The following is a 57149-nucleotide window of genomic DNA, read 5'->3' as shown; positions in this document are numbered from 1 at the left end:
CGTGGTCTGTGCGCAGGCCTCGCCGGGCATCAGTATGCCAATTGCAAACGACAGCAACAGACAGGCCGGAACGGGGCAATACTGCTTGAAATCAGAAAGTAACGACATATTGACGAAGTCATGTCTGTCTTGTGGCGATGTTATGCGAAAAGCTGTGCTGGCGGGCGTACTCCGTAGACGACCGTCCACAATCGAGCCAGCTGCTGGAGTGATTTCCATCCGGATTCGACCCTCCTTGATCGGCGCGCCTGCGGCCCGCCGGTGACATGGTCGGTCTCAGGCGGCCGTCAGCGCCGCTTCCGGCGTGAGGATGCGAAAAATCCCGCGCAAGCGGTCGCGACGGGCCAGGCGCAGCAAATCCTTGTCTGCCGTGACCAGATAGTCGGCGCCGGCATCACGGGCCAGTTCGAGGAATTTCTGGTCGTCGCGGTCCCTGCAGCGCGGCAGGCTGACGAGCGGCCCCGGGCGCGCCCCGTCAAGCGGTATGACCTTCGACTCATAGGCAGCGCGGGCCGCTTCCTGCCGCTCTTCGGTCAGTGCGAAGAGCGGATAACCCAATACCCGGCGAAATTCGTCGAGGCAGGGCGCGTCGCTGTATGCCTGCCATTCGCCGCATTCGATCCTTGCCCGTAGCGGAGCAAAGCGGCTGTCGGCGAACACGTAGAGCGACACCAGCACGTTGGTATCGAGTACCACCTTGCGCTGCGGCCCCTGAAAGCATACGGGCTTGGGGTCGATCGATCCCAAGCCCGTGGTGTGATCCGGAGGGCCGTCCCGCGACGGGACGCCCTGCGGCTTCGTGCTCACTTCTTCTTCTTCGGTGCGTCGAGGCGGAACTTGACGAAGGAGCCGGGCGCATCTTCCAGCGCCTTGAACTTGCCCTTGGCGGGGTCGCGCGCCGGCACTTTCTCGTCGTTGAGCCGGGTAATCCACTTCTGCCAGTCGGTCCACCAGGAACCCTCGTGCTGCTTCGCGCCGGCAAACCACTCGTCCGGCGTCTCGGGGCGCTCGTCGTTGGTCCAGAAGCCGTACTTGTTGGCCGACGGCGGATTGACGATGCCGGCGATGTGGCCGGAGCCGCCGAGGACGAAGCGCACCGGGCCGCCGAGCACCGTGGAGCCGAGATACACGCTGCGCCAGGGGGCGATGTGATCCTCGATGGTGGAGATGAAATAGCACGGGGTCTTGACCTTGGAGATGTCGATCGGCGTTTCCAGCAGGGTGATGCCGCCCGGTTCGCGCAGCTTGTTGTTCAGGTACATGTTGCGCAGGTAGTAGCTGTGCATCTTGTACGGCATGCGTGTCGAGTCGGAATTCCAGTAGAGGAGGTCGAAGGGGAAGGGTTCCTTGCCCATCAGGTAGTTGTTGACCACGAAGGTCCAGATCAGGTCGTTGGAGCGCAGCATGTTGAAGGTGGTGCCCATCTCCGAGCCTTCGAGGTAGCCGCGTTCCTCCATCTTCTTTTCCAGGCTGGCGATCTGGCCTTCGTCGATGAAGACGCCGAGTTCGCCGGGAATGGAGAAGTCGAGCAGGGCGACGAAGAAGGTGGCGGAGACGATGCGCTTGTCCTTCTTTGCCGCCATGTAGCCCATGGTCGAGCCGAGCAGCGTGCCGCCGAGGCAGTAGCCGATCAGGTTGACTTCCTTTTCGCCGGTCTGCTGGCAGACCACGTCGATGGCGGTCAGCGCGCCTTCGGTCATGTAGTCGTCGAAGCCCTTCTTGGCCAGCTTGGCATCGGGGTTCACCCAGGAAATGACGAACACGGTGTGGCCCTGGTCGGTGCACCACTTGATCCAGGAATTGCTTTCGCGCAGGTCGAGGATGTAGTACTTGTTGATCCAGGGCGGGATGATCAAGAGCGGCCGCTTGTACTGCTCCCTGGTGGTCGGGCTGAACTGGATCAACTGGATCATCTCGTTCTGGAAGATCACCTTGCCCGGCGTCGAGGCGACGTTCTTGCCCATCTCGAAGGCCGAGGGGTCGGTCATCTTGACGCGCAGCTGGCCGTCGCCTTCCTCGATGTCACGCAACAGGTTGTTGAAGCCCTTGAGCAGGTTCTGGCCGTGGCTCTTGACCGTCTCGCGCAGCACTTCGGGGTTGGTCATGGCGAAATTGGACGGCGCCAGCGCATCGATGAACTGGCGGGTGAAGAAGTTGACCTTCTTTTTCGAAATGTCGTCGAGGCCCTCGACATTGCCCACCGAGTCATGGATGTGGCGGGCGGTGATCAGGTAGGACTGCTTGACGAAATCGAACAGGAAATGCTCTTCCCATTCGGCGTCGGCGAAGCGCTTGTCGCCCCTCTTCGGTTCCGCCACGGGTGCGCCCTGCATGCCCATCATGCGCATGGTCGAGTGCTGCCACAGCGAGAAGTAGTCCCACACGAGGTTCATCTGGGACTGTGCCAGCTTGTAGGGATTGGCCAGCATCTTGGCCATCATGTCCATGAAGGCCTGGGCAATGCCGAGGTCGTCGGAAGGCGCGGAAATGCCCTTTTTCATCTGCCGCTTCATGTGGTCGGTGATCAGGTGCGAGGCGCGCTCGGCTACCTCGGCATACGTCTTGGCGATTTCCTTGGGATCGGGCAAGGCATGGGCTTCTTTGGCGGACATGGGGGCTCCTAGGGTTGGCTGACGAAACGGATCAAACCGGTTTCTTCGATGCGCTGCAATTTTCCTGCGTGTTCCAGGTAGTTCAGGTGGGCGATGGATTCGCCCATGGCAAACATGGTCTGGTGCGGGTCCGGGATTTCGCGGTCGAACAGTACCGGAATCAGGTCGGCCGCCGACTTGGGCGTGCCGCGGCAGGCGTCCAGCAGCAAGGCGCAGCGTTGCGCGTGGTGCGCATGCAGTTGCTCGACGCGGGCGTGGAGGCCGCGGAAGGGGCGACCGTGCGAAGGCAGCACCAGCGTGTCGACGGGCAGGGCGAGGTATTCGTCGATCGAGGCGAGGAACAGTCCCAGCGGGTCCGCCAGCGGCGTGCTGGCCATCACCGAAATATTGGTCGAAATGCGCGGCAACAGCATGTCGCCGGAAATCAGCACGCCGAGTTCGGCGCAATACAGGCTCATATGTTCCGGCGCGTGGCCATGGCCGACGATGGTGCGCCATTCGTGCTCGCCGATGCGCAGGCGCTGGTCGGGGAACAGGCGCCGGTAGGTGGCGGGTATCTCCGGCACGCCGCGCTTGTAGCCGTTGCCGCGCTGGACCAGGCCGTCCATGCGTGCCGCATCGAGCCCGTGCCGGCGAAAGAATTCGACCATGGCACTGATGCGGTAGCCGGCCACCTGCTCCACCATCATGTGCGCCGCGAGGTATTCGCCCTGGGCGATCCACAGCCCGGCGCCGGTTTCCTGCTCCAGCCAGGCCGCCAGGCCCAGGTGGTCGGGATGGCAGTGGGTGACGATGACGCGTGTCAAAAGCCGTTCCGTCAGCGCCGACTTCCATGCGTCCTTGATCGGATCCTGGGCAAAACCGGTATCGACCGCCGCGTAGCCGTCACCGTCGGCCAGCAGCCAAAGGTTGATATGGTTCAGCGCGAAAGGCAGCGGCATGCACAGCCATTCCACGCCGGGTACGAGCGTAACCGCCACGCCCGGAGCCGGCGAGGTTTCGTGGGGATAGGCGATGGGGGCGTTCAAGCCGCGGTTCTTTGCATCGTGATCGGAATTCTGCTTAACTTGTCGGCAGTAGGTCTGTCATCATATCCAATTTTCGGGATTTTATGTGCGGTGCAGCATAAACCGCGTGCCGGTCGGTTCACCATGAACGATACTCAAACCATCACCGAGCTGGCCCGCGATTTTGGCGTCACGACGCGCGCCATCCGCTATTGGGAATCCCACGGCCTGGTTTCGCCGGCACGCGAAGGTGGCAATCGCATCTATAGCAAGCGCGATCAGACACGCCTCAAGCTTGCCCTGCGTGGCAAGCGCCTGGGCCTCAGCCTGGCCGAGATCAAGGACCTGATCGACATGTACGACACGGCAGAGGACGAGTCCACGCAGCTCTTGTCCTTCCTCGGCGCTCTGGAACAGCGTCGCGCCGCGCTGGAGCAGCAGCGCGACGACATCGAGGCCGTGCTCAAGGAAATCACCCGTTTCGAAAGGCAGTGCCGCGACATGCTCGAGGCCGATCGGGCAGCCGCCAAGGCACCGCGCAAGAAAGTCCGTGGTAGTTGACGTTGACGTCAACGTCAACGTCAACTACCATTCGACATCCGCTTCCCCGGCCGGAGGAAACATGCCCCACACCGCACGTCCCGCCCAGAAAAGCTTCGAGCCGCGCAATCCCGACTGGGAAGCCACCGTGCGCGGCAGCTTTGCCCGGCAGACGGTAATGACACTGATCGGAGCCGAAATGGGCGCCCTGGCCCCCGGGCATTGCGAGATCCGCCTGCCTTTCCGCGCCGACCTCACCCAGCAGAACGGCTACTTCCACGCCGGCATCACCGCCACCATCGTCGACAGCGCCGGCGGCTACTCCGGCCTGACGCTCATGCCGGCCGGGTCCGACGTGCTGACCGTGGAATTCAAGCTCAACCTGCTGGCTCCCGCCGACGGCGACTACCTCGTCGCCGAGGGGCAGGTGCTGAAAACCGGGCGCAATCTCGTGATATCGCGCGGCGAGGTCTACGCGATCAGGAACGGCCACGCCACCCACTGCGCCACGATGCAGCAGACCCTCATGACCATGCATGCCAAAAAGGAAAAATGATGCTCGGACTCAATTTCGACCTAGGTGAAGACATCGACATGCTGCGCGACGCCATCTGGGCCTTCGCGCAGAAGGAAATCCTGCCGCGCGCCGCCGAGATCGATCGCGACAACCTCTTCCCCGCTGACCTGTGGAAGAAGTTCGGCGACATGGGTTTGCTCGGCATGACGGCCGACGAGGAATACGGCGGCACCAAGATGGGCTACCTCGCGCACATTGTCGCGATGGAGGAAATCTCGCGCGCCTCGGCCTCGGTCGGCCTGTCCTACGGCGCCCATTCCAACCTCTGCGTGAACCAGATCCGCCGCAACGGAAGCGAGGCGCAGAAGCGGAAATACCTGCCCAGGCTGATTTCCGGCGAGCATGTTGGGGCGTTGGCGATGTCCGAGCCGGGCGCCGGTTCCGACGTGGTGTCGATGAAGCTGCGCGCCGACCTGAAAGGCGACCGCTACGTCCTCAACGGATCGAAGATGTGGATCACCAACGGCGGCGATGCCGACACGCTGGTGGTGTACGCCAAGACCAATCCCGAGGGCGGCGCCAAGGGCATGACTGCCTTCATCGTCGAGAAGGGCTGCAAGGGCTTCTCCAAGGGCCAGCACCTCGACAAGCTCGGCATGCGCGGTTCCAACACCTATCCGCTGTTCTTCGACGACTGCGAAGTGCCGGTGGAAAACGTCCTGGGCGGCGAAGGCAACGGCACGCGCGTGCTGATGTCGGGCCTCGATTACGAGCGCGCCGTGCTTTCCGGCGGACCGCTGGGCATCATGGCCGCCTGCATGGACGTGGTGCTGCCCTTCATCCACGAGCGCAAGCAGTTCGGCCAGAGCATCGGCGAGTTCCAGTTGATGCAGGGCAAGCTGGCCGACATGTACTCGACCTGGCAGGCCACGCGTGCCTATGTCTATGCGCTGGGCAAGGCCTGCGATCGCGGCGACCATGCAAGAACCCTGCGCAAGGACGCCGCCGGCGCCATTCTCTACTCGGCGGAAAAGGCCACCTGGATGGCCGGAGAGACGATACAGGCCCTGGGCGGCGTCGGTTACACCAACGAATATCCCGCGGGCCGCCTCTGGCGCGACGCCAAGCTGTACGAAATCGGCGCCGGAACCAGCGAGATCCGCCGCATGCTGATCGGGCGCGAACTCTACAACGAGACCATGTGAGCGCCATGAGCGGCAACCTACAGATCTGGCACGAACAGGAAGCCGCCGTGCGCGCCAGTGCCGGCAGCATCGGCACGCTGGCGCTGGAAACCCTGCGCGAGTACTCCGGGCTGGAAATCTTCCGCAAGATGATCGCCGGTGAGTTGCCCTATCCACCGATCGCCGACACCCTGGGCTTCATGCTGATCAGCGCCGACAAGGGCCACGTGGTGTTCCAGGGCACGCCCGAGCATCGCCACTACAACCCGATCGGCTCGGTGCATGGCGGCTTCCACGCCACGCTCCTCGACTCCTGCGTCGGCTGCGCGGTACACACCACCCTTGAAGCCGGACAGGGCTACACCACGCTGGAACTCAAGGTGAATTACGTGCGCGCCCTGACCGATCGCGTCGGCCCGGTGCGTGCCGAAGGCAGGGTGATCCACGTCGGCAAGCAGGTGGCGACCGCCGAGGGGCGCATCGTCGATGTGCAGGGCCGCCTCTACGCGCACGCCTCCACCACCTGCCTGGTGTTCCCGCTCTAGACCGCCATGACGACACTCCTCGACACCTATCGCGGCACGGTCTATCCGTGGCACTGCGACCACATGAACCACATGAACGTGATGTTCTACGTCGGCAAGTTCGACGAGGCGACGTGGAACCTGATGTCGCACATCGGCATGAATGCGGCCTTCCTGCGCAAACACCATCGCGGCATGGCGGCGGTCGACCAGCGGATCAGCTACCAGCGCGAACTGCACGCCGGCAACACGGTGGCGATTCGCACCGGCATCGTTTCCGTCGGCGAAAAGAAGGTCATCTTTTTCCACGAAATGCGCAACGCCGACACCGATGAGGTCTCTGCGGTCACCCTGCTGACAGGCGTCCACATGGATACCCAGATCCGCAAGGCCTGCCCCTTGCCGGAAGGCGTGCGCGATCTGGCCCGGGAACTCATGGCGGACTACGTTCTGCCGTGGTCGTCCTGATTTGCATGGCTTGACCCTGAGGGAACCGGTTCATGGCTGAAGCAAGGACGAAAGTCGGCGCTGGCAGGACGGCGATCCGCGTGATCGGCGCCGAGCACCCCGCGGAACTGGAACAGGTGCGCCAGTTCTTCCGCAACTACGCGGCCTGGCTCGGCGTCGATCTCTGTTTCCAGAATTTCGACGAGGAAATGGCCAGCCTGCCCGGACGCTACTCGGCGCCGGAAGGCCGCCTGTTCTACGCCACGGTCGACGGCAGGGGGGCCGGTTGCGTCGGCATCCGGCCGTATTCGGAAGGCGTCTGCGAACTCAAGCGCCTCTATGTCGACCCCGCCTTTCGTGGCCTCGGCGTCGGTCGCGACCTGGCCCTGGCTGGGATCCGCGCGGCCCGCCAGATCGGCTACCGCAGGATCATGCTCGACACGCTGCCGGCGATGCGCATCGCCGTCAAGCTGTACCGCGAACTGGGCTTCGACGAGGCCCCGGCCTATTACCAGACGCCGGTCGAGGGTACGCAGTTCCTCGCCCTTGATCTCGAAAACTGGTCCGAGGACGAGATCAATAATCGCAGCCTGCACCACCTGTTCGACTTCAATCGCGCCTGGTCGAACAAGATGCGCGAGGTCGATCCGGGCTATTTCGAGAAGCTCTCCCACCTGCAGACGCCCGAACTGCTGTGGATCGGCTGCTCGGATTCGCGGGTACCGGCCAACGAAATCGTCGGCCTGCTGCCGGGCGAGGTTTTCGTCCATCGCAATGTCGCCAACGTCGTGGTGCATACCGACCTCAACTGCCTGTCGGTGATCCAGTTCGCCGTCGACGTGCTCAAGGTCAAGCACATCATGGTGGTCGGCCACTACGGTTGCGGCGGCGTCAAGGCTGCACTCGACGGTGCGCGCGTCGGCCTGGTCGACATCTGGCTGCGCCACGTGCGCGACGTGCGCGCCAAGCATCTGGCCGAAATCGACAGGCTGCCGCCGGAGGCAAGGCACGACAGGCTGTGCGAACTCAATGTGCTGGAACAGGTCGCCAACGTCTGCCAGACCTATGTCGTACAGGATGCCTGGCAGCGCGGCCAGCCCCTGACCATCCACGGCTGGATCTACGGCCTCAAGGATGGCCTGATGCGCGATCTCGACATCACCGTCAACGCCGCCGACCAGCTTCCCGGCCGCTATACCGTTGCGCTTTCAACCTTGAATTGAAGGAACCGCCATGTCCGACCCCATCGTCATCGTCTCCGCCACCCGCACTCCCATGGGCGGCTTTCAGGGCGACTTCGCGTCCCTGACCTGCGCCCAGCTGGGCAGCGTCGCCATCAAGGCCGCCGTCGAGCGCGCCGGCCTCAAGCCCGAGCAGGTCGACGAGGTCATCATGGGCTGCGTGTTGCCCGCCGGCCAGGGCCAGGCTCCGGCGCGCCAGGCCAGTCTGGGTGCCGGGCTGCCGCTGGCGGCCGGCTGCACCACGGTGAACAAGATGTGCGGTTCCGGCATGCGCGCGGCGATGTACGCGCACGACATGCTGCTGGCCGGCAGCGTGGACGTGATGGTTGCCGGTGGCATGGAGTCGATGACCAACGCGCCCTATCTGTTGCCCAAGGCGCGCGGCGGCTTCCGTCTCGGCCACGGCGAGGTCAAGGACCACATGTTCCTCGACGGGCTCGAAGACGCCTACGACAAGGGTCGCCTGATGGGTACCTTCGCCGAGGATTGCGCCGGCACCTACAAATTCACCCGCGAGGCGCAGGACGCCTACGCCATCGCCTCCACCACGCGCGCCAAGCAGGCCAACACCGATGGCAGCTTCACCTGGGAAATCGCGTCGGTCACCGTGCCCGGCAGGAAAGGCGACACGATCATCGACAAGGACGAGCAACCCTTCAAGGCGCAGCTCGACAAGATCCCCGGCCTGAAGCCGGCGTTCCGCAAGGACGGCACGGTCACCGCCGCCAACTCGTCGTCGATCTCCGACGGCGCCGCGGCGCTGGTCATGATGCGTGCCTCGACCGCCGCGAAGCTCGGCCTCAAGCCGGTGGCGACGATGATTGGCCACAGCACCTTCGCGCTAGAGCCGGGCCTGTTCACCACCGCGCCGGTCGGCGCCATGAAGAAGCTGCTGGCGAGGAACAACTGGAGCGTTGGCAGCGTTGACCTCTGGGAAATCAACGAGGCCTTCGCCGTGGTTACCATGGCGGCGATGCACGACCTCAAGCTGCCGCATGACAAGGTCAACGTGCATGGCGGCGCCTGCGCCCTTGGCCACCCGATCGGCGCCTCCGGCGCGCGTGTCATGGTCACGCTGATCGGCGCCCTGAGGAAGCGCGGCAAGAAGCGCGGCGTCGCCAGCCTGTGCATCGGCGGCGGCGAGGCGACCGCAGTAGGCATCGAACTCGCCTGAGTCCGGCATGAGCCTGCAGACCCTCACCTATACGACAGAGGGGCGCATCGCGCGCATCACGCTGAACCGCCCCGAGCGGCTCAATGCCATCGTGCCGGCGATGCCGCGCGAGATCCGGCTGGCGGTGGAGCGGGCGAATGCGGATGACGACATCCACGTCATCATCCTGCAGGGCGCCGGGCGCGCCTTTTGTTCCGGCTACGACCTCAAGGATTTTGCCGAGGCCGATGTCGACACGCCCTGTACCCAGTCCATGCCCTGGGACCCGATGGTCGATTACCGCGCCATGAAAGGGTTCACCGACGATTTCTTCAGCCTCTGGCGCAGTCACAAGCCCACCATCTGCAAGGTGCAGGGTTTCGCCGTCGCCGGTGGCAGCGACATCGCGCTGTGCTGCGACCTCGTGGTGATGGCCGAGGATGCGCAGATCGGCTACATGCCGGCGCGCGTCTGGGGCTGCCCGACCACGGCGATGTGGGTCTATCGCCTCGGCGCCGAAAAGGCCAAGCGCATGCTGCTGACCGGCGACACCATCGACGGCAAGACCGCGAAAGACTGGGGCCTAGTGATCGACGCCGTGCCCGAGGCGGAACTCGAAGCCGCCGTGATGAAGCTGGCCAATCGGATGGCGGGCGTGCCGAAAAACCAGTTGATGATGCAGAAGCTGATGATCAACCAGGCCTACGACAACATGGGCCTCGCCAATACCCAGATGATCGCCACGCTGTTCGACGGCATCACCCGTCATTCGCCCGAAGGCCAGTGGTTCAAGCATTACGCGGAAGAAAAGGGCTACAAGGAAGCCGTGCGCCTGCGCGATTCCGGTGAGCCGATTCCCGGCTCGAAGACCTACAAGGGGTTTTGAATGGTTCTCACGGAAGAACAGGAACAGATCCGCGACATGCTGCGCGATTTCGCGCGCGAGCAACTGGCGCCGAAGGCCGCCGAGTGGGATAGGTCTTCCCACTTCCCGCGCGAGGAACTGCGCGCGCTGGGCGATCTCGGCGTCTGCGGCATGGTGGTTCCGGAAGAATGGGGCGGCGCGGGACTCGACTATGTTTCGCTGGCGCTGGCGCTGGAGGAAATCGCCGCCGGCGACGGCGCGACATCGACCATCATCAGCGTGCAGAACTCGGTGGTCTGTGGCCCGATCAATGCCTTCGGCACGGATGCGCAGAAAGAGCAATACCTGAAGAAGCTGGCGACCGGCGAATGGCTGGGCTGCTTCTGCCTGACCGAGCCGCACGTCGGCTCCGACGCCGCGGCGATCCGGACCAAAGCAGTACGCGACGGCGACCACTGGGTGCTGAACGGCGTCAAGCAGTTCATCACCACCGGCAAGAACGCGCAGGTCGCCGTGGTCTTCGCCGTGACCGATCCGGGCGCCGGCAAGAAGGGCATCTCGGCCTTCATCGTGCCCGCCGACACGCCCGGCTACGTTGTCGCCCGCGTCGAGGAAAAGCTTGGCCAGCACGCGTCCGACACGGCACAGATCCTGTTCGAGGACTGCCGCATTCCCGCCGCGAACCTGCTCGGCGCGGAAGGGCAGGGCTACCGAATCGCCCTGTCGAATCTTGAGGGCGGCCGCATCGGCATCTCGGCGCAGGCCGTGGGCATGGCGCGCGCCGCCTTCGAAGCCGCGTTGCACTATTCGCATGAACGCGAGAGCTTCGGTAAGCCGATCTTCGAGCACCAGGCCGTGAATTTCCGGCTGGCCGACATGGCGACGCAGATCGAAGTCGCGCGGCAGATGGTGCACCACGCCGCGAGCTTGCGCGACGCTGGCCGGCCCTGCCTCAAGGAAGCCTCGATGGCCAAGCTGTTCGCCTCCGAGATGGCCGAAAAGGTCTGCTCGGACGCGATCCAGATCCATGGCGGCTACGGCTACGTCAGCGATTTTCCGGTCGAGCGCATCTACCGTGACGTGCGCGTCTGCCAGATCTACGAAGGCGCGTCGGACATCCAGCGGCTGGTGATCGGAAGGTCGCTGGATGGTGCATCATGATCGACATCATTTGGTGCTATATTTGATGCATCCGTAACGCCCTGGAGAATCCGATGAGAACCACAGTCACCTTGGATGACGATCTGCTGGCTGACGTCGAACAGTTGAGCGGCATTCGCGACCGCTCCCGGCTGCTGCGCGAAGCCTTGCTGGAAATGCGGCATCGTCTCGCCTCCCAGCGGCTGGCGTTGCTCGCCGGTACCGAGCCCGATGTCGTTGCATCGCCACGTCGCCGACCGCCTCATTTCGTATCGGAGCCGGAGGCGACACCCTATCGGGCCAAAAAGCGCTCGAAGGCGAACCCGTGAGAGTCCTTGCCGATACGTCGGTATGGGTGGACTATCTGCGCCACAAGAATGCACCCATCCTCGATCCCCTGAATCTGGGCGACGTCGTGATGCACGACTACGTGATCGGGGAAATGGCACTGGGTGGCCTCAGCCAGGTCAAACTCGCGATGTTCAGCCAGATGCGTCGCTGCCGCTGCGCCAGCCACGACGAAGTGATGCATCTGATCGCCGAGCGCCATCTGGCCGGCCGCGGCCTCGGTTACGTCGACAGCCATCTGCTCGCTGCAGCGCTGATCGATCGCCTGAAGTTGTGGACGCTGGACAAGGCCCTGCAACAGGTGGCAAATGAATTCGGCTGCGGTCTGGCGGTTCACTGAGATTGCGCTGAGCACACCAAAGGAAAATCCATGGCCGAATACACCCTGCATTGCTTCGCCCAGTCCGGCAACGCCTACAAGGCGGCGCTGATGCTGGCCGTGTCGAGCGCCGACTGGGAGCCGCGTTTCGTGGACTTCTTCCATGGCGCGACCAAGACGCCCGAGTACCGCGCGCTGAACGTGATGGGCGAAGTGCCGCTGCTGGAACACCGCGGCCGCATCCTGTCGCAGTCGGGCGTGATCCTCGACTACCTTGCCGAAACACTTGGCAGGTTCGGCCCGCAGGACAACGAAGAAAGGCGCGAGATCCTGCGCTGGACCCTGTTCGACAACCACAAGTTCACCAGCTACGCGGCGACGCTGCGCTACCTGCGCAATTTCGGACCGGCCACCGACCCCGGGATCATCGCCATGTTCCGCGCCCGCGCCGAAACTGCATGGAAAGTACTCGACGCGCACCTCGCCGGGCGCGAATGGGTTGTCGGCCGCCGTACCACCATCGCCGACTTTTCATTGGCCGGATATGTGTTCTGGCCCGAGGAAATCGGCGTGGATTGGAACGACTACCCGAACCTGCGCGACTGGGCGGCGCGCATCGCGGCGCTGCCGGGCTGGCGGCATCCCTACCAACTGATGCCCGGCCATCCGATGGAAGGCTGGGGGCGCAAGGAGCAGTCATGAGCGAACCGATTACGTTCTACTTCGATTTTTCCTCGCCCTATTCTTACCTCGCCAGCGAACGCATCGACGACCTCGCCGCGAAGCACGGACGCAAAGTGAAATGGCGGCCGATGATGCTGGGCGCGGCCTTCAAGGCCTCGGGCATGCCGCTGCTGGTCACGATTCCGCTCAAGGGCGACTACAGCAAGCGCGATTTCGACCGCTCGGCGCGCTTTCTCGGCATTCCCTACAAGTTCCCGCCGAAGTTCCCTATCGCCACGCTGGCCGCGGCGCGCGGCTACTACTGGCTGCACGGTCAGGACTGCGGCAAGGCGCGCGAATTCGCCCATGCGGTGTTCCGCGCCTACTGGGTCGACAGCCGCGACATCGGCGAAACCCCGGTGGTGCTAGACATCGCCGGCCAGCTCGGCATCGACCGCGATGCCTTCGCCGCCGCGATCGCCACGCCGGAGATCAAGGATCGCGTCAAGCAGGAAACCGACGCCGCGATTGCCCAGGGCATGTTCGGTGCGCCCTATTTCATGGTGGACAGCGAGCCCTTCTGGGGTGCCGACCGCCTGCCGCAGATCGACAAGTGGCTGGAGACCGGCGGTTTCTGACGCCGCGCCGGGAGGATATCGTCATGCTCGAACTCAGGCCGAACTGCGAACACTGCAACAAGCCGCTGCCGCCGGCAGCGCAGGACGCGCGCATCTGCTCCTACGAATGCACCTTCTGCGCCGAATGCGTGGACACGATCCTCGGCAATGTCTGCCCCAACTGCGGTGGCGGCTTCGTGCCACGGCCGGTGAGGCCGGCGAACAACTGGAAGAGCGACAATTTCCTGGGCAAGGACCCGGCGAGCACGGTGGTCAAACACCGGCCGGTGGATGCGCAGGCGCATGCGCGCTTCGCCGAGTCGATCAGGGCGATTGCGCCGGAAGCACGATAGTTTCGAATACAGGGAGGGGCCCGCAAGCCCCTCGCAACGGCGGTGCGACAACGCATCGCGGTGCTTGAAGACGGAGGATTCCGAGTGAGTGTCATCAAATCGAAGCTCAATACGCGCAGCGAGGAGTACAAGGCCAACGCCGCGGCGATGAGCGCGCTGGTCGACGACCTGCGCGACAAGACCGTCGCCGTTTCGGGCGGCGGTTCGCCGGAAACGGCGGCCAAGCACAAGGCGCGCGGCAAGCTGCTGCCCAGGGAACGGATCAATGCACTGGTCGATCCGGGCGCGCCCTTCCTTGAGTTCTCCGCGCTGGCCGCGTACGGCATGTACAGCGGCGATGTGGCCTCGGCCGGAGTCGTCACCGGCATCGGCCGGGTGCAGGGCGTCGAGTGCATGATCGTCGCCAACGACGCGACGGTGAAGGGCGGATCCTATTTTCCGCTGACGGTGAAGAAGCATTTGCGCGCGCAGGAAATCGCCCAGCAGAACCGCTTGCCCTGCATCTACCTGGTCGACTCCGGCGGCGCCAACCTGCCTACGCAGGACGAGGTGTTTCCCGACCGCGACCACTTCGGCCGCATCTTCTACAACCAGGCCAACATGTCGGCCATGGGCATCCCGCAGATCGGCATCGTCATGGGCTCCTGCACGGCGGGTGGCGCCTACATGCCGGCCATGTCGGACGAATCGGTCATCGTCAAGAACCAGGGCACGATCTTTCTCGGCGGCCCGCCGCTGGTCAAGGCGGCCACCGGCGAAGTGGTCAGCGCCGAGGACCTCGGCGGCGGCGACGTGCATACCCGCATCTCCGGCGTCTGCGACCACCTGGCGGAGAACGACCACCACGCGCTGTCGATCGCGCGCCGCATCGTCGGCAACCTCAACTGGCAGAAGCCCGTGTCGCTCGACATCAGTACGCCGGAAGAGCCGCTCTACGATCCGTCCGAACTCTGGGGCGTGATCCCCTCCGATACCAAGAAGCCCTACGACGTGCGCGAGGTCATCGCCCGCATCGTCGATGGCTCACGCTTCGACGAGTTCAAGTCGCGCTACGGCACCACGCTGGTCACCGGCTTCGCCCGCCTCTCCGGCTATCCGCTGGGCATCGTCGCCAACAACGGCATCCTGTTCGGCGAATCGGCGCAGAAGGGCGCGCACTTCATCGAGCTGTGCGCGCAGCGCGGCATCCCGCTGCTGTTCCTGCAGAACATCACCGGCTTCATGGTCGGCCGCAAGTACGAGAACGGCGGCATCGCCAAGGACGGCGCGAAGATGGTGACCGCCGTGGCGACCACCCAGGTGCCGAAATTCACCATGATCATCGGCGGCAGCTTCGGTGCCGGCAACTACGGCATGTGCGGCCGCGCCTACAGCCCGCGCATGCTCTGGATGTGGCCCAACGCTCGGATCAGCGTGATGGGCGGCGAGCAGGCGGCTTCTGTCCTGTCCACCATCAAGCGCGACGGCATGGAAGCCACAGGCAAGGAATGGAGCAAGGAGGATGAGGAAAGCTTCCGCGCGCCGATCCGCGCCCAGTACGAAACCCAGGGCCATCCCTACTACGCCACCGCGCGCATCTGGGACGACGGCATCCTCGACCCGGCGCAGACGCGGCGCACGCTGGGTCTCGGCATTTCCGCATCGCTCAATGCACCGATCCTGCCGACCAAGTTCGGCGTTTTCCGCATGTAGGCCAGTGCCGAAAGGGTTTCCCATGTACACCAATATCGTTACCGAAATCGACCTCGGCGTCGGCATCATCACCCTCAATCGACCCGAACGGCACAACGCCTTCGATGACAGCCTGATCGCGGAGCTTTCCGACGCCATCGACCGCATGGCGGCCGATCCGGTGGTGCGCGTGCTGGTGATCTCCAGCACCGGCAAGAGCTTCTGCGCCGGTGCCGACCTCAACTGGATGAGGCGCGCCGCCGGCTATTCGAGCGAGGAGAACCTGCGCGATTCGCGCGCGCTGGCCGACATGCTGCGGCGCCTGGCGCAATGCCCGAAGCCGACCATCGCCCGCATCCAGGGCCCGGCCTACGGCGGCGGCGTCGGCCTGGTGGCCTGTTGCGACATCGCCATCGCCACCTTCGACGTGCAGTTCTCGCTGACCGAGGTCAAGCTCGGCATCATCCCCGCCGTGATCAGTCCGCACGTTATCGCCGCCATCGGCGAGCGTTACGCGCGCCGCTACATGCTCACCGCGGAACGCTTTTCCGCCGCCGAAGCCTATCGCATCGGCCTGCTGCACGAGATGGTCGCCGACGAGGAATCGCTCGACGAGGCGCTGGGCGAGATCATCGACGCCCTGCTGAAGAACGGGCCGCGCGCGATCGCCGAATGCAAGCAGCTGATTGCCGCCGTGGCCTGGAAGCCGCTGTCCGACGAGGTCGTCGAGGACACCGCGCAGCGCATCACGCGACTGCGCGCCAGCGAGGAAGGCCGTGAAGGCATGAGCGCGTTTCTGGAGAAACGCAAACCCAACTGGATCGCCCAGGGCTGACACCATGTTCACGAAAATATTGATCGCCAACCGCGGAGAAATCGCCTGCCGTGTCATCAAGACCGCGCGGCGCATGGGCATCCGCACCGTCGCCGTGTATTCCGAGGCGGATGCCGGCGCACGGCACGTGCGCCTGGCCGACGAAGCCGTCTGCATCGGCGCGCCGCCGCCGCGCGAGTCCTACCTGGTGATCGACAAGATCATCGGCGCGGCGCTGGCCACCGGCGCCCAGGCCATCCATCCGGGCTACGGCTTCCTCTCCGAGAACGAGGAATTCGCCGAGGCCTGCGCGAAGAACGGGATCGTCTTCGTCGGCCCGCCGGTATCGGCGATCCGCGCCATGGGCCTCAAGTCGGAAAGCAAAAAGCTGATGGAGAGGGCCGGCGTGCCGCTCACGCCCGGCTACCACGGCGACAGCCAGGACGCGGGTTTCCTGCGGCAGCAGGCCGACGCGATCGGCTATCCGGTGCTGATCAAGGCCTCGGCCGGCGGCGGCGGCAAGGGCATGCGCGCGGTGTGGAAGGGCGAGGAATTCGCCGAAGCCCTGGCCTCCTGCCAGCGCGAGGCGAAGTCGTCCTTCGGCGACCAGCACGTGCTGATCGAAAAGTACCTGCAACGCCCGCGCCACATCGAGATCCAGGTCTTCGGCGACAGCCACGGCAACTGCGTCTACCTGTTCGAACGCGACTGCTCGGTGCAGCGCCGCCACCAGAAGGTGGTCGAGGAAGCGCCGGCGCCCGGCATGAGCGCGGAGCGCCGCGCCGCGATGGGCAAGGCCGCGGTCGACGCGGCCAAGGCCGTCGGCTATGTCGGCGCCGGCACCGTCGAGTTCATCGTCAACCAGGACGGCACTTTCTACTTCATGGAGATGAACACGCGGCTGCAGGTCGAGCACCCGGTGACCGAAATGATCACCGGGCTCGACCTGGTCGAATGGCAGTTGAAAGTGGCTGCCGCCGAGACGCTGCCGCTGCGCCAGGAACAACTTGCGATCCGCGGCCATGCGCTGGAAGCGCGCATCTATGCCGAGGACCCGGACAAGGGCTTCCTGCCGTCCATCGGCCGCCTGATCCACCTCGCGCCGCCGCTCGAAGGCCTCAACGTGCGCGTCGATACCGGCGTCGAACAGGATGACGAAATCTCGCCGCACTACGACCCGATGATCGCCAAGCTGATCGTCTGGGACGAGACGCGCGAGCGGGCGCTCTCGCGCATGCTGCAGGCATTGGCCGACTACCGCGTGGTCGGCGTTTCCAACAACATCGGCTTCCTGTCGCGGCTGGTGGCCTGCCCGGCCTTCGCCCAGGCCGACCTCGATACCGGGCTGATCGAGCGCGAGCGCGCCTTCCTGTTTCCCGAGGGTGCCGAGCCGCCGGCCGAGGCCTGGCTGGTCGCCGCACTGGCCGAACTGATCCACGACCAGGCTTACGCGGCGGCGGAAGCCGTCGCCAGCCGCGATCCGCATTCGCCCTGGCACGCGCGCGACGGCTGGCGCATGAATGGTAGTGCGCGGCGCGAGATACGCCTGCGCGCCGGTGAAATCGAGAAGGTGGTGCACGCCGGCTACGCTGGCGACGGCATCCGCCTCGAATTCGAGGGCCGGACGGTTGCCGCCGCGGGTCGCTTCGCCGCCGGCAGCGAACTGCGCGTCGACCTCGGCGGGCGCCGCATCAACGTCACCGTGGTCTCGGCCAACGAAAAGCGCCACGTCTTCATCGACGGCGTCTGCCACGTCTTCGCCGCCATCGATCCGCTGTTCCATGCCGGCAGCGGCGGCGGCGCCGAGGGCGGGCTGACCGCGCCGATGCCGGGCAAGGTCATCGCGCTGATTGCCCCCGTCGGCAGCAAGGTCGAGCAGGGCGCGCCGCTGTTGATCCTCGAAGCCATGAAGATGGAGCACACCATTGCCGCGCCCGCCGCCGGCACGGTCAAGGCCTTCCTGTTCAATGTCGGCGAACAGGTCAGCGACGGCGCCGAGCTAGTAGAATTCGAGGTCGAAAAAAAATAGTCTTCAAGCACACATGACCCTCCCCAGCAAAGTACGCATCGTCGAAGTCGGCCCGCGTGATGGCCTGCAGAACGAGAAGAAGCCCGTCTCCACCGCGATCAAGGTCGAACTGATCCGCCGCCTCGGTGCCGCGGGCCTGCGCAGCATCGAGGCCACTTCCTTCGTCTCGCCCAAGTGGGTGCCGCAGATGGCTGACAACGCGGAGGTGTTCGCCACGATCGAGAAGCTGCCGGACGTCGCCTACCCGGTGCTGACGCCGAACATGAAGGGCTTCGAAGCCGCGCTGGCGGCCGGCGCCAGGGAAGTCGCGGTATTCGGCGCCGCCTCCGAATCCTTCTCGCAGAAGAACATCAACTGCTCGATCGCCGAATCGCTCGACCGCTTCCGCCCCATCGTCGAGGCCGCCAAGGCCGCCGAGGTCAAGGTGCGCGGCTACGTCTCCTGCGTGCTGGGCTGCCCCTACGAGGGCGAGATCATGCCGCTCGCTGTAGCCGACGTGGCCAAGGCGCTGATCGAGATGGGCTGCTATGAAGTCAGCCTCGGCGACACCATCGGCGCCGGAACGCCGGAGCGCACCAAGGACATGATCGAGGCCGTGGCGCGGCGCATTCCGCTGAAGAAGATCGCCGGCCATTTTCACGATACCTTTGGCATGGCGACGGCCAACATCTACGCCTCGCTGCAGATGGGCATCGGCATTTTCGACAGCTCGATCGCCGGCCTCGGCGGCTGCCCCTACGCCGCCGGCGCCTCGGGCAACGTCGCCACCGAGGACGTGGTCTGGCTGCTGCAGGGGCTGGGCATCGACACCGGCATCGACCTCGACGCACTGGTTGACACCGGCGCCTGGATATCCAAGCAGTTGAAGCGCGAAACAGCCTCCCGCGTGGCGCGCGCCATCCTCGCCCGGCGCGCCCAGGCGGTGGCCGCGGCCGAGTGAGCCGGCGCGTCGCCGGCAGCGTGGCCAAGGCCGCGGTCGAGTCGCCCTGCATCAACATTTGCAAGATGGAAGACGGCCTGTGCATCGGCTGCTTTCGCACACTCGACGAAATCGCGTGCTGGGCCAATGTCGATGACGACGGCAAGCGCCTGATCCTGGCCGCCGTGGCGCAGCGCAGAAGAAGCACCGGCGGAACCGCAACCGATGAAGCTGCCTGACTCGATCCAGGTCATCGAGCGCGGCTGGCTGTCGTCGAACAACATCCTGCTCTACGCCGGTGAATCGGCCACGCTGGTCGATGCCGGCTATGTCGGTCACGCGCCGCAGACCGTCGAACTCGTAACGTCGGCGCTGGCGGCACGGCGCCCGGCGACCCGGCTCGACCTGCTGGTGAATACCCACTCGCACTCCGACCACATCGGCGGCAACGCCTCGCTGCAGGCAGCCTTCGGCTGCAAGATCGCGATCCCCGCCGGCATCGAGCGCATGGTCGCCGAATGGGACACCGACGCGCTGATGCTCGACGCCGCCCGCCAGCGCGGCGACCGCTTCGCCCATGACGCGGTGATCGAGGCCGACAGCGAATTCGAAATCGGCGGCCTCGCCTGGCAGGCACTGGCGGCCCCCGGCCACGACATGGAGGCACTGATCTACTACTGTGCCGAAAAGCGCCTCCTGATTTCCGGCGACGCCCTCTGGCAGGATGGCTTCGGCATCATCTTCGGCGAGGTGATGGGCAGGAAGGACGCCCTGCCGGCGACGCGCAGCACGCTGGAAATGATCGGCCGGCTGGATGTGGACATCGTCATCCCCGGCCACGGCGCGCCCTTCGACGACTTCGACGGCGCCATGGCGCGCGCCTTGCGCCGGCTCGAATCCTTCGAGGCCGACTCCACCCGCGTCGGCCGCAATGCCGTGCGCGCCTGTTTCACCTTCAACCTGCTCGACCTGCAACGCCTGCGCGAGGACGAACTCGCCGCCTACCTCGCCAGCGTGCCCTTCTTCCACAACGTCAACCAGCGCATGCTGGGTTTCTCCGACGACGATTTCGCCTCATGGCTGCTCGGAGAATTGCTGCGTTCGCGCTCCGTCGAACTCAAGGACGGCTGGATATTGCCGACCATGGCGCCGTAGCGCCAGCGCCGACTTTTTTCCGAATTCCCCGAGCACGTGGGAGTCCCTGCCGAATCGCCTTCGTCTTGAAGGCAGCGACGTAAACGCCACCTGAGCGCGGGCGCCAGTACAATGATCGGAGTCAATGCGATGAAGACCAAGATGAACCGACGCCACGCAATGCAGCATCAAGGAGCCCTGTTCGATGTTCCGGGTATCGAGGGTGCTCGCTGGAAATCTGTTTGCGCCGTCGGCGAATACCCGGTTACGCATCCATCGCCGCGAACAGCGGTGGTCCTTGCGGACGCATTGCGCTGGATGGCCGAGGCACCCGAGAACTCGATACATGCCATCGTCACTGATCCTCCCTACGGCCTACTGGAATATGAAGACAAGGATCACGACAAACTACGGGACGGTATCGGCGGTGTCTGGCGCATTCCACCCTCTTTCGATGGCGCCAACCGAATTCCGGTCCCGAGGTTTACTGTTCTGACCGCAAAGGACCGCGAGCACCTGACCACTTTTTTTCAGGCTTTTGCGTTCCACGCTTTGCGCATCCTGGTTCCTGGCGGCCACATCGTCATTGCCTCGAACCCGTTGGTGTCGACGACCACATTTCATGCGATCGAAACCGCCGGATTCGAAAAACGCGGCGAGATCATTCGCGTGGTCAAGACCTTGCGTGGTGGTGACCGGCCGAAGAACGCGGAGAAGGAGTTTCCAGACGTCACGGTAATGCCCAAATCGTGCTGGGAACCGTGGGGTTTGTTCAGAAAGCCGATCGCCGAAGTCACCGTTGCCGAGAACTTGCGGCGTTGGGGCGCGGGCGGATTTCGCCGGATTTCTGGCGAAGAACCTTTTCGGGATCTGATCGAATGCGCGCCGGCCCCCAAGAGTGAACGCGCGCTAGCGCCGCATCCCTCCATCAAGCCGCAAAAGCTGATGCGCCAACTGGTTCGAGCGGTCCTCCCGGTCGGAACCGGGATCATCTACGATCCATTCTCCGGTAGCGGTTCCACGCTTGCTGCGGCCAGCGCGGTCGGCCACCACGCGGTTGGTACCGAAAGGCATCCAAGCTACTTCGCAATGGCGACGGGTGCAATTCCTGCCCTTGCCAAGATTTCGATAGGGGACTCCGATGATGATGGCGCGTAAGGGTGACTTCGCGAAGGGAGTCCCACTGCCGTCAGGGCTCGATATTGCCTCGATCCATCGCGCCGTCGACTACATGGAGAAGGAACTGGCCGAGTTCGTAGACATTTATCACGAACAGGCCAACGTCTTCAGCGCGATCGTCGGAATTCTCGGTACCCGCGCGCTTGATCAACTGAGCGGCTATGAGAAGCATCGCAACATCGACATCGCGCAACAGCGATTTCCCGACCTCAAGCGCCGCAACTCCGGGCCGAACCCGCCGCCCGAACTTTCTCTGGAGAGCAAGGGAAGCAAGCGTCCGTGGGCCGTTCAGTCGCACTACAACCACCCAGGTTGGTACATCGTCTGGCGCTACCTAGTCGATTCGACAGAGTCGCTTGAACCGGGCAAACCGGTGATCGTCTGGCGGGTCGATGTAGTGTTCCTCGTTGCGGATGACTGGAAGTACGAGGGCAGCAGCGCCGGTGAGGGCAAGGGAGGACGCACCCATACTTTCGGTGTGAAGAATCCATCGAAAAAGCTAAAAGGCTCGGCGGTGTATAGCCGCTCGGACGTCATACTCCGGCAGGGCAAGCCGGTTCCAAGTGACGCCGGGGACGAATTGTCCTGACTCGCGCGCCGTATCACCGATTTTGGGTCAGCTTGAATTGATCTCGGCACGCACTCCCACGCGCGACGCTTCCCGCGTTCGCGGGAATGACGGAACTTGAGAAGTCGGCGCTGGCGCGACGGCGTTGTCCGGGTTGGTGGCTACGGATGCACAGTCAAATTGCGGGCAGCTTGAGGCGCAGTCTCTTCGCGTTCTTCGCCATGACCTCGTCGAGCGTCGCTACACTCCTCGCCTTGGCTTCCAGTGCGGCGGCAAGGTGCAGCGCATCCCCGGCGCGCAGGCCCGACGCAACATCAAGCGACAGGATCGCCGCGCGATGGAAGGTGGCGGGTTCGACCGGCAGCAGGTACAGGTCGCCGGCGCACATTCGTTCGAACTGCCGCCAGGCTGTTTGCGCATCGGCTTCGGCGATCTGGCCGGTCCGTTGTTTGATGGCCAGCGCGCTGGCGAATTCCGATACGCACCAGGCGGCGGAAACCAGTTCATCGGCACAGGCGGCGTACCAGCGCGAAACATCGGAGGTTTTCGCTTCGTGCGTGTACAACGCGACCAGCACGCTGGTGTCGACATACACCATCAGTATCGCCCGCCACGCCGCAATTCGTCGATCACCGGGGTCCCCATCGGGGTGGCATCGCGCATCCTCGCCAGTTCCTGCGCAAAGGCCTTCCGGTTCCAGCGCGCGGGGCGAATGGCGATGCCGCCGTCGATGGTAAGGCCCACTTCCATGCTGTCGCCTTCCTTGAGGCCGGCGCGCCGGGCATAGTCGGCGGGAATTCTCAGGGCAAGGCTGTTGCCCCAGCGTGCGATATTGAGGTTCATGGCGGTGCCCCTATGGATATACGATTACGTATATCCATTGTAGGCCCAAATCGGCGGCGCGCAAGCAGCGTCGCGCTGCCGTTGCGCGGAAGATCAGGCCCGCTTCTTCGCCGCCGCCTTGGCGCGGGCCTTCCTCGCCGCTTCCAGTTCGTCGAACAGCGCGCCGAATTCGAGCGCCAGCTTGTGGCTGCGGTCGAGGTGGATCATCGGCCTGGCCTGCTGGTGCGATTCCTTGATCTTCACCGACGAGGAGAGGAAGGAGCCCAGCACCGGCAGGCCTTCCTCGCGCAGTTCGGCGATGATCTGCTGCGGCAGGCTGGCCCGCGCCTGGAACTGGTTGATGACGATGCCCTCGACTTCCAGCCCGGCGTTGTGGTCGGCGCGGATTTCGCCCACGTTGTCCATCAGCGTGTAGAGCGCGCGGCGGGCGAACTCGTCGCAGTCGAAGGGGATCAGGCAGGCGTCGGCGGCGATCAGCGCCGAGCGGGTGTAGAAGTGCAGCGCCGGCGGCGTGTCGATCCAGATCTCGTCATAGCCTTCGAGGGCGTCGAGCGCCTCGCGCAGCTTGTAGATCTTGTAGCGCGATTCGAGCTTGGCCTGCAGTTCTTCCAGCGCCGGGCCGGAGGGCAGGATGGAGAGGTTCTCGAAGGGCGTCGCGGCGATGAAGTCCTCGGTCGGCAACGGGCGCAGCTTGAAGCTCAGCATCTGCTCGAAGAATTCATTGGCCGTCAGTTCGAGATTTTGCGCCGCGTCGCCCAGCAGGTACTGGGTGGAATTGGCCTGCGGGTCGAGGTCGATGACCAGGGTACGGGCGCCGCGCGCGGCCGCGATGGCCGCCAGGTTGCAGGTGATGGTGCTCTTGCCGACACCGCCTTTTTGATTGAAAACAACGCGCTTCATGCTGCCTCCGTAGGGCCGCCCCAAGGGGCAGCAATTGAGAAACCGGATGCCGCGCTTTTCGCGGCAGAACCGTAGTCACCCCTTCCCGAGGGGAAGGGGATGGGGGATGGGCCGAGTGATGCCCCTTTCAGTGGAATGCGGCGGATTCTACCGGCGGCAACCATGTCGTGGATTTCCGTAATGGTACTGTCAGCCTGCGCGGCCTATGATGCGCGGCTTACCAAGAAAAACTCAGGAGGATGACCGTGTCTACCGAACAGGAAAACCTCTCCGCCGCCGCCCTCGAATACCACGAGTGGCCGACGCCGGGAAAAATCGCGGTGGTGCCGACCAAGGGCCTCACCAACCAGCGTGACCTGGCCCTGGCCTATTCGCCGGGCGTCGCCGCGGCCTGCAACGCCATCGTCGCCGACCCGGCGATGGCCAGCCGCCTGACCTCGCGCGCCAACCTGGTCGGCGTGGTCACCAACGGCACCGCGGTGCTGGGTCTCGGCAACATCGGGCCGCTGGCCGGCAAGCCGGTGATGGAAGGCAAGGGCGTGCTGTTCAAGAAGTTCGCCGGCATCGACGTCTTCGACATCGAGCTGGCCGAGAACGACCCGGACAGGCTGGTGGACATGATCGCCGCCATGGAGCCCACCTTCGGCGGCATCAACCTCGAAGACATCAAGGCGCCCGAATGCTTCTACGTCGAGGCCAAGCTGCGCGAGCGGATGAAGATTCCGGTCTTCCACGACGACCAGCACGGCACGGCCATCGTGGTCGGGGCGGCCATCCTCAACGGCCTCACGCTGGTCGGCAAGAAGGTCGAGGAGGTCAAGCTGGTCACCTCCGGCGCCGGCGCGGCCGCGCTGGCCTGCCTCGACCTGCTGGTGAACCTCGGCGTCAGGGTGGAGAACATTTGGGTCACCGACATCGAGGGCGTGGTCTATGTCGGGCGCGAGAAGCTGATGGACCCGATCAAGGACCGCTACGCGAAGAAGACCGACGCGCGGACCCTGTCCGAAATCATCGAGGACGCCGACGTTTTCCTCGGCCTCTCCGCCGGCGGCGTGGTCAAGCCGGCGATGGTGGCGAAGATGGCCAAGAACCCGCTGATCCTGGCGCTGGCCAACCCGACGCCGGAGATCACGCCCGAGGAAGTCAAATCCGTGCGCGATGACGCGATCATCGCCACCGGCCGTTCGGACTATCCGAACCAGGTCAACAACGTGCTCTGCTTCCCCTTCATTTTCCGCGGCGCGCTGGACGCCGGCGCCACCACCATCACCGAGCAGATGAAGCTGGCCGCCGTGCGCGCCATCGCCGAACTGGCCCAGGCCGAGGCTTCCGACGTGGTGGCACTGGCCTACGGCGGCGAAAGCCTGGCCTTCGGCCGCGACTACCTGATCCCGCGTCCTTTCGATCCGCGCCTGATCGTCAAGATCGCCCCGGCCGTGGCGAAAGCCGCGGCGGAATCGGGCGTCGCGACCCGGCCGATCAAGGATTTCGACGCCTACCGCGACAAGCTCAACAGCTTCGTTTACCACTCCGGCTTCGTCATGAAGCCGGTGTTCGCCGCCGCCAAGGCCGCGCCGCGCCGCGTCGTGTATTGCGAAGGCGAGGACGAGCGCGTGCTGCGCGCCGTGCAGGCGGTGCTCGACGAGGGCCTCGCCCAGCCGGTGCTGATCGGCCGTCCCGAGGTGATCGGCATGCGCATCGAGAAAGCCGGCCTGCGCATCGAGGCCGGGCGCGACTTCGAGGTGGTGAATCCGAATTCCGATCCGCGCTACAAGGAACTCTGGCATTCCTACCACCAGATCATGGGCCGCCAGGGCGTGACGCCGGGCGTGGCCAAGCAGGCGGTGCGTTCCGACCCGACGCTGATCGGCACCATGCTGCTCAAGCGCGGCTATGTGGACGCCATGCTCTGCGGCGTGGTCGGTCGCCATGCCCAGCACCTGAAACATGTCAGCGACGTGATCGGCCTGGCGCCCGATGCGCACTGCTACGCGGCGATGAACATGCTGCTGCTGCCCAAGCACACACTGTTCGTCTGCGACACCTATATCAACGAGAACCCGACGCCCGAGCAGGTGGCGGAAATCGCGCTGTTGGCGGCCAAGGAGGTCAAGCGCTTCGGCCTCGAACCCAAGGTGGCCCTGCTTTCGCACTCCAATTTCGGCAGCGTGCGCTCCGACTCGGCAATGAAGATGGCGGCGGCCCGCACCATCATCGAGCAGCGCGCACCCTGGCTGGAGGTCGACGGCGAAATGCACGGCGATGCCGCGCTGTCGCAGGAGATCCGCGAAAAACTCTACCCCGACTGCCGCCTCAAGGGCGAGGCCAACCTGCTGATCATGCCGAATGTCGATGCCGCCAACATCGCCTTCAACCTGATCAAGGCCACCTCGGGCGACGGCATCACGGTGGGCCCGGTGCTGCTCGGCGCGGCGAAGCCGGTGCATATCCTGACGGCCACGGCCACGGTACGCCGGCTGGTGAACCTCACCGCGCTGGCGGTAGTCGACGCCAACCACCTGCTGCAAGCCCGCAACGGCTGAATCCCGCCGTCCCGTCAGCGCCGTCCGCAGGGGATACCGCCACCGGCTCTGCCGGGGGCATAACTCTTGGCGTCCAGGTCAGCCAGCCCACCATCGCGACGGCAAGAGGCGGCGGCCATGCCCGAGCCGCGCATCCAGCCATAGCGCCAGGCGCCGCCAGCGGCTGCCCGCCAGCCGTCGCCACAGGCGCGCCGGCCAGCGCGTGAAATCGCGGTTGTAGGGGCAGACGCGGATGCAGATGGCGCAGTCGGTATTCTGCTGCGCCCAGTAGCCGAAACACTTCTCCGCATCGACCGTCCATTTGATCACGCCGCGCAGGTAGGACGGCCCGGGGGGTGGCGGGCCGGGCGGCCCCTTGGGCACGGCCTTGACCGGGCAGCCGTCGGAACAGGCCCGGCAGATTTCGCAGAACTCGCGCACGCCAAAGCCGCGCGGCGCATCGCGTGTCAGCGGCAGGTCGGTGAAGATCTTGCCCAGGCGCACGCGCGGCCCGAATTCCGGCGTGATCAGCAGGCCGAGCCGACCGTATTCGCCCAGCCCGGCCTTGATCGCCAGCGGCACGGCCAGCGCCGAATCGTTGGCGCTGGCAATCGCCTCGTAGCCCAGATTGCGCAAGTACTGCGTCACCGCCAGCAGCGTCATCGTGTCGTGCGAATAGCCCCAGCCGGTGGCCGCGCCCGACAGCGCGGAGGGCACCGTCGAGAGCAGCTCGCGATCCATCGGCATGACGATGACGATCACGTTGTCGAGCTGCGGCGGAATATCCACCGGACGCTCGATGCCGCTCATGTCGCTCATCTTGGCCGTATACATCCAGCGCTCGTCACGCGCCGCGATTCCCACGTCGCCGGCGCCGAACGCCCGCGCCACCCGCTTTACCTCCTTCGCTGCCGCCTGCGGCGTGGCAAAGGCGACACGCGCCGAGGCGGGTGGCAGTTGCTGGGTATACGGATCCGAAAAGCCCTCGCGCCTGTCGTCGTCGCGCCGCGCCTCGGTGAACAAGTCGCTGACATGCCAGGCGGCGTTGCGCAGCGCGTAGTCGCGCTGGGTGAATCCGTCGGCCTTGCGCCATTGCGAGAGCGGTTCGCGATAGGTGGCGTAAAAGCGTTCGGTCTTTTCGTTGCGCACCGAGCGATCCCAGAAGGAGCGACGGTAGACGTCGTTGCGCTGCGCAAATCCCTCGAAATCCGGTCCGATTTCAAAACCGGCGGGGCCGTCGGTGGCGGTATCGCGAATCATGGGTTGGCATCGGTCCGGGGTCTTGCCGCGGCGGCCGGCGGGTTGCAGCGTGGCGCGCTCTCGCATGCAGGCATATCGGTGCCATTATTCCCGAGCCTGACCGCTGCGGTCAATCTGCTGCCCCGCCACCGGCAATGGCGCAACGCGGTATGGCATTGCGGCGTCGGGGCCGCACGGCAGTTGAATTTTCCGTCCGCTCAGGGTAGCTTGCGTCCCTTCACGTTCCACCCATCGAAGGAGACACCATGAGCCACGCCATCCGATTCCATGCCCCCGGCGGTCCCGAAGTCCTGCGCTGGGAAGAAGTCGGCGTTGGCGACACGGCGCCCAACGAAGCGCGGGTGCGCCACCACGCCGTCGGCCTCAACTACATCGACATCTACCATCGCACCGGCGCCTACCCGCTACCCATGCCGTCCGGCATCGGCCTCGAAGCGGCCGGAGTGGTCGAGGCAGTGGGCAGCGGCGTGAGCGATCTCAGGGTCGGTGACCGCGTCGCCTATGCCGGCGGCCCGGTCGGCGCCTATGCGGAAGTGCGCAACATTCCGGCCGACCGCCTAGTCAAACTGCCCGACGTGATTGACTTCAAGACCGGCGCGGCGATGATGCTGCAAGGCATGACCGCGCAATACCTGCTGCGCCGCACCTGCAAGGTCGAAGCCGGCGACACCATACTCATCCATGCCGCCGCCGGCGGCGTCGGCCTCATCGTCTGCCAATGGGCGCGCGCGCTCGGCGCCACGGTGATCGGTACCGTCAGCTCCGACGAGAAGGCCGCGCTGGCGAAGGCCCACGGTTGCGACCACACCATCATCTACACGCGCGAGAACTTCGCCGAGCGGGTCAAGGAGATCACCGGGGGCAAGGGCGTGCGCGTGGTGTACGACTCGATTGGCAAGGACACCTTCATGGGCTCACTGGAATGCCTGCGGCCGATGGGCATGATGGCGCTGTTCGGCGCCGCCTCCGGCCCGGTGCCGCCCTTCGACCTCGGCCTGCTGGCCAAGATGGGCTCTCTGTTCATCACCCGGCCGACCCTGTTCACCTACATCGCGCAGCGCAGCGACCTGCTGGCGATTTCCGGCGAGTTGTTCGACGTCGTCACCAGCGGCAAGGTGAAAATCGAAGTCAACCAGACCTACGCGCTGAAGGACGCCGCCCAGGCGCAGATCGACCTCGTGGCGCGCAAGACCACGGGTTCGACCGTACTCCTTCCCTAGAACCATGGAATCTTTCCTGATCGCCAACCCCAAGGGTGGGGTCGGCAAATCCACGCTGGCGACCAACCTCGCCGGCTATTTCGCTCGCGAGGGCAGGCGCGTGATGCTGGGCGACATCGATCGCCAGCAGTCATCGCGCGAATGGCTCCGGCTGCGCGCGCCGTCGCTGCCGCACATCGCGACCTGGGCGATCGAGTCGGACCAGCCGGCGCGGCCGCCGAAGGAAACCACCCACGTCGTGCTCGACACCCCGGCCGGCCTGCACGGCAAGAAGCTGGGCAGCGTGCTGAAGCTGGTGCGGCGCGTGATCGTGCCGCTGCAGCCCTCGATCTTCGACATCCTGGCGACGCGCAGCTTCCTCGACCGCCTGTTCGAGGAAAGGGAAATCCGCAGGCACGAGGCCTACATCGCCATAGTCGCCATGCGGGTCGACGCGCGCACCCGCGCCGCGGCCGAGCTCGAACGCTTTCTGGAAGGCACCGGCCTGCCGGTGGTGGCCCACCTGCGCGACACGCAGGTGTATGTGCAGGCCGCCGCCCACGGCATGAGCATTTTTGACCTGCCGCCCAGCCGCTCCGCACAGGATGTCGAGCAGTGGCGACCGCTGCTCGACTGGGTGCGGCGCCCGGTGTGATCCGCCGCCGCCCGGTGCTTCGGCAAGGGAGCCGGGAACAGGTGGCGGGAGTAAAATTGTTCGGCCATGTCCGCCCCGCATTCTCCCGGATTCGTCCACCTCCGGCTCCACAGCGAATATTCGATCACCGACGGCGTCACGCGCATCGATGACGTGATCGCGCAGGCGGCGGCCGACGGCCAGCCGGCGCTGGCGATCACCGACCTCGCCAACCTGTTCGGCATGGTCAAGTTCTACACGGCCGCGCGCGCCAAGGGCATCAAGCCCATCATCGGTTGCGATGTCTGGATCGGGGAAGAGGACGGCGGCGACCGCAACGATGTTCCGGCGCGCCTGCTGCTGCTGGCGAAGAATCGCGCCGGCTACCTGCGCCTCTGCGAACTGCTGTCCGCCGCCTATCTCGCGCCGCGCCGCCATGGTCGCGCCGGGATTACCCGCGGCATGCTCGCAAACGTGTCAAACGCCGGCGACAACAGCGGCCTGATCGCGCTGTCGGGCGGGCCGCTGGGCGATATCGGGCAGATGCTGGCGGCCGGCAAGCTCGACCAGGCCGATGTGCGCGCCCAGGCCTGGGCGCAACTGTTTCCCGGCAGCTATTACGTCGAAGTGCAGCGTCCGGCCGGTCGCGACGGCGCGGCGGCTGACGAGGTGCTGGTCGCCGCGAGCGCCGACCTGGCGGCGCGACTCGGCCTGCCGCTGGTGGCGACGCATCCCGTGCAGTTCCTTCAGCGCGACGACCACAAGGCACACGAGGCGCGCGTGTGCATCGCCGAGGGTTACGTGCTGGGCGACAAACGGCGGCCGCAGCGCTTCAGCCCGGAGCAGTATTTCAAGACGCGGGCCGAAATGACCGAACTGTTCGCCGACCTGCCGGAGGCCCTGCAGAACTCGGTCGAAATCGCCCGGCGCTGCAGCCTCACGGTGGAACTTGGCAAGAGCCGCCTGCCGGATTTCCCGACGCCGGGCGGGGAACCGCTGGAGGCTTACCTCGGCAGCGAATCGCATGCCGGCCTGGCGCGCCGGCTGGAACTGCTCTACCCCGATGCCGGGGAACGCGAACGGCAGCGGCCGACCTACGTCGAGCGGCTCGACTTCGAGATCGCGACCATCATCAGCATGGGCTTCCCCGGCTACTTCCTGATCGTCGCCGACTTCATCAACTGGGCCAAGCACAATGGCGTGCCGGTCGGCCCCGGCCGCGGCTCAGGCGCCGGTTCGCTGGTGGCCTACAGCCTGGGCATCACCGACCTCGATCCGCTGCGCTACGACCTGCTGTTCGAGCGCTTCCTCAACCCGGAGCGCGTGTCGATGCCCGACTTCGACATCGACTTCTGCCAGGAAGGCCGCGACCGCGTCATCGACTACGTCAAGAAGAAATACGGCGCCCATGCCGTGTCGCAGATCGCCACTTTCGGCACCATGGCGGCCAAGGCGGTAATCCGCGACGTTGGCCGCGTGCTCGACCTCGGCTTCAATTTCGTCGACCAGTTCGCCAAGCTGATCCCCAACGAACTGGGTATCACGCTCAAGGACGCGCTGGAGAAGGAGCCGGCGATCCGGCAACGCATCGACCACGAGGAGGAGGTCGCCGAACTCTGGGCGCTGGCGCTGAAGCTCGAAGGCCTCACGCGCAACGTCGGCATGCATGCCGGCGGCGTGCTGATCGCGCCGGGCAAGCTGACCGACTTCTGTCCGTTGTATGCGGCGGCTGGTGCCGAGTCCGTGGTGTCGCAGTTCGACAAGGACGACGTCGAGAAGGCGGGCCTTGTCAAGTTCGACTTTCTCGGCCTGCGCACCCTGACCATCCTCGACGAGGCGGTGAAGCTGGCCAGGGAGGTGGAGGGCGTCGACATCGACCTCGCCACGCTGCCGCTCGACGACCGCGAGACCTACGACGCGGTGTTCAAGAGCGCCAATACCACGGCGGTGTTCCAGTTCGAGTCGGGCGGCATGAAGGACACCCTGGTGCAGGCGCGCCCCGACCGCCTGGAAGACCTGATCGCGCTCAACGCCTTGTATCGCCCTGGACCGATGGACTTCATCCCGACCTTCATCGCCCGCAAGCACGGTCGCGAGCGAGTGGTCTACCCGCATCCCAGCCTGGAGCCGGTGCTGGCCAATACCTACGGCATCATGGTGTACCAGGAGCAGGTGATGCAGACGGCGCAGGTGGCAGCCCGCTATTCGCTGGGCGGCGCCGACCTGCTGCGGCGCGCCATGGGCAAGAAGAAGCCCGAGGAAATGGCCAAGCAGCGCGAGATCTTCGTCAAGGGTGCGGCGGAAAACTCGATTGGCGCCGAAACGGCCAACGAAATCTTCGACACCATGGAGAAGTTCGCCGGCTACGGCTTCAACAAATCGCACGCCGCCGCCTATTCGCTCGTCGCCTACCAGACCGGCTGGCTCAAGCGGCACCATCCGGCGGCCTTCGCGGCGGCGACGCTGTCCTCGGAAATGGCCAACACCGACAAGGTGCAGTTCTTCCACCAGGACGCCATCGACAACGGGCTGGTGTTCCTGCCGCCGGATGTCAATGAGAGCGGTATCCGTTTCCGCCCCGTCGACGGCAAGACCATCCGCTACGGCCTCGGCGCGATCAAGGGCACCGGCGAGGCGGCGCTCTCGGTAATCCTCAGGGCGCGCGAAAGCGGGGGACCGTTCAAGGACCTGTTCGATTTCTGCCGCCGCATCGACAAACGCGTGGCCAATCGCCGCGTGATCGAGGCGCTGATCCGGGCCGGCGCCTTCGATGCGGTCGACGACCATCGCGCCAAGCTGCTGGCCTCGGCCGGCGTCGCCCTCGAAGCGGCCGAACAGGCCGAGCGCAATGCCATGCAGGGCGGCCTGTTCGACACCGGCGGCGGCGCGCAGGAAGACACCGTGCACTATGCTGACGTGCCGCGCTGGAGTGAGCGCGAACAGTTGATGAACGAAAAGCCGGCGCTAGGTTTCTTTTTCTCCGGCCATCCTTACCACGCCTATGCCGAGGAGCTTTCCGCGTTCGTCAAGCGCCGCTTGGGACAGCTCGAACCGCAGCGCGAGCCGGTGCTGCTGGCCGGCGTGGTGATGTCCACCCGCACCCAGATGACCCGCCGCGGCAAGATGGCCGTGGTCCAGCTCGACGACGGCACCACCCAGCTCGAAGTCACGGTGTTCAACGAGCTGTGGGAGGCCGAGCGGGCCAAGATCAGGGACGACGAACTCCTGCTGGTCGAGGGCAAGGTACAGAAGGACGATTTCAGCGGCGGCCTGCGCATCACCGCCGACAAGCTGCATACCCTGGCCGAGGCCCGTGGCCGCTATGCGCGTGGCCTGCGCCTGACGATGAATGGCGGTTCCGACGCCAAGCGCCTGCAGGCCATGCTGGCGCCCTTCCGCAATGGGCCCTGTCCGGTGCGGCTTGCCTACAGCAACGGCGACGCCACGGCCGAGCTGCCGCTGCCCGACGGCTGGCGCGTCCGGCTCGACGACGCCCTGCTGGCGGGGCTTGCCGATTGGCTCAAGGCCGAGAATGTAAAGGTCATCTACCAGTGATCACCCTGATCGACGACGCGATGCTCGACGCGCTCTGCGCCGAAGCCGCGGCCAGCCCGCGCCGGCGCAAGAACCGCAATTTCCACCCGACGGATGTCCATCCCGGCCACCGCCTGCTCAACGCCATGCAGCAGGATTCCTACATCCCGCCGCACCGCCACCTCGATCCGAACAAGGACGAGACCTTCGTCGTGCTGCGCGGCTCGCTGGGCGTTATCACCTTCGATGACGACGGCAAGGTGCTGCAGGCCGCAAAAGTCGGCGTTGGCGGAACGGCGATCGGGGTGGATATTCCCCATGGTGCCTGGCACACGGCCGTCGCGCTGGCGGACGACACGGTGTTCCTCGAAGCCAAGGCCGGTCCCTACCTGCCGCCCGCCGCCGGGGAAAAGCCGTCGTGGGCGCCGGCGGAAAATTCGGCCGGCGCGGCGGCTTACCTGGTGGAAATGAAAGCGCTGTTCGACGCCTGAATCGCGTAACACCCATTTCTATTATGGGTATACTTTTCGTGTCGCTCCATCCTCGGGCAGAAGGAAAGCCATGATCCGGCCGTATCGCCTATGGTGCATCATCCTGGTTGTGGTCCAGGGACTGTTCTGCGTTGGCGCTGGCGCCGCCGAGCCGTCAAGGGCACTGGCGACCCTGGTCGGCGATCCCCGGACGGACCGCGTCGCCGTTGTCATCGGCAACAGCAGCTATCCCTCGGGCGCGCTGGCCAACCCGAAGAACGACGCGACCGCGATGGCCGCCGCGCTGAAAATGCTCGGCTTCGACGTCGAGCTCAAGATCGATGCCACGAAGGCCGATCTCGACGGCATATTCAAGCGCTTCAGTGCCAGGGCGGAACGGGCTGCGGTCGCCGCGCTTTTCTACGCCGGGCACGGGATCCAGGTGAACGGCGGCAATTACATCGTGCCCGTCGATGCCAAGCCGCAGAACGAGCGCGACCTAAAGCGCGAAATGATCCGGATGGACGACATCATCGACGACATGGGGAACGCCAAGGTCAAGCTGGTGTTTTTCGATGCCTGTCGCGACAATCCGCTGGCGCGCAGTTTCGCGCGCGGAAGTTCGCGCGGCATGGCGGCGCCGGTCGAGGCCACGGGCACACTGATATCCTTTGCGACCAAGCACGGCAACACCGCCGCGGACGGCGCCGGCAAGCACAGCCCATATACCAAGGCCCTGCTGGAGGCGCTCGAAGCGCCGGCGGGAGTCGAGATCGAGCAGATCCTGCGCAAGGTACAGCAGGGGGTGAAACAGGCCACCAACGGCCAGCAAGAGCCCTGGCGCTACGGTTCGCTGGACGGCGAGTTCTACTTCGTGGCCGCCGCGCCGCGGGCCGACAGCGTTGCGCAGCAGCAGGAAGCCATCGAGCGCAGCGTGCAGGAGGCCATGAAGCGTGCCGCGGGGCAACGTACCTCCGAGACCGCGGCGCTGGCGGTAGAGATGTCCTACTGGGACAGCATCAAGACTAGCACCAGCACCGATGACTTCAAGGCCTACGTCAAGCGCTTTCCGAATGGTTCCTTCGTCGAACTCGCGCAGAATCGCATCGCGATGCTGGAGCGCGAAGGAAAGCGGCAGGGCGACGACACGCGCGGTTCGGCCAGGCCGGCGGCCGGCGGCACGGACCAGACGGCCGTCGAACTGGCTTTCTGGGACAGCATCAAGAACAGCAGCAATGTCGATGACCTGAAGGAGTACCTGGCCAGCTATCCGCAGGGACGGTTCGCCGGCCTGGCACGCAATCGGGTGCGCAGCCTTGAGCCCGCCGCCGCGCCGGCGCGGCCGGTAGTTCCGGTTGTTCCAGCCGCCGCCCCACCTGTTGTCGCACCGGTCGCAACCGCCCCGGCCACTTCGCCACAACTGGCGTTGGCGGCACCATCACGGCCGGAATCGGCGACGTCCGACGCGAACGCCTCCACCTACCCGCGAGCGGGCGACACCTGGACGTATCGCTATGTCGATGCCTGGAAGAAGGATCATCCCCTGACCGTGGTGGTCAAGGTTACCGAAGCCGACAACGGACGCGTCACCGATCGCATGAGCGTCGGAGGCGGGCGCGGCGGCGACGAGCGCAGCTTCGAGGGCCGGATGGAGGCGGCGGAAAGGCCGGTCGCCAGCGGCGCGCGCATCGTCGAGCTGTTGCCCTATGCGCAGAGCCTGCTGAAGGACGGGCTGAAACCAGGGCAGGACAAGAGCTTCCCCGATACCACCATCGGGTCGCACAGCTTCCGCGTCAAGGCGAGGCTGGTCGGGTCGGAGAAGGTCTCGGTGCCGGCTGGAACCTTCGACGCCGTGCGGATCGAAGTGACCGGGGAAAACGTCGGGACCCAGGTGCAATGGAGCCTGCGGTCCACGGTGGTGGCGTCGATCAGCCACATGCTCTGGTTCGCCCCGGCGGTGAAGCGGATCGTGAAGGCGCAGTATCGGTCGAAGAATTTCTCGGGCACGCGAGTGGATGAAGATCTCATCGAGCTGGTCGCCTACGCCGTCGCCGGTACGGTACCACCGGCCCCGATTCAGGCGGTCGGCACGGTCCCGGCGAAATCCTCGCTGGAACGTATCGCGGCGCTGCCGAAGGCCGGCGACTCGTGGACCTATCGCTACGTCGACGCCTGGAAGAAGGACAGCCCGCAAACCGTCGTCGTCAGGGTCGAGGAATCCGACGGCGGACGGGTGACTGACCGGATGTCGATGAGCGGAGGGCGCGGGTCCGACGAGCGTACCTACGAGGGCAAGGTGGATGCGGCCGAACGTGCGCTCGGCCGCGACGTGCGAGTGATCGAGCTATTGCCCTACCTGCAGGCCATTCCTGCGGATAGCCTTACCCCCGGCGTAGCAAGGGAGCCGCCGAAGCTGACTTTGGGCGGGCAGGATTTCCGCATCCGGATGACGCTCGTCGGGCAGGACTCGGTGGTGGTTCCGGCCGGCCGCTTCGATGCGCTGCGCGTAGAGATCGTAGGTTTGCGCGAAGGCATCAGGCCGATGACGATGCACCAGCAGCAGGTGGTCGACGAGATCAGGCATACGATCTGGTTTGCGCCGGAAGTCCGCAGAGTGGTCAAGATCGAGCACAAGTCGCGGAGTTCCTTTCGCCCGCGCATAGATGACGATACCCTCGAACTGGTTTCGTCCAGCCTGCGCTAGGGTCTGTTTTCAATCATGCGTCGGTGACGCGGCGCGGGCGTTTTCAGGAAACGATGTAGGCGCCCGCGCCGGTCGACAGCAGCTTGCCGTCGCCGCCGCGAAACTCCATGCGCGTGGTTGCGACGCGCGAACCCAGGCGCAGCACCTCGGCATGCAGTTCGAAGTTCTCCCCGATGCCCGGGCGCAGGTAGTCGATGCGCAGGTCGATCGTGCCCAGCTTGCCGAAGCGGTGCAGGCGTTGCGCCGGAGCTTCGTCCATGTGCCGGGCGCCGATCGCCGCCATGACCGCCAGGCCGCCCATTGCGTCGAGGCTGGCACTGATGACGCCGCCATGGAGGCGGTTGGGGCTGCCGACCAGATCGGGGCGCATGGCGATGGCGCCGGAGACGCGATCCGGCGTGATCGAAGTGATCTTGAGGCCGAGCACCTGGTTGAAGGCGATCATGTCCTCGAAGATCTTCTTCAGCCCGGCGACGAATTCCGGCTCGAACTCCTTCGCGGGTTCGGCCGCGGTGGTTTTCTTGATCATTAGTCTAGCCCGGAGCGGACGGCAGGATCAGCTCCCGCGCCCTTGCCGCGACCGCATCCGGAAAGCGCTGCGACTTGCGGCTTTCCGGATCGAGGCAGACCACGGTGAATTCGCAGACCGAACAGACGTCACCTGTCTCGGTGTTGTAAAGCTCGTGGCGGAAGCGCAGCACCTTGTCGCGCATTTCCAGCACCCCGGTGCGCACCGCCACGGTGTCGCCGGGGTAGAGCTCCTTGCGGTAGCTGATGTTCTGCTGCACCGCCGCCAGGTGCAGGGCGCCGCTGCGCAGCAACGACGGCGTCATGCCGAGCATGGCATAGAACTGCCAGCAGGCTTCCTCGAGGAATTCCATGTAGGCGCGCACGTTGATGTGGCCCATGTGGTCGCGCTGCCACTCGTGGACCGTGCCACGTGCCGTCTCGATCATGGTCGTCCCGTCCGATGCTCGTACGCGGGCCCGATGGCCGGCGTATCGCGTCGAGCCTTACTTCTGGGCGTCGGCCAGGTCCTTGTCGGTGACCTTGCCCGACTGGTGCAGCCAGAGCAGGATGGCGAGGGGCTTGGGGATGTTGCGCCCGGACTCGTAGCGCGAACCGCCCGACTGGGTCACGCCGTAGCGCGTCCAGAAATCCTTCTGGTTCAGGTTGAGCTTCTTGCGGGCGGTGGCGATGTCGGAAAAGTCGAGTTTCTTCTTGCGGGCCATGACGGACTCCTCGGGGTGGATGAATGAGGTCTCAAGCATACCGCAATTATGCCGAATGGGGTAGGTCGATCCAATTATTTCTGCATGCCGATATCCTGCGATGCCTGTGCTGCGATCATGGTGATTGCATCGAGGCCGGCGGCCTGCGCCACGGCGAGGGCTTTGCGATAGGCTGTCGCCGCCTCTGCCGGAGCCTTGGCGCGCAGGATGTCGCCGATCAGCAGCCAGTCGCGCGCGATTTTTTCCGGCAGCGCCAGGCGACGGTCGATGTCAAGCGCGGCGCGCGCGGCGACCAGGGCGTCGGTCGCGTTGCCGCCGGCGTGGCGCGCCGCGGCAATCAGACGCCATGCATTGCCGGTTTCGGCGGCGTTGTCCTTGCCTTGGAGCAGCTTCAGCGCGGCTCCGGCATGCGCCAGGGAGTCGGCAGCGCGCTTTTCCGCGAGGGCATGGCGGGCCCGCAGCAGATGCAGGCCGGCTGCGTGCGGGCAGGCGCCGGCGCAGAGCGCAACTGCCTCGTCGAGGCTTATCCGCGCGTCATCCGCACGGCCCAGGCCGAGTTGCGCCTGCGCCTTGAGCATCCAGGCATCGAGAGCGAAACCGGCATCGCCGCCCGAGTCCGTGGCGTCCAGCAGCTGCAGCGCGGCTTCGTCGCGGCCCAGGACGAGTTCGCTGCGGGCCAGGTGCAGGCGGTTGCGTGCCACGCCCGTTGCATCGTCGATGGCGGCATGGAGTTTCGCTGCCTCGGCGAAGCGGCGTGCCGCCACCGCGTAGTCGCCGCGCTCGTAGCGTCTGGCGCCATCGCTTTCGGCTTCCAGCGCGGCGCGCAGGCGCGGCGGGTCTACCGGCTTCGGCGTCGAGCCGCAGGCGCCGAGCAGCAGCGCCAGGATGAGGGCCAGTTCAGCGCGCACGGCCGGCCTCCCCGCGCGGGTCGCTGTCGGGCTTCAGCCGCGCCGGTGCCGGCGCATCGACCATGCTGCTGATCGGCCAGGTCTGCTTGGCGCCGCCGACGATCTCGCGCACGTCGGCGGCGACCGCGCTGCCGTCGCGCAGCGCGGGCGGTACGCTGGCTTCGGCTTCGGCGCTGATCTTCTCGACATGGTCCAGCACCTGCCGGGTGCGGTCGAGCATTCCGGGCAGGCGCTTGTTCGCGGCTTCCAGCGTTTGCCCGAGGTGGGTCAGATCCTCCTCGGCCTTGCCCAGGACCCGGATCGCGGTGCCGCCGATGCCCTCGACCTGGCGGTTGCCGTTGGCCAGCAGCACGTTGAGCGCTTCGGAACTGGCGCGGATCCGAGCCAGGGTGCCGGGCAGTCCCTTCTCGGGATCGGCCAGGGCGCCGGTGATGGCCTTGATGTCCTTGAGGATGGGGATGAACTCGTCGCGCACTTGGTTGGCCAGCGCGCCGAGCCCGTCGGCGCGCGAAAAGGCGAGCCTCGCCTGCGCCGCCGCGAGCCGGGTCTTGTCCGCTCCCGGCACGATTTCCATCGTCGGCGAGCCGACCAGGCCTTCCTTGCGCAGTTCGATGCGTGCGTCATGGGTGACGAAGCGCGCATGGTCCGCGTCGACGTCGAGCTTGACCGCCACCGATCCGTCATCGCGCAGATCGACATCGGTGACCGAGCCGACACGGAAGCCGGCGATGCGCACCGCCTGGCCCTTGGCGATGTCCTGCGCGGTGTCGGCGACGAAGCTGTAGCTGACCGTCTGCCGCAGCAGTCCCTGGCGGACGAAGATCGCCGCCATCAGCGCCAGCGTAACGAGGATGGCGACCAGCAGGAAGCGCCGCGTCGCGCGCCGCACGGAGCGGGCGTCGGCGTCGTGTTGGGTCAGCAGGGACATGGGGCCTCCGCGAGATGGGTCACGCTGCGGCACTCGGGCAGCTCGGGCAATTCGTGGCTGTCGAGGTCGACGAAGAGTGCGGTGCGAAATGGATGTCGGCGATGGTAGATGGCCTCGGTGGCGGTGAGCTCCTCCGCCTCGCGCCGCGTCAGGCCCGCGAACAGGCGGTCGATGACCAGCAGTTCCGGGGGGCGCAGCAACCAGCGGGCGAGGCCGATCGTCCAGCGCTCGGCGCGCGCCAGTTTCATCGGTTGTTCGCTCCCCAGCGTCGCGATGCGCTGCGGCGTCAGGCCGCAAAGCCGCAAGGCGGCTTCCATTTCATGCTCGTCGTCCCCGGGCTCGGTCTCCTCCTGCCCGTAGCGCAGCGCGAGGGCCAGGCTTTCGGCCACCGTCATGGCACCGGGCAGGCTGCCCGTGGCGGTCAGCACGCCAACGCCGGGGCAGGATTCGAGGCTCGCCACCGCGCGGCGCGCGCTGGCGATGTCCTCGACCACGAGGCGATGGCGACCGCCTTCGTCCAGCGCCAGCTCCAGGCGGAACGCATCGCCGGCGCTCAGCACCAGGCGCCGGGCGTCGATCGCGGCGACCAGGGTGGAGTTCAATTCAGCGCCCATACCAATGCCGCCGTCGCCACGTCGATGACGAAGACAGCCACCAGGCAAGCGCCGACGGACTTGATCGCGGCGTCGGAGATCGCCTGCGCCGAGGCGTCGCCGCTGCTGCCCTGGTGGCAGGCGATGATGCCGATGACGGCGCCGGTCAGGGCGCCCTTGGCCAGGCTCAGCAGCACCAGCCAGGGGCTGGCGAAGTCGAGAAAATGGGCGGCCGTTTCGAGCGGCGGCCGGCCGTCGATCAGGGACGATGCCAGCCAGCCGCTGGCGACTGCGCAGGCCTGGAAGCATGCGGTGACCGCGGGCAGTGCGATGGCCAGGCCGAAGATGCGCGGCAGCAACAGGAAATCCGCCGGCGGCACACCCAGCCGGCGCAGCGCGGTGAACTCGTCGTGCAGGTTCATCACCGCCAGCTCGGACGAAATGCTGGCGCTGCTGCGCGCGACGACGACCAGGGCCGAAAGCAGCGGCGCCAGCTCGAAGAACAGGCCGAGGAAGATCAGGCGCTGCGTCAGGTCGTTGTCCACGCCGATCAGGGTGGCCAGCTGGGTGCTTACCGCCGCGCCGGTGATCAGCGCCAGTATCACGATGATCGGCAGCGCGGCAATTCCAGCGGCATGGATCTGGCGCTGCAACTGGATGCGCAGCAGAGGCCGGCCCAGTTCGCGGTGGCGGCTGCCGGCGAACCATAGCAGCTGGAGATAGGACGCCAGACGTCCGTGCTCGACTGCCGTGCTCACGCCCCGCCCTCCCTGGGTGTCAGCACCGGCGGTGTCCAGCCCCAGACATCCAATCCGTCGGTACCCACCGCACCCAGGTCGACCAGGCCGCCGCCATGGCCGACGGCCGCCGCCACTGCTTGCGTGCATAGCACCGGATGGCCGAGGTCCTTGGTCATCGCCTGCAGCCGGCCGGCTATGCCGACCGATTCGCCGATCACTGAGAACTCGCGCCGCTGGGCCGAGCCGACGTAGCCGGCGAGAACCTCGCCGCTGTGGATGCCGATGCCGATGTACAGTGGATCGATGCCTTCCTCGACCAATTCCTTGTTCAGGCGCTCGATGCGCAGCAACAGGTCGCGCGCCGCCTCCAGCGCGTTGCGCTGCGGCGCGTCCAGCGGCTGCGGCAGGCCGAAGGTCGCCGTCAGGCCATCGCCGACGTATTTGTCCACCGCGCCGCCGCTGGTCTGGATGGCCAGTCCGGCCGCCGCGTGAAAGCGGTTGAGCAGCGCGATCATTGCTTGCGGGGTCGATCGCGAGGCACGTGCCGCGAAACCGCGAATGCCGACGGCAAGCACCGTGACCTGCTGGCTCCGGCCATTCTCTTCGACCTGGAGTTCGCCGCCAAGCAGGGCGCGCATGACCTGCGGACTGACGTGCCCGGCGAACATGCTGCGCAGCAACTGCCGTTCGCGGAAACGGCGGATGAAGTCCCAGGCCAGGCGCGCGCCGTAGGCCAGCAACGCGACCATGACGATGTTCGCCACGCGCAGGTAGTCGCCCTGCCACAGGGCGTGGGTGGACAGGACGAGCAGCGCCGCCAGCGCCGTGATCAGGGCCAGGCCCTTGATCCAGCCGGCGCGACCGAACCAGAACAGGGCACCGAGGCCGGCCAGCAGCAGCGACAGGTTTTCGGGAGCGCGCTCGATCAGGCCGCGCGCCAGGAGCGTGCGCAAGGCCTGGATATGCACCACCGCGCCCGGTTCGGTGCGGCTGCCCGGATCCCAGCCGGCAAGGGCGACCGGCAGGCGATGGCGGGTTTCGGTCGGCAGCAGGCTGGCCACCACCACGGCGCGGCCCTTGACCAGCGCGCGCAGCGGTTCGGTTTCGCCGCGGTGGATCCAGCCCAGCACGGTGAGCAAGGGCGTGTACTCGATGCTGCCGCCTACGCTGTAGTCGATCATGCCGCTGGGCGAGCCCTGGCGCCCCAGGCGCTTGGCCATCGCCAGCGCCAGCGGGTCGCGCTGGTCCGCCGACTGGCAGCGGCGCTGGTTGATGCGCCGGACCACGCCATCCATGTCTTCGCAGATCGCCAGCGAGGCGAGGTCCTTCTCGCCGATCGCCGCCAGCAGTTCCGGAGAGATCGGCCGCAGGCGGCCGCCGATGCCGGGCGGTTGTCCGACCACGAGCGGCGCGGTGCTCTTCAGTCGGTGGATGCCGGAGATCAGCATGGCATCGATGTCCTTCACCAGGAAATCGTAGGAGCGCACCGGCAGGGGGATCGCCAGGCCGACCACCGCCGGTTCGGCGGCGGAGAGGCCGGCGAACAGGATGCCCAGATGGGTGTGCCAGAGCGCCGTGGGTTCGGCAATGGCAAGGTAGGCCGCCTCGTCGACGCCGATGACGACCACATCCTGCGCCAGCGGCGTCGGCGAGCGGGCGCGCAGCCAGCCGATCTGCGCGTCGTAGAGCGCGCGGTCGGCGAAGCGCAGGGCGCGCGTTTCCATCAGGCTCCAGCCGACGGCGCATACCAGCAGGAAGCCGATCAGGATATCGCGGGGGACGCGGAACATGTTTTGATTATGGCATGGAGGAAAGTCGGCGCCCCACGGGGACTTCCTGCGGTTGCCGGCGACACGGCAGGCGCCGGCGGGGACGCGGAATCAGGCGGTCGGCAACGAGTCGAAACCCGCAAAACAGCCGCTGGCGCCTTCCACCATGACTTCATCGACCGCTGCGCCGGCCGGACCGATCCGGCTCCAGGCCAGCATTTCGCCGATCTGCGCCCCATCGCCGGCGACCATCGCCTCGACGCTGCCGTCACGCCGGTTGCGCACCCAGCCGGTGACACCGAGCAGGCGCGCCTGCGCCGCCATCGCATAGCGGAAACCGACGCCCTGCACCACGCCGCGGATGACGAGGCGACGTACCTCAGTCACTTCACCCGCATCCCGGGTTGCGCGCCGCTGTCGGGCGACAGCAGGTAGATGCCGGGCGACTTGCCGTCGGCATCCGACGCGGCCAGCACCATGCCTTCCGACATGCCGAACTTCATCTTGCGCGGCGCCAGGTTGGCCACCATTACCGTCAGACGGCCCACCAGTTGCGCCGGATCGTAGGCCGACTTGATGCCGGCGAAGACATTGCGCGTCTCGGTGCCGAGATCGAGCGTGAGCTGGATCAGCTTGTCGGCGCCCTCGACGTGCCGGGCCTCGGCGATGCGCGCCACGCGCAAGTCGACCTTGGCGAAATCGTCGATCGAGATGTGCTGTGGTTTCGGCTCGACCTGACCCTGGGTCTTGTCCTCGGTGGCCTGCTGGTGCTGGGCCTTGCGTTGCGGCGACGGCTGGGCGGACGCAGGAGTCGGCGCTGACGACACGGCGGGCGCCAGCGATTCGCGGTTGGCCGCCACGAGGGCCTCAACCTGCTTCGGGTCGATGCGCTGCATCAGGTGCTCATAGGAATTGATCAAGTGGGCCGGCGGCAGCAGGTGGGCGGCGTCGGCCCAATGCAGCGGCGCGACATTGAGAAATTCCTCGGCGCGATGGGCGAGCTTGGGCAGCACCGGCTTGAGGTAGATGGTCAGGATGCGGAAGGCATTGATCAGCAGCGAGCAGACCTCGTGCAGCTTCGCGTCCTGCCCGTCCTGCTTGGCCAGTTGCCAGGGCTGGTGGCGGTCGACGTACTGGTTGATCTGGTCGGCCAGCGCCATCACGCGGCGCAGCGCCCGGGCATAGTCGCGCGCCTCGTAGTGGGCGGCGATTTCCTCGCCGGCCTCGATCAGGCCGGGCAGCTCGGCGCGGAAAATCTCATTGAGGTGGCGCGCGTCGAGCTTGCCGGCAAAGCGCTTGGCGATGAAGCCGGCGGCGCGGCTGGCGATGTTGATGTACTTGCCGACGAGGTCGGAATTCACCCGGCTGACGAAGTCGTCGAGGTTGAGGTCGATGTCTTCCATCGTGCCATTGAGCTTGGCGGCGAAGTAGTAGCGCAGCCATTCCGGATTCAGCCCCTGGGTGAGGTAGCTCTCGGCGGTGATGAAGGTGCCGCGCGACTTCGACATCTTGGCGCCATCGACCGTCAGGAAGCCATGGGCGAAGACGCTGGTCGGTATCCGGTAGCCGGCGTGCTCCAGTTCGGCCGGCCAGAACAGGGCGTGGAAGTAGAGGATGTCCTTGCCGATGAAGTGGTAGAGCTCGGCCGTCGAGCCCTTGCCCCAGAAGGCGTCGAAGTCGAGGCCCTTTTTCTTGCACAGGTTCTTGAACGAACCCATGTAGCCGATCGGCGCGTCGAGCCAGACATAGAAAAACTTCCCCGGCGCATCGGGAATCTCGAAGCCGAAATAGGGCGCGTCGCGCGAGATGTCCCAGTCGGTCAGCCTGTTCTCGCCCGGCTCGCCCAGCCATTCCTGCAGCTTGTTGATCGCCTCGGGCTGGTTCTCGCAAACGGCGCGCGTGGCGCGGCGCAGGAATTCCTGGCAGCGCGGATCGGAAAGCTTGAAGAAGTAGTGATCCGAGGAGCGCAGTTCCGGCTTGGCGCCGGACACCGCCGAATAGGGATTCTTCAGCTCGGTCGGCGCATAGGCCGCGCCGCAGGATTCGCAGGCGTCGCCGTACTGGTCCCTGGCCCCGCACTTGGGGCACTCGCCCTTGATGAAGCGGTCGGGCAGGAACATGGCCTTGACCGGATCGTAGAACTGCTCGATAGCGCGCACCTCGATCAGGCCGGCGGCCTTGAGCTTGCCGTAGATGTCTTCGGAATAGTGGCGCGTCTCGTCGGAATGGGTGGTGTGGTAGTTGTCGAAGGCGACGTGGAAGCCGGCGAAATCGCGCGAGTGCTCGGCATGGACGCGGGCGATCAGCGCCTCGGGCGAGATGCCCTCCTTCTCGGCGCGCAGCATGATCGGCGTGCCGTGGGTGTCGTCGGCGCAGACGTACCAGCACTCGTGGCCGCGCAGCTTCTGGAAACGGGTCCAGATGTCGGTCTGGATGTACTCGACCAGATGGCCGAGGTGGATAGCGCCATTGGCATAGGGCAGGGCGCTGGTAACGAGAATCTTGCGGGTCATGGGGCGGTCTTTCCGGGTGCCGGCGACGGGTACGAGGCCCGCCACAACTGAAGACGCGCATTGTACTTGGGCCGGAAGGCAGGCGGGATGCGCCGCCGTATCCTCGAAACCTAGGTCATTCCGGCGAACGCCGGAATCCAGGCCCAGCCCCCAATTGCCACCGTGTTGCCAGCGCCGACTTTCGGGGCTTCGTCCCCGGATCAAGTCCGGGGCTGGCTATTCCGGCGGCTCCGCATGCCTTGGATTCCGCTTCGCGGGGTGGCAAAGCCGGAATCCAGGCTTGTTGCCCCGCGCCGGGGCGAGTCCCGGCGACTCAACATTACTTCCTGGATTCCCGCCTTCGCGGCAATGACGAAGCGGATCGCGGGAATAGCCAGCCCCGGACTTGATCCGGGGACGGAACATGAAAAGTCGGTGCCCCACAGGGACTTCCTTTGGTCGCTGGCGATACGGCGCCAGGCATCAGTCCGGTACCGATTCCGCCAGCATCGCCGGCGACAGAACCGTCACGCCTCGAATCGTCGCGCCATAGAGCGGGCCGAAATGGGTTCGGTCGCCCGTGACCAGGATGTCGCCGCGATGGTGGATGGCGGCGGCAAGGACCGGTCTGTCCTTTTCGGGCAGGACCATGGTGTCAGGCAGCAGGCTGTTGCCGGGGACCAGGTTGCCGCTGCAGATTCGGGCGGCCATCGCATTCAGTACCGGGAGGCCGGCGGGAGTCATTGCGGCCAGATTGCGCCGTGCCTCCTCGAAGACGTAGGTGTCGGCCCACAACTCGTGTCCGGCACCTTCGCAGAGCGCCAGCAATTGCCTTACCCCGCCATCGGCGCGAGCCGCGGAGAACAGGATGTTGGCGTCGAGGAAAATCCGCACTGCGTCAGCGCGATTTCTTTTTCAGCACGGCGGCCAATTCGGCCTCGGCCGCGTCGAATTCGCGCAGGCGCTCGTCGCTGTACATCTCGATGGGCAGCGTAACGGCGGGCTTCAACAAGAGGCCATCGGGCGTGGTCTCCGCAATCAGTTGGTCATTGGCGGCGAGGCCCATGGCCTGGCGCAGTTTGGCCGGGAGCGTGATCACGCCACGCTCGGTAATGGTAAGTGTGGTTTTCATGCTTCGCAGTTTTGCAGAAAAGCAGCAATACGGCAAGCATTTGGGTCGGACTGGAACTGATTTGCCGTTTACCCAATCAAGCGACAAGGCGCAAGTTTCGGCGCGACCGCCAAGTCCCGATTTGGCACATCAGCCAAACCTGATATAAAATCCCGACTAATTCGCTCAAGTATGGTAATCAGGTTACGGGACATAATCCGCGACCGAAGATTTTAGTTCCGGCATAACGTCGATAAAGCCGACGTTAGCCTTCTCTGAAACTCCGATTTCCTTCCCTCAATTCGTCACCCGCAAAGGCCTTTCATGTCCATCAACGAACAAAGCATCCAGGACGCACTCAAGGTAGTCGTCGATCCCAATACCGGCAAGGACCTGGTCGCCAGCCGCAGCGTCAAGAACATCAAGGTCACCGGCAGCGACGTCTCGCTCGACATCGAACTCGGCTACCCGGCGAAGAGCCAGATCGAGGGCATCCGCAGCGCGGTGATCGCCGCGCTGAAGCCGCTGCCCGGCATCGGCAACATCAGCGCCAACGTATTCTCGAAGGTGGTGACCCACGCCGTGCAGAAGGGCGTCAAGCTGATTCCCGGCGTCAAGAACATCATCGCCGTGGCCAGCGGCAAGGGCGGCGTCGGCAAGTCCACCACCGCCGTCAACCTGGCGCTGGGCCTCGCCGCCGAAGGCGCCACGGTGGGCCTGCTCGACGCCGACATCTATGGACCCTCGCTGCCGACCATGCTCGGCATTCCCGCCGGCCGGCCCGAGTCGGCCGACGGCAAGAGCCTGGAGCCGATGGATGCGCACGGCATCCAGGCGATGTCGATCGGATTCCTCATCGATCCCGAGCAGCCCATGGTCTGGCGCGGCCCGATGGTGACGCAGGCCCTGACACAGCTTCTGACCGAGACGCGCTGGCGCGATGTCGATTACCTGGTGATCGACATGCCGCCGGGCACCGGTGACATCCAGCTCACCCTGGCGCAGCAGGTGCCGGTGACCGGCGCGGTGATCGTCACCACGCCGCAGGACATCGCGCTGCTCGACGCGCGCAAGGGCCTCAAGATGTTCGAGAAGGTCGGCATACCCATCCTAGGCATCATCGAAAACATGAGCATCCACATCTGCTCCAAGTGCGGCCATGCCGAACACATCTTCGGTTCCGGCGGCGGCGACCGCATGGCGAAGGACTACGAGGTGGAAATGCTCGGCGCCCTGCCGCTGGCGATGTCGATCCGCGAACAGATGGACGGCGGCAAGCCGACCGTCGAGGCCGATCCCGACGGCCCGGCCACCGCGATCTACAAGACCATCGCGCGCCGCATCGCGGTGAAGATCGCCGAAAAGGCCAAGGACCACAGCAGCAAGTTCCCCAGCATCAAGGTGATGAATACTTAACGCTCATGGCTCCGAGCGCTAGCCGCCGAGCCTGAAACACGCGAAAGGCCAATTGGTCGCCCGCCCCCCTTCCGCTGCGCGGCCCACGGCTGGCTTTGCACAGCCAGCCGGCTGCGGCGGCGCGACGCATGCGTCGCGAATTCCCGCCTCGCCCCTCGCGGGGGGTTACCAATCGGCGCGCTGCGCGCGTCTATGACGGGGTTTCGTGCCGAGTATTCCGCGTCAAAGGTCTGACAAAGCAGCCAGCAGGCGGTCGATATCCGGGGTGGTGAGCGTGCTGTTGATCGCCAGCCGCAAGCGGCTGCTGCCGGGGGCAACGGTCGGCGGGCGGATCGCGACGGCGAGGAAGCCTGCGGCATCGAGGCGTGCGGCGGCGGCCAGGGTGTCGGCCTCGGCGCCGATCACCGCCGGCACTATCTGCGTGGTCGACTCCAGCGTCGAGATACCGAGCGCGGCGAGCCCCTCGCGCAGGCGCTGCGCATGGGCGGCCACGCGCGCGCGTTCCGCATCCATCCCCGGTACCAGGTCCAGCGCGGCATCGACCGCGCCGAGCACGGGCGGCGGCAGCGCCGTGGTGAAGATGAAGCCGCTGCAGCAATTGACCAGCCAGTCGATCAGCGCGCGCGATCCGGCGACATAGGCACCGAAGGCGCCGAAGGCCTTGCCCAGCGTGCCCATCACGACATCGACGCCGGCGACCCCGGCAGCCAGCCCTCGCCCCTGCGGGCCGAGGATGCCCGTGGCGTGCGCCTCGTCGACATGGAGCAGCGCCCCTTGGCGTTCGGCCAGGGCGGCCAGCGCGGGCAGGTCGGCGCGGTCGCCGTCCATGCTGAACACCGATTCCGTGACGATCAATTTGCGCCCGTCATGCCGGCCCAGAAGGGCGTCGAGGTGGCCGATGTCGTTGTGGCGGAAGACCTTGACGGGACAGCGCGCGGCACGTGCGCCGTGGATGATGCTGGCGTGGTTGAGTTCGTCGCTGAAAATCGTTGTCGCATTTGCCGTATCACCGGCGCCAGCGCTCTGCGTCCCTCTGGGAACTCTTGTGCCAAGCCGCGCCAACGCCGGAATCACCGTGGCATTGGCCTGGAAGCCGCTGGAAAACAGCAGCGCCGCCTCGCGGCCCTTGAAGGCCGCGAGCTTTTGTTCCACCGCCAGCGTGATGTCGCGCGTGCCGGCCACCAGGCGCGAGGCCGGCGCGCCGGCACCGTGGCGCAGCGCCCACTCGGCGGCGCGCTGCTTGATCAGGGGATGCTGCGAGAGGTCCAGGTAGTCGTTGGACGAGACGTCGATCAGCGCCCGGCCCTGCGCATCGCGCAGGCGTCCCTCGTCGCAGACGAGGGCGCGCAGGCGGCGCCGCCGCGCACCGGCGTCGAGCGCGGCCAGCTCCTGCTGCAGCAAGGCGTCGAGCGAGCCTTTCACTTCAGCGTCGTGGCGCGTTCCGCCAGCACCTGGCGCAGCGCGCTGGTCAGCACGGACAGGTCGTCGGCTGCGATGACGAAGGGCGGCATCAGGTACACCACCTTGCCGAAAGGCCGCACCCAGACGCCGAGTTCGGCGAAGCGCCGGCGCATGCCGTCGAGGTCGATCCCTCCACGAAGCTCCACGGCGCCGATCGCGCCCTTGATGCGAACGTCGGCGACGCCGTCGATTTCGCGGCAGGGCGAAAGCTCGGTCGCCAGTTGCGCCTCGATCGCGACCACCTGCGCCAGGCGTGGCTCGCTGGCGAAGAGGTCGAGCGAGGCATTCGCGGCGGCGCAGGCGAGCGCATTGGCCATGTAGGTCGGGCCGTGCATCAGCGCGGCACCGGGATCGTCGGACAGAAAGGCGTCGAACACGTGCCCGCGCGCCACGGTCGCCGCCAGCGGCAGCGTGCCGCCGGTCAGCGCCTTCGACAGGCAGACGATGTCGGGCACGACCCCGGCCTCTTCGCAGGCGAACATGCGTCCCGTGCGGCCGAAACCGGTCATGATCTCGTCGGCGATCAGCAGCACCCCGTGGCCGCGGCAGGCCTCGGCGATGAAGGCCAGGGTCGCCGCATCGTGCATCCGCATGCCGCCGGCGCCCTGCACCAGCGGCTCGACGACCACGGCGGCAATGCGTTCGGCATGGGTATCGAGCAGCAGGTCGAGGGCGCGGCGCATCGTGTCGTCGGTCGGCAACTCGGCCATGAGCTGGTCCGGCATGCTGCCGGCGAACAGCGTGTGCATGCCCTCCTCGGGATCGCACAGCGCCATGGTGGCGAAGGTGTCGCCGTGGTAGCCGTGGCGGAAATACACGATGCGCTGCCTGTCCGCGCGGCCCTTGTTGCGCCAGTACTGGAGCGCCATCTTGAGCGCAACCTCGACCGCCACCGAGCCGGACTCGGTGAAAAAGACGCGCTCCAGGTCTCCCGGCAGCAGGGCCGCCAGCCGTGTCGCCAACCGCGCCGCGGGCTCATGCGCCAGTCCGGCGAACATCACGTGCGGCAGCGTGGCAAGCTGGCCTGCGACGGCCGCGCGGATATGCGGGTGGCCGTAGCCGTGGCAGGCGGTCCACCACGATGAAATGCCATCGACCAGTTCACGGCCGTCGGCCAGTCGCAGCCGCACGCCATCGCTGGCGACCACCGGCAGCGGCGCCGGCGCGGTCTTCATCTGCGTGTAGGGCAGCCACAAATGGGCCAGCCCCGGAGTCAGCCAGTCGGACATGTCGAGCGCGGTGGCGGCGCCGGCTAGAATGCGCCGGCGGAGGAACGATGGGCGCGAATTTTATCACCGGCACCGGCACCGACATCGGCAAGACCTGGCTGGCCAGTGCCCTGCTGCGCCACTGGCGGGCGCAGGGTTTGTCGCCTGCGGCCTTCAAGCCGGTGCTCTCCGGCTTCGATCCGGCCTGCCCCCAGGCCGGCGATGCCGGCGCTTTGCTGGCGGCGCTGGGCCGCGAAGTGAGCGCTACCGAACTCGATGCGATCGCGCCCTGGCGCTTCGCCGCGCCGCTGTCGCCGGACATGGCGGCGGCACTGGAAGGCAGGCGCATCGACTTCGACGAACTGGTCGCCTTCACCCGGCGCAGCACCGGCCCCGGCCCCGGCTCCGATCCGGTCCTGATCGAAGGCGTGGGCGGCGTCATGGTTCCCCTGGGCGAGCGCCACACGGTACGCGACTGGATCGTCGCCAGCGGCCTGCCCTGCGTGCTGGTGACCGGCTCCTACCTGGGCAGCCTGAGCCACACCCTGACAGCGCTGGAAGCCCTTGCAAAAGTCGGCGCTGGCGTCACGGCGATTGCGGTCAATGAAACCCCGGATTCACCCGTTGCGCTAGCCGCCACCGTGGAAAGCCTGGCGCGCCATGTAGCCGGCATTCCGTTGGTGACGATTGCGCGCGGCAGTTCGCTGGCCGGTATTGCCCACCTGGGCAAGTTGCTTGGCGGAATGTAGGTTTGGCATACCAGAAGCTTATATCGAGCGCAGCGAGCCGATTCTGGCCCCCGCCCCGGGGCGGGGGGCGAAGGCGGGAATTCGCAAAGTACTGCTTTGCGCCGCCGCAGCCGGCTGGCTGTGCAAAGCCAGCCGTGGAACGGGGGTGGGGGGGCAGAAAAGAGGGTACGGCTTTAGCTCAATGGCCGGGCCCGGCCGTTGAGCTAAAGCCGTATACTGCGGCCCCTTGAGTCCTTTCCCGGGATGAACCATGAGCATCAAGTCCGACAAGTGGATCCGCCGCATGGCGGAGCAGCACAAGATGATCGAGCCCTTCGAGGCCGGCCAGGTGCGCGAAGCCAACGGCCACAAGATCGTCTCCTACGGCACCTCCAGCTACGGCTACGACATCCGCTGCTCACGCGAATTCAAGCTGTTCACCAACATCAACAGCACCATCGTCGACCCGAAGAACTTCGACCCGAACTCCTTCGTCGAGGTGAATGCCGACTTCTGCATCATTCCGCCGAATTCCTTCGCCCTGGCGCGCACCGTCGAGTACTTCCGCATCCCGCGCAACGTGCTGACCATCTGCCTCGGCAAGAGTACCTACGCCCGTTGCGGCATCATCGTCAACGTGACGCCCTTCGAGCCGGAATGGGAAGGCTACGTGACACTTGAATTTTCCAACACCACGCCGCTGCCGGCCAAGATCTACGCCGGCGAGGGCTGCGCCCAGGTGCTGTTCTTCGAATCCGACGAGGTCTGCGAGACCTCCTACAAGGACAGGGGCGGCAAGTACCAGGGGCAGGTCGGCGTGACACTACCCAAGATTTGATTGAGCACAGGCGGCAATCGGAGCGAGGCCCCGCCGCCGGGCCGCCCCAAGGCGGGGCCAGCCAATACATGGAGTCCGCGCCTTTGCGGGCGAATAACCGTTACACCCTTCCTCGGGAAGGGGGCCAGGGGGTAGGTAAAAGATGCGCTTCCACTTTCCCATCATCATCATCGACGAGGACTTCCGTTCCGAGAACGCCTCGGGCCTCGGCATCCGCGCCCTGGCCGACGCGATCGAGAAGGAAGGCCTCGACGTGCTCGGCGTCACCAGCTACGGTGACCTGACCTCGTTTGCCCAGCAGCAAAGCCGCGCCTCGGCCTTCATCCTCTCCATCGACGACGAGGAATTCACCCCCGGCCCCGAACTCGACCCCGCCGTGCTCAACCTGCGCGCCTTCGTCGAGGAAATCCGCCACAAGAATCCGGACATCCCGATCTTCCTGCACGGCGAGACGCGCACCAGCCGCCACATCCCCAACGACATCCTGCGCGAGCTGCACGGCTTCATCCACATGTACGAGGACACGCCGGAGTTCATTGCCCGCCACGTCGTGCGCGAGGCGCGGGCCTACCTCGACTCGCTGCCGCCGCCCTTCTTCCGCGCCCTGACACACTACGCGGCGGACGGTTCCTATTCGTGGCATTGCCCCGGCCATTCGGGCGGCGTCGCCTTCCTCAAGAGCCCGGTGGGCCAGATGTTCCACCAGTTCTTCGGCGAGAACATGCTGCGCGCCGACGTCTGCAACGCCGTCGAGGAACTCGGCCAGTTGCTCGACCATACCGGCCCGGTGGCGGCTTCCGAACGCAACGCTGCGCGCATCTTCAATGCAGACCATTTGTTCTTCGTCACCAACGGCACCTCGACCTCGAACAAGATCGTCTGGCATTCCACCGTGGCGCCCGGCGACATCGTCATCGTTGACCGCAACTGCCACAAGTCCATCCTCCACGCCATCATGATGACCGGCGCGATCCCGGTGTTCCTGATGCCGACGCGCAACAACTACGGCATCATCGGCCCGATCCCGAAGGAAGAGTTCCGCTGGAAGAACATCCAGAAGAAGATCGCCGCCCACCCCTTCGCCAGCCAGGTCAAGGGCAAGCCGCGGGTGCTGACCATCACCCAGAGCACCTATGACGGCATCCTCTACAACGTCGAGGACATCAAGGAGGAACTCGACGGCAAGATCGACACCCTGCATTTCGACGAGGCCTGGCTGCCGCACGCCGCCTTCCACGATTTCTACGGCGACTACCATGCCATCGGCGCCGACCGCCCGCGTTGCAAGGAGTCGATGGTGTTCTCGACGCAATCGACGCACAAGCTGCTGGCCGGCCTCTCCCAGGCTTCCCAAATCCTGGTGCAGGACGCCGAGAACAACAAGCTCGACCGCGACGTGTTCAACGAGGCCTACCTGATGCACACCTCGACCTCGCCGCAGTACTCGATCATCGCCTCCTGCGACGTCGCCGCGGCGATGATGGAGGAACCCGGTGGCACCGCGCTGGTCGAGGAGTCGATCGCCGAGGCGCTGGATTTCCGCCGCGCCATGCGCAAGGTGGACAAGGAATGGGGCGCCGACTGGTGGTTCCAGGTTTGGGGCCCGAAGGACCTCTCCGAGGAAGGCATCGAGGAGCGCGAAGCCTGGATGCTCAAGCCCGGGGAGAAGTGGCACGGCTTCGGCAAGCTGGCCAAGGGCTTCAACCTGCTCGACCCGATCAAGGCCACCATCATCACCCCGGGCCTTGACGTCGATGGCGATTTCTCGGACGACAACGGCATACCGGCGGCCATCGTCACCAAGTACCTCGCCGAGCACGGCGTGATCGTCGAGAAGTGCGGCCTCTATTCCTTCTTCATCATGTTCACCATCGGCATCACCAAGGGCCGCTGGAACACGCTGGTCACCGCGCTGCAGCAATTCAAGGACGACTACGACCGCAACCATCCGCTGTGGAAGGTGCTGCCCGAGTTCGTCGCCAAGCATCCGCGCTACGAGCGGGTCGGCCTCAAGGACTTGTGCACCCAGATCCACGAGGTCTACAAGGCGAACGACGTGGCGCGCCTGACCACCGAAATGTACCTCTCCGACATGGTGCCGGCGATGCGCCCGGCCGACGCCTTCGCCAGGATGGCCCACCGCGAGATCGACCGCGTGCCGCTCGACGAGCTCGAAGGCCGCGTCACGGCGGTGCTGCTGACGCCCTACCCGCCCGGCATACCGCTGCTGATTCCGGGCGAATGCTTCAACGCCACCATCGTCCGCTACCTGAAGTTCGCGCGCGACTTCAACGAGAGGTTCCCCGGTTTCGAGACCGACATCCACGGCCTGGTCAAGAACGGCGGCGAAGGCGGCGTGCGCTATTACGTGGATTGCGTGGCGCAGTAGCCGCCAGCCTGCGGCCCGCAGGGGAACAGTCGGCGCCAGCCGGACGGCGCCCCTTCGCGATCCGTCGCGACACCGCCCCACCCCACACCCATCGCCCACTGGCTGGACGGCCGCAGGTCTGCCGCAGCCGGGTTGTTGCCGCGCGCAAAGACGGCTATGCTGCCGAGGTATGATGCAGCGATGAGGCAAACCGTGAATCGTTCGCGACCATTCATCCCCGGCCGGGGCGCACTTTCGACGCTCTTTCCGGGTGGGCCGGCAGCACCCGCCGCGGATGCGGGCATACCCCGGCCGGATACCGGCGGCAGCGTCGTCCTGAAGAAGCTGGCACCGTCCGCGCCCGGCGCGCGCCGCCATGCCGAGCGCTTCGGCGGCGCGCTGGTCTGCGTCCGCTACCGGGAAGATGCCGCCAACGGCCGCCGCCTGACCACCGTGGAACTCATCGTCGATGAGCGTCCGCTACCCGGTGGCGATCAATGGGTGCGGATCGGCTACGCGGAAGCGGAACTGCGCGCCCGCGTGAAGGATGCCGGGGGCCAGTGGGATACCCGGCGCAAGCTGTGGCGCCTGCCGCGCGCCGCCGTCAGGAAGCTCAAGCCGGCAGGACGCGTCGTTCCGGAGAATACCTAGCCATGGCAAGTTCAACCTATCCACCAATCGACCGCGCAGTCCATATCTGGCAACAAATAGTCAGATGTAGCAAGTTCTGCGTGAGGCCTACTTAACGTTGGGCATCACTATCTTCCATCAATCCATTGGACTAACGATATGGACATAACCTCTGCGGCTATTGCAACAATCATTTCTGCTATCACCTCAGTGGGCGTTACTCTGCTCTTAGCGCGTACGAACGCCAAAAAGGGTCTTGACGATCAATTGGACGGCATCCTAAAGATTGCCGTTCAGTATCCCTATCTGGAAAGTAAAGACTTCACCGATGCATGGAAGAGTACTTACGACCGAAACGATGAAAGGGCATTACGGTACGAGGTGTACTGCACTATGGTTTTCAATTTCATGTCGCGACTCGCTGAGTACTACAAGTACGACGATAAAAAAATCCATGAGCACTTGGGTAACTATAATTTTCTTAATATATCGATTCGCAATCTTGAATAGCAATCAACGGTAAAGAGGTTTTCATGAATAAAAAAACGAAATATATTGATTTTGCTAACGAGTTAAAAAGGTATTTATCTGGAGCAGAGTATCGTTCAATGCCTGCGGAGCGAGCATTCATAAAATGGTATATATTGGCTAAGTATGGTGTTAATGACGGCGCTGCTATTACTGATGGTAAAAAAGATGGTGGGATAGATGCTGTATTCGATGTGGATAATACTCGATTTGTGATTCAGTCAAAATATGAAATAAAGCCGCGACTTGCACCAATACTCCGTGATGAATTAGGCGCATTTGAAGAAGTTGCAAATAAGATCCTTGATAGGTCGTCAAGCGACGATTTTAATACTTGGATTAAAACTGTAAGACCTGAACTTCGCCCTGTATATTCTTCTGTACGGCAAAAAGCAATGAGAGATCCATCATCTGTTAGATTTATATTTATCACTACAAAGAGGTTGACTCTCGAACTAGGTGACACTGTTGAGGTTGATGATATTCAGCATATAACAGCACTATGGGATTTGCACAGTCGGGGATTTACTCCCCCTGTTGAGAATATGATTTTAACCTTTGAACATGAATGGGAAATACCTATTGGAGACGGATTCAAAACTCATGTCGGACTTGCTGACGCTTCAGAATTTATCAAATTAATGGAAGATGATAAAAACGAGCGGTTATTCGCACAAAACGTGAGAACAGACTTGGGGTCTCAGATAAATAAAGGTATTAAGAAGACTTATGAAACTGACCCTGATAGATTTTGGTTATACAACAACGGTCTTTACATTATCTGTTCGCAAATCGATTATTTGGAAGGTCGCAAGCGAAAACTAAAATATCCATCAATCATAAATGGCTCGCAAACTTTGCACTCTATTAAGCATGCGTCAAAACATCAGCCTTGCAAGATTCTTGTGAGGCTTCTTGTGATGGATACGGCAACTAACCCTGAGTTACTTAGCGCAGTTATTCGACGCACTAATACTCAGAATCCGATGAAATTGATTAATCTTTCTTCGCAAGACCCGTTTCAACTCAACATTGCGCGTTATCTAGATAGATTTCATATATTTTATGAACGCCGTGAAAAAGAATGGGCGAATGAAAAAAAATCACTGCTTTCAGACTATATCTCGATTGGCGTCAAAGACGTAACGCAATGGCTTTCATTGCTTTATTATTCCGATATCGGATTTGGCTTAGCAAGAACCAAAGTCTCTGACCTGTTTCAGCCTATTTACTACAATCGAATTTTTTCATCTTTTGACACCCATTTTTCTTCTAGTGCTTATAAGGATCTTGCCTTAATAGTTTGGGCAGGCATTTTTACAAAAAATATGATTAAAAGTTTGCCAAAATCACTCAGGGCTTTTGGTCAGATGTCGCAATTGGTTCTTATTCGCGCTACTTATGATGCTATTAAGGCAAATCGAGAAACTCAAGAAAATGTATTGAGATTGCTTAATCGGCATATGTTTGGAGGTGGTTCAACTCATTCTTCTCTGAAGAGTTGGTATCGCTCCGCCGTTAAGGATTTTGTTGTTCTTCAAAAGAAAGCCCAACGTAAAGATGCTCAATTGGATTTCTCGAATTATTTCAAAAGAAACGCTTTGACTCTTGCTGCTTACAGGGGCTTAAGCAGTAAAAAATCAATTCAAAAATTGAATAATCTATTATCTAAACATCTCTTGGTGGTTGAGTGAATCTTTTTCAAGATACTAAGAGTTTATTTGAGCATTAAGTAAATGTTTATTATATTAAAATGATATTGTTTATGGGCGTTTATGGTGGCGCAGATTATTCCAGTCCAACCCAAAAAATTCGTGTGATGACGGAGGGGTGGGTTGGCAAATCTGCGTTTTGCCCGAATTGCGGGAGTGGGTTAAGTCATTTTGAGAATAATGCGCCCGTCGCTGATTTTTATTGCGCTCATTGTTCGGAAGAATATGAATTGAAGTCGAAGAATGGGGAAATGGGAAAGAAGATTGTGGATGGCGCATATTCCACGATGATTGAACGCTTGAAGTCTGACAACAATCCTAATTTTTTCTTTTTGACTTACGACAAGTCCACTTTTGAGATTAGAAATTTCCTGACCATCCCGAAGTACTTTTTTGTCCCTGCGATTATTGAAAAGAGAAAAGCGCTGAGTCCCACCGCGAGACGGGCGGGTTGGGTTGGTTGCAATATTGATGTAAGCAATATCCCTGAATTGGGAAAGATATTCTTTGTCCAAAACGGCGTGGTCAAAAGCAAAGATGAAGTGCTTGAAAAGTGGAGCAAGACCGATTTTGTCAA

Annotated in this window: 57 protein-coding genes (1 of these 57 running past the window's edge); 35 read left to right on the top strand and 22 right to left on the bottom strand. The window is 64.5% G+C overall.

Features of this window, described 5'->3' with window-relative positions; all coding sequences use genetic code 11:
- From J0M27_RS10235 to J0M27_RS10220, 4 genes are all read right to left on the bottom strand, one after another.
- Positions 1-30: the 5' portion of a tetratricopeptide repeat protein gene (locus J0M27_RS10235; RefSeq protein WP_294990821.1), read on the bottom strand. It extends 1101 nt beyond the left edge of the window; the window shows 30 of its 1131 coding nt (coding positions 1-30); the start codon lies at positions 28-30; the stop codon falls past the left edge of the window.
- Positions 31-276: 246 nt separating this feature from the next.
- Complete coding sequence (locus J0M27_RS10230) at positions 277-807, bottom strand: putative toxin-antitoxin system toxin component, PIN family (protein WP_294990818.1); 531 nt, start codon at positions 805-807, stop codon at positions 277-279.
- Positions 804-2612, bottom strand: a complete 1809-nt coding sequence (gene phaC / locus J0M27_RS10225; RefSeq protein WP_294990815.1) for a class I poly(R)-hydroxyalkanoic acid synthase — start codon at positions 2610-2612, stop codon at positions 804-806. The genes J0M27_RS10230 and phaC overlap by 4 nt, the downstream gene beginning before the upstream one ends.
- 8 nt (positions 2613-2620) lie before the next feature.
- Positions 2621-3640 (bottom strand): MBL fold metallo-hydrolase, encoded by a 1020-nt coding sequence (locus J0M27_RS10220; RefSeq protein WP_294990813.1) that lies wholly within the window; start codon positions 3638-3640, stop codon positions 2621-2623.
- 123 nt (positions 3641-3763) lie between these two features.
- Here J0M27_RS10220 and J0M27_RS10215 point away from each other — a divergent pair, with 123 nt between their 5' ends.
- From J0M27_RS10215 to J0M27_RS10105, 22 genes are all read left to right on the top strand, one after another.
- Positions 3764-4180 carry a MerR family DNA-binding transcriptional regulator gene (locus tag J0M27_RS10215; protein ID WP_294990810.1) on the top strand — a complete coding sequence of 139 codons (417 nt, stop codon included), beginning with the start codon at positions 3764-3766 and terminating at the stop codon, positions 4178-4180.
- Positions 4181-4241: 61 nt separating this feature from the next.
- The gene (locus J0M27_RS10210; protein WP_294990807.1) at positions 4242-4715 is read left to right on the top strand and encodes a PaaI family thioesterase; all 474 of its coding nucleotides are present in this window, start codon (positions 4242-4244) and stop codon (positions 4713-4715) included.
- Positions 4715-5881: an isovaleryl-CoA dehydrogenase gene (locus J0M27_RS10205; protein ID WP_294990804.1), complete on the top strand. Its 1167-nt coding sequence runs from the start codon at positions 4715-4717 to the stop codon at positions 5879-5881. The genes J0M27_RS10210 and J0M27_RS10205 overlap by 1 nt, the downstream gene beginning before the upstream one ends.
- A 5-nt stretch (positions 5882-5886) precedes the next feature.
- Entirely contained in the window at positions 5887-6405 is a 519-nt protein-coding gene (locus tag J0M27_RS10200; RefSeq protein WP_294990802.1) for a PaaI family thioesterase, read from the top strand.
- A gap of 6 nt (positions 6406-6411) precedes the next feature.
- Positions 6412-6852, top strand: a complete 441-nt coding sequence (locus J0M27_RS10195) for a thioesterase family protein (RefSeq protein ID WP_294990799.1) — start codon at positions 6412-6414, stop codon at positions 6850-6852.
- Positions 6853-6884: 32 nt separating this feature from the next.
- Positions 6885-8054, top strand: coding sequence for a carbonate dehydratase (gene can, locus J0M27_RS21375; protein ID WP_365962543.1), 1170 nt, complete (start codon positions 6885-6887; stop codon positions 8052-8054).
- 10 nt (positions 8055-8064) lie between these two features.
- The gene (locus J0M27_RS10180) at positions 8065-9246 is read left to right on the top strand and encodes an acetyl-CoA C-acetyltransferase (protein WP_294990796.1); all 1182 of its coding nucleotides are present in this window, start codon (positions 8065-8067) and stop codon (positions 9244-9246) included.
- Between the two features lie 7 nt (positions 9247-9253).
- A complete protein-coding gene (locus J0M27_RS10175; protein ID WP_294990795.1) occupies positions 9254-10111 on the top strand; it encodes a crotonase/enoyl-CoA hydratase family protein in 858 nt (285 codons plus the stop codon).
- Positions 10112-11251, top strand: coding sequence for an acyl-CoA dehydrogenase (locus tag J0M27_RS10170; RefSeq protein WP_294990793.1), 1140 nt, complete (start codon positions 10112-10114; stop codon positions 11249-11251).
- Between the two features lie 53 nt (positions 11252-11304).
- Positions 11305-11559, top strand: coding sequence for a type II toxin-antitoxin system VapB family antitoxin (locus J0M27_RS10165; RefSeq protein ID WP_294990790.1), 255 nt, complete (start codon positions 11305-11307; stop codon positions 11557-11559).
- The gene (locus J0M27_RS10160; protein WP_294990787.1) at positions 11556-11918 is read left to right on the top strand and encodes a PIN domain-containing protein; all 363 of its coding nucleotides are present in this window, start codon (positions 11556-11558) and stop codon (positions 11916-11918) included. The genes J0M27_RS10165 and J0M27_RS10160 overlap by 4 nt, the downstream gene beginning before the upstream one ends.
- Positions 11919-11948: 30 nt before the next feature.
- Positions 11949-12599: a glutathione S-transferase gene (locus J0M27_RS10155; RefSeq protein WP_294990786.1), complete on the top strand. Its 651-nt coding sequence runs from the start codon at positions 11949-11951 to the stop codon at positions 12597-12599.
- A complete protein-coding gene (locus J0M27_RS10150) occupies positions 12596-13198 on the top strand; it encodes a 2-hydroxychromene-2-carboxylate isomerase (RefSeq protein ID WP_294990784.1) in 603 nt (200 codons plus the stop codon). Before J0M27_RS10155 ends, J0M27_RS10150 begins: the two co-directional genes overlap by 4 nt.
- 23 nt (positions 13199-13221) lie before the next feature.
- On the top strand, positions 13222-13530 hold the full coding sequence (locus J0M27_RS10145; RefSeq protein WP_294990782.1) for a DUF1272 domain-containing protein: 309 nt from the start codon (positions 13222-13224) through the stop codon (positions 13528-13530).
- 84 nt (positions 13531-13614) lie between these two features.
- A complete protein-coding gene (locus tag J0M27_RS10140) occupies positions 13615-15222 on the top strand; it encodes a carboxyl transferase domain-containing protein (RefSeq protein ID WP_294990779.1) in 1608 nt (535 codons plus the stop codon).
- Between the two features lie 22 nt (positions 15223-15244).
- On the top strand, positions 15245-16036 hold the full coding sequence (locus J0M27_RS10135; protein WP_294990776.1) for an enoyl-CoA hydratase/isomerase family protein: 792 nt from the start codon (positions 15245-15247) through the stop codon (positions 16034-16036).
- Positions 16037-16040: 4 nt separating this feature from the next.
- Complete coding sequence (locus J0M27_RS10130) at positions 16041-18044, top strand: acetyl/propionyl/methylcrotonyl-CoA carboxylase subunit alpha (RefSeq protein ID WP_294990773.1); 2004 nt, start codon at positions 16041-16043, stop codon at positions 18042-18044.
- Between the two features lie 13 nt (positions 18045-18057).
- Entirely contained in the window at positions 18058-18984 is a 927-nt protein-coding gene (locus tag J0M27_RS10125) for a hydroxymethylglutaryl-CoA lyase (protein WP_294990770.1), read from the top strand.
- Positions 18981-19202 (top strand): DUF1289 domain-containing protein, encoded by a 222-nt coding sequence (locus J0M27_RS10120; RefSeq protein WP_294990767.1) that lies wholly within the window; start codon positions 18981-18983, stop codon positions 19200-19202. The genes J0M27_RS10125 and J0M27_RS10120 overlap by 4 nt, the downstream gene beginning before the upstream one ends.
- Positions 19189-20118 carry an MBL fold metallo-hydrolase gene (locus J0M27_RS10115; RefSeq protein WP_294990765.1) on the top strand — a complete coding sequence of 310 codons (930 nt, stop codon included), beginning with the start codon at positions 19189-19191 and terminating at the stop codon, positions 20116-20118. Before J0M27_RS10120 ends, J0M27_RS10115 begins: the two co-directional genes overlap by 14 nt.
- 129 nt (positions 20119-20247) lie before the next feature.
- The gene (locus J0M27_RS10110; RefSeq protein ID WP_294990761.1) at positions 20248-21255 is read left to right on the top strand and encodes a DNA methyltransferase; all 1008 of its coding nucleotides are present in this window, start codon (positions 20248-20250) and stop codon (positions 21253-21255) included.
- Positions 21239-21865, top strand: a complete 627-nt coding sequence (locus J0M27_RS10105; RefSeq protein WP_294990759.1) for a hypothetical protein — start codon at positions 21239-21241, stop codon at positions 21863-21865. Before J0M27_RS10110 ends, J0M27_RS10105 begins: the two co-directional genes overlap by 17 nt.
- Positions 21866-22019: 154 nt before the next feature.
- Here J0M27_RS10105 and J0M27_RS10100 read toward each other — a convergent pair whose 3' ends face one another.
- The 3 genes from J0M27_RS10100 to J0M27_RS10090 form a co-directional block, all read right to left on the bottom strand.
- Positions 22020-22442: a type II toxin-antitoxin system VapC family toxin gene (locus tag J0M27_RS10100; RefSeq protein ID WP_294990756.1), complete on the bottom strand. Its 423-nt coding sequence runs from the start codon at positions 22440-22442 to the stop codon at positions 22020-22022.
- Positions 22442-22687 (bottom strand): AbrB/MazE/SpoVT family DNA-binding domain-containing protein, encoded by a 246-nt coding sequence (locus tag J0M27_RS10095; RefSeq protein WP_294990753.1) that lies wholly within the window; start codon positions 22685-22687, stop codon positions 22442-22444. The genes J0M27_RS10100 and J0M27_RS10095 overlap by 1 nt, the downstream gene beginning before the upstream one ends.
- Positions 22688-22780: 93 nt before the next feature.
- Positions 22781-23587, bottom strand: a complete 807-nt coding sequence (locus tag J0M27_RS10090; protein WP_294990750.1) for a ParA family protein — start codon at positions 23585-23587, stop codon at positions 22781-22783.
- Between the two features lie 245 nt (positions 23588-23832).
- On the opposite strand from J0M27_RS10090, the gene J0M27_RS10085 reads away from it, so the two are divergent.
- Positions 23833-26130 (top strand): NADP-dependent malic enzyme, encoded by a 2298-nt coding sequence (locus J0M27_RS10085; protein ID WP_294990747.1) that lies wholly within the window; start codon positions 23833-23835, stop codon positions 26128-26130.
- Between the two features lie 78 nt (positions 26131-26208).
- Here J0M27_RS10085 and J0M27_RS10080 read toward each other — a convergent pair whose 3' ends face one another.
- The gene (locus tag J0M27_RS10080) at positions 26209-27369 is read right to left on the bottom strand and encodes a reductive dehalogenase domain-containing protein (protein WP_294990744.1); all 1161 of its coding nucleotides are present in this window, start codon (positions 27367-27369) and stop codon (positions 26209-26211) included.
- 245 nt (positions 27370-27614) lie between these two features.
- Here J0M27_RS10080 and J0M27_RS10075 point away from each other — a divergent pair, with 245 nt between their 5' ends.
- The 5 genes from J0M27_RS10075 (at position 27615) to J0M27_RS10055 (ending at position 35910) form a co-directional block, all read left to right on the top strand.
- Entirely contained in the window at positions 27615-28589 is a 975-nt protein-coding gene (locus tag J0M27_RS10075) for a quinone oxidoreductase (RefSeq protein WP_294990741.1), read from the top strand.
- 4 nt (positions 28590-28593) lie between these two features.
- Positions 28594-29223, top strand: a complete 630-nt coding sequence (locus J0M27_RS10070; protein WP_294990739.1) for a ParA family protein — start codon at positions 28594-28596, stop codon at positions 29221-29223.
- Positions 29224-29289: 66 nt separating this feature from the next.
- On the top strand, positions 29290-32757 hold the full coding sequence (gene dnaE, locus J0M27_RS10065; protein WP_294990735.1) for a DNA polymerase III subunit alpha: 3468 nt from the start codon (positions 29290-29292) through the stop codon (positions 32755-32757).
- Positions 32754-33227, top strand: coding sequence for a WbuC family cupin fold metalloprotein (locus tag J0M27_RS10060; RefSeq protein WP_294990732.1), 474 nt, complete (start codon positions 32754-32756; stop codon positions 33225-33227). Before dnaE ends, J0M27_RS10060 begins: the two co-directional genes overlap by 4 nt.
- 70 nt (positions 33228-33297) lie before the next feature.
- Complete coding sequence (locus tag J0M27_RS10055; protein WP_294990729.1) at positions 33298-35910, top strand: caspase family protein; 2613 nt, start codon at positions 33298-33300, stop codon at positions 35908-35910.
- 43 nt (positions 35911-35953) lie between these two features.
- On the opposite strand, the gene J0M27_RS10050 is transcribed toward J0M27_RS10055, so the two are convergent.
- From J0M27_RS10050 to J0M27_RS09995, 12 genes are all read right to left on the bottom strand, one after another.
- Positions 35954-36439, bottom strand: a complete 486-nt coding sequence (locus J0M27_RS10050; protein WP_294990726.1) for a thioesterase family protein — start codon at positions 36437-36439, stop codon at positions 35954-35956.
- Between the two features lie 4 nt (positions 36440-36443).
- On the bottom strand, positions 36444-36866 hold the full coding sequence (locus J0M27_RS10045) for a thioesterase family protein (protein WP_294990723.1): 423 nt from the start codon (positions 36864-36866) through the stop codon (positions 36444-36446).
- Positions 36867-36923: 57 nt separating this feature from the next.
- On the bottom strand, positions 36924-37142 hold the full coding sequence (locus J0M27_RS10040; RefSeq protein ID WP_294990720.1) for a helix-turn-helix domain-containing protein: 219 nt from the start codon (positions 37140-37142) through the stop codon (positions 36924-36926).
- 74 nt (positions 37143-37216) lie between these two features.
- Complete coding sequence (locus J0M27_RS10035; protein WP_294990717.1) at positions 37217-38050, bottom strand: hypothetical protein; 834 nt, start codon at positions 38048-38050, stop codon at positions 37217-37219.
- The gene (locus tag J0M27_RS10030) at positions 38040-38978 is read right to left on the bottom strand and encodes an MCE family protein (RefSeq protein ID WP_294990715.1); all 939 of its coding nucleotides are present in this window, start codon (positions 38976-38978) and stop codon (positions 38040-38042) included. Before J0M27_RS10030 ends, J0M27_RS10035 begins: the two co-directional genes overlap by 11 nt.
- The gene (locus tag J0M27_RS10025) at positions 38966-39580 is read right to left on the bottom strand and encodes a hypothetical protein (protein ID WP_294990713.1); all 615 of its coding nucleotides are present in this window, start codon (positions 39578-39580) and stop codon (positions 38966-38968) included. The genes J0M27_RS10030 and J0M27_RS10025 overlap by 13 nt, the downstream gene beginning before the upstream one ends.
- The gene (locus J0M27_RS10020; protein ID WP_294990710.1) at positions 39577-40329 is read right to left on the bottom strand and encodes an ABC transporter permease; all 753 of its coding nucleotides are present in this window, start codon (positions 40327-40329) and stop codon (positions 39577-39579) included. The genes J0M27_RS10025 and J0M27_RS10020 overlap by 4 nt, the downstream gene beginning before the upstream one ends.
- Complete coding sequence (locus J0M27_RS10015) at positions 40326-42101, bottom strand: adenylate/guanylate cyclase domain-containing protein (RefSeq protein ID WP_294990707.1); 1776 nt, start codon at positions 42099-42101, stop codon at positions 40326-40328. The genes J0M27_RS10020 and J0M27_RS10015 overlap by 4 nt, the downstream gene beginning before the upstream one ends.
- A 90-nt stretch (positions 42102-42191) precedes the next feature.
- Complete coding sequence (locus tag J0M27_RS10010; protein ID WP_294990704.1) at positions 42192-42467, bottom strand: acylphosphatase; 276 nt, start codon at positions 42465-42467, stop codon at positions 42192-42194.
- Positions 42464-44593, bottom strand: coding sequence for a methionine--tRNA ligase (gene metG / locus J0M27_RS10005; protein WP_294990701.1), 2130 nt, complete (start codon positions 44591-44593; stop codon positions 42464-42466). Before metG ends, J0M27_RS10010 begins: the two co-directional genes overlap by 4 nt.
- Positions 44594-45055: 462 nt before the next feature.
- On the bottom strand, positions 45056-45466 hold the full coding sequence (locus J0M27_RS10000) for a PIN domain-containing protein (RefSeq protein ID WP_294990698.1): 411 nt from the start codon (positions 45464-45466) through the stop codon (positions 45056-45058).
- A 4-nt stretch (positions 45467-45470) separates the two neighbouring features.
- Positions 45471-45704: an AbrB/MazE/SpoVT family DNA-binding domain-containing protein gene (locus J0M27_RS09995; RefSeq protein WP_294990695.1), complete on the bottom strand. Its 234-nt coding sequence runs from the start codon at positions 45702-45704 to the stop codon at positions 45471-45473.
- A 303-nt stretch (positions 45705-46007) separates the two neighbouring features.
- On the opposite strand from J0M27_RS09995, the gene apbC reads away from it, so the two are divergent.
- A complete protein-coding gene (gene apbC, locus J0M27_RS09990; RefSeq protein WP_294990692.1) occupies positions 46008-47099 on the top strand; it encodes an iron-sulfur cluster carrier protein ApbC in 1092 nt (363 codons plus the stop codon).
- 222 nt (positions 47100-47321) lie between these two features.
- On the opposite strand, the gene J0M27_RS09985 is transcribed toward apbC, so the two are convergent.
- Complete coding sequence (locus J0M27_RS09985) at positions 47322-48521, bottom strand: 8-amino-7-oxononanoate synthase (RefSeq protein ID WP_294990689.1); 1200 nt, start codon at positions 48519-48521, stop codon at positions 47322-47324.
- Positions 48518-49789, bottom strand: a complete 1272-nt coding sequence (locus J0M27_RS09980) for an adenosylmethionine--8-amino-7-oxononanoate transaminase (protein WP_294990686.1) — start codon at positions 49787-49789, stop codon at positions 48518-48520. Before J0M27_RS09980 ends, J0M27_RS09985 begins: the two co-directional genes overlap by 4 nt.
- Positions 49790-49836: 47 nt before the next feature.
- Between J0M27_RS09980 and bioD the strand changes: the two genes are divergently transcribed.
- The 6 genes from bioD to J0M27_RS09950 all read left to right on the top strand — a co-directional run.
- The gene (gene bioD, locus J0M27_RS09975; protein WP_294990683.1) at positions 49837-50517 is read left to right on the top strand and encodes a dethiobiotin synthase; all 681 of its coding nucleotides are present in this window, start codon (positions 49837-49839) and stop codon (positions 50515-50517) included.
- Between the two features lie 250 nt (positions 50518-50767).
- Positions 50768-51334, top strand: a complete 567-nt coding sequence (dcd, locus tag J0M27_RS09970) for a dCTP deaminase (protein ID WP_294990680.1) — start codon at positions 50768-50770, stop codon at positions 51332-51334.
- A gap of 142 nt (positions 51335-51476) precedes the next feature.
- Positions 51477-53723, top strand: a complete 2247-nt coding sequence (locus J0M27_RS09965; RefSeq protein WP_294990677.1) for an arginine/lysine/ornithine decarboxylase — start codon at positions 51477-51479, stop codon at positions 53721-53723.
- A 192-nt stretch (positions 53724-53915) separates the two neighbouring features.
- Entirely contained in the window at positions 53916-54353 is a 438-nt protein-coding gene (locus J0M27_RS09960) for a hypothetical protein (protein WP_294990674.1), read from the top strand.
- A gap of 512 nt (positions 54354-54865) precedes the next feature.
- Positions 54866-56554 carry an AIPR family protein gene (locus tag J0M27_RS09955; protein ID WP_294990671.1) on the top strand — a complete coding sequence of 563 codons (1689 nt, stop codon included), beginning with the start codon at positions 54866-54868 and terminating at the stop codon, positions 56552-56554.
- Positions 56555-56625: 71 nt separating this feature from the next.
- A partial coding sequence (locus J0M27_RS09950; protein WP_294990668.1) for a DpnI domain-containing protein occupies positions 56626-57149 on the top strand: 524 nt, incomplete at its 3' end.

It is taken from the genome of Sulfuritalea sp. (assembly GCF_017302275.1).
Lineage (GTDB): Bacteria > Pseudomonadota > Gammaproteobacteria > Burkholderiales > Rhodocyclaceae > Sulfuritalea.
Note: the sequence above shows the minus strand (reverse complement) of the source record. Positions and strands in the feature narration are given on the sequence as shown.

Excerpts from the sequence above, each read along its gene's own strand:
- phaC (WP_294990815.1), bottom strand. The coding sequence starts at position 2,612 with ATGTCCGCCAAAGAAGCCCATGCCTTGCCCGATCCCAAGGAAATCGCC.
- J0M27_RS10215 (WP_294990810.1), top strand. The coding sequence starts at position 3,764 with ATGAACGATACTCAAACCATCACCGAGCTGGCCCGCGATTTTGGCGTC.
- J0M27_RS10210 (WP_294990807.1), top strand. The coding sequence starts at position 4,242 with ATGCCCCACACCGCACGTCCCGCCCAGAAAAGCTTCGAGCCGCGCAAT.
- J0M27_RS10205 (WP_294990804.1), top strand. The coding sequence starts at position 4,715 with ATGCTCGGACTCAATTTCGACCTAGGTGAAGACATCGACATGCTGCGC.
- J0M27_RS10200 (WP_294990802.1), top strand. The coding sequence starts at position 5,887 with ATGAGCGGCAACCTACAGATCTGGCACGAACAGGAAGCCGCCGTGCGC.
- J0M27_RS10195 (WP_294990799.1), top strand. The coding sequence starts at position 6,412 with ATGACGACACTCCTCGACACCTATCGCGGCACGGTCTATCCGTGGCAC.
- can (WP_365962543.1), top strand. The coding sequence starts at position 6,885 with ATGGCTGAAGCAAGGACGAAAGTCGGCGCTGGCAGGACGGCGATCCGC.
- J0M27_RS10180 (WP_294990796.1), top strand. The coding sequence starts at position 8,065 with ATGTCCGACCCCATCGTCATCGTCTCCGCCACCCGCACTCCCATGGGC.
- J0M27_RS10175 (WP_294990795.1), top strand. The coding sequence starts at position 9,254 with ATGAGCCTGCAGACCCTCACCTATACGACAGAGGGGCGCATCGCGCGC.
- J0M27_RS10170 (WP_294990793.1), top strand. The coding sequence starts at position 10,112 with ATGGTTCTCACGGAAGAACAGGAACAGATCCGCGACATGCTGCGCGAT.
- J0M27_RS10165 (WP_294990790.1), top strand. The coding sequence starts at position 11,305 with ATGAGAACCACAGTCACCTTGGATGACGATCTGCTGGCTGACGTCGAA.
- J0M27_RS10155 (WP_294990786.1), top strand. The coding sequence starts at position 11,949 with ATGGCCGAATACACCCTGCATTGCTTCGCCCAGTCCGGCAACGCCTAC.
- J0M27_RS10150 (WP_294990784.1), top strand. The coding sequence starts at position 12,596 with ATGAGCGAACCGATTACGTTCTACTTCGATTTTTCCTCGCCCTATTCT.
- J0M27_RS10145 (WP_294990782.1), top strand. The coding sequence starts at position 13,222 with ATGCTCGAACTCAGGCCGAACTGCGAACACTGCAACAAGCCGCTGCCG.
- J0M27_RS10135 (WP_294990776.1), top strand. The coding sequence starts at position 15,245 with ATGTACACCAATATCGTTACCGAAATCGACCTCGGCGTCGGCATCATC.
- J0M27_RS10130 (WP_294990773.1), top strand. The coding sequence starts at position 16,041 with ATGTTCACGAAAATATTGATCGCCAACCGCGGAGAAATCGCCTGCCGT.
- J0M27_RS10125 (WP_294990770.1), top strand. The coding sequence starts at position 18,058 with ATGACCCTCCCCAGCAAAGTACGCATCGTCGAAGTCGGCCCGCGTGAT.
- J0M27_RS10115 (WP_294990765.1), top strand. The coding sequence starts at position 19,189 with ATGAAGCTGCCTGACTCGATCCAGGTCATCGAGCGCGGCTGGCTGTCG.
- J0M27_RS10110 (WP_294990761.1), top strand. The coding sequence starts at position 20,248 with ATGAAGACCAAGATGAACCGACGCCACGCAATGCAGCATCAAGGAGCC.
- J0M27_RS10105 (WP_294990759.1), top strand. The coding sequence starts at position 21,239 with ATGATGATGGCGCGTAAGGGTGACTTCGCGAAGGGAGTCCCACTGCCG.
- J0M27_RS10100 (WP_294990756.1), bottom strand. The coding sequence starts at position 22,442 with ATGGTGTATGTCGACACCAGCGTGCTGGTCGCGTTGTACACGCACGAA.
- J0M27_RS10095 (WP_294990753.1), bottom strand. The coding sequence starts at position 22,687 with ATGAACCTCAATATCGCACGCTGGGGCAACAGCCTTGCCCTGAGAATT.
- J0M27_RS10090 (WP_294990750.1), bottom strand. The coding sequence starts at position 23,587 with ATGAAGCGCGTTGTTTTCAATCAAAAAGGCGGTGTCGGCAAGAGCACC.
- J0M27_RS10080 (WP_294990744.1), bottom strand. The coding sequence starts at position 27,369 with ATGATTCGCGATACCGCCACCGACGGCCCCGCCGGTTTTGAAATCGGA.
- J0M27_RS10075 (WP_294990741.1), top strand. The coding sequence starts at position 27,615 with ATGAGCCACGCCATCCGATTCCATGCCCCCGGCGGTCCCGAAGTCCTG.
- J0M27_RS10070 (WP_294990739.1), top strand. The coding sequence starts at position 28,594 with ATGGAATCTTTCCTGATCGCCAACCCCAAGGGTGGGGTCGGCAAATCC.
- dnaE (WP_294990735.1), top strand. The coding sequence starts at position 29,290 with ATGTCCGCCCCGCATTCTCCCGGATTCGTCCACCTCCGGCTCCACAGC.
- J0M27_RS10055 (WP_294990729.1), top strand. The coding sequence starts at position 33,298 with ATGATCCGGCCGTATCGCCTATGGTGCATCATCCTGGTTGTGGTCCAG.
- J0M27_RS10050 (WP_294990726.1), bottom strand. The coding sequence starts at position 36,439 with ATGATCAAGAAAACCACCGCGGCCGAACCCGCGAAGGAGTTCGAGCCG.
- J0M27_RS10045 (WP_294990723.1), bottom strand. The coding sequence starts at position 36,866 with ATGATCGAGACGGCACGTGGCACGGTCCACGAGTGGCAGCGCGACCAC.
- J0M27_RS10040 (WP_294990720.1), bottom strand. The coding sequence starts at position 37,142 with ATGGCCCGCAAGAAGAAACTCGACTTTTCCGACATCGCCACCGCCCGC.
- J0M27_RS10030 (WP_294990715.1), bottom strand. The coding sequence starts at position 38,978 with ATGTCCCTGCTGACCCAACACGACGCCGACGCCCGCTCCGTGCGGCGC.
- J0M27_RS10015 (WP_294990707.1), bottom strand. The coding sequence starts at position 42,101 with ATGTTCCGCGTCCCCCGCGATATCCTGATCGGCTTCCTGCTGGTATGC.
- metG (WP_294990701.1), bottom strand. The coding sequence starts at position 44,593 with ATGACCCGCAAGATTCTCGTTACCAGCGCCCTGCCCTATGCCAATGGC.
- J0M27_RS09995 (WP_294990695.1), bottom strand. The coding sequence starts at position 45,704 with ATGAAAACCACACTTACCATTACCGAGCGTGGCGTGATCACGCTCCCG.
- apbC (WP_294990692.1), top strand. The coding sequence starts at position 46,008 with ATGTCCATCAACGAACAAAGCATCCAGGACGCACTCAAGGTAGTCGTC.
- J0M27_RS09980 (WP_294990686.1), bottom strand. The coding sequence starts at position 49,789 with ATGTCCGACTGGCTGACTCCGGGGCTGGCCCATTTGTGGCTGCCCTAC.
- bioD (WP_294990683.1), top strand. The coding sequence starts at position 49,837 with ATGGGCGCGAATTTTATCACCGGCACCGGCACCGACATCGGCAAGACC.
- dcd (WP_294990680.1), top strand. The coding sequence starts at position 50,768 with ATGAGCATCAAGTCCGACAAGTGGATCCGCCGCATGGCGGAGCAGCAC.
- J0M27_RS09965 (WP_294990677.1), top strand. The coding sequence starts at position 51,477 with ATGCGCTTCCACTTTCCCATCATCATCATCGACGAGGACTTCCGTTCC.
- J0M27_RS09955 (WP_294990671.1), top strand. The coding sequence starts at position 54,866 with ATGAATAAAAAAACGAAATATATTGATTTTGCTAACGAGTTAAAAAGG.